The sequence below is a fragment of the Paraburkholderia diazotrophica genome (assembly GCF_900108945.1).
Classification (GTDB): Bacteria; Pseudomonadota; Gammaproteobacteria; order Burkholderiales; family Burkholderiaceae; genus Paraburkholderia; species Paraburkholderia diazotrophica.
On sequence record NZ_FNYE01000006.1, the window covers coordinates 229,929 to 285,840 of the forward strand.

General features: G+C 64.0%; 51 protein-coding genes and 1 pseudogene (1 of these 52 running past the window's edge). 28 read left to right on the top strand and 24 right to left on the bottom strand.

What is annotated here, in order from left to right:
• Positions 1 to 45: 45 nt before the first annotated feature.
• From BMW76_RS10950 to BMW76_RS10960, 3 genes are all read left to right on the top strand, one after another.
• Entirely contained in the window at positions 46 to 324 is a 279-nt protein-coding gene (locus BMW76_RS10950; RefSeq protein WP_090865145.1) for a hypothetical protein, read from the top strand.
• A gap of 91 nt (positions 325 to 415) precedes the next feature.
• Positions 416 to 622 (top strand): hypothetical protein, encoded by a 207-nt coding sequence (locus BMW76_RS41080; protein WP_177200354.1) that lies wholly within the window; start codon positions 416 to 418, stop codon positions 620 to 622.
• A 226-nt stretch (positions 623 to 848) separates the two neighbouring features.
• Entirely contained in the window at positions 849 to 1,139 is a 291-nt protein-coding gene (locus tag BMW76_RS10960) for a hypothetical protein (RefSeq protein WP_090865147.1), read from the top strand.
• A gap of 112 nt (positions 1,140 to 1,251) precedes the next feature.
• On the opposite strand, the gene BMW76_RS10965 is transcribed toward BMW76_RS10960, so the two are convergent.
• On the bottom strand, positions 1,252 to 2,487 hold the full coding sequence (locus tag BMW76_RS10965; RefSeq protein ID WP_090865148.1) for a DNA topoisomerase IB: 1,236 nt from the start codon (positions 2,485 to 2,487) through the stop codon (positions 1,252 to 1,254).
• A gap of 203 nt (positions 2,488 to 2,690) precedes the next feature.
• Between BMW76_RS10965 and BMW76_RS10970 the strand changes: the two genes are divergently transcribed.
• From BMW76_RS10970 to BMW76_RS10990, 4 genes are all read left to right on the top strand, one after another.
• Positions 2,691 to 3,242 (top strand): type 1 glutamine amidotransferase domain-containing protein, encoded by a 552-nt coding sequence (locus BMW76_RS10970; RefSeq protein ID WP_090865149.1) that lies wholly within the window; start codon positions 2,691 to 2,693, stop codon positions 3,240 to 3,242.
• Between the two features lie 56 nt (positions 3,243 to 3,298).
• The gene (locus BMW76_RS10975; protein WP_090865150.1) at positions 3,299 to 3,826 is read left to right on the top strand and encodes a DUF4142 domain-containing protein; all 528 of its coding nucleotides are present in this window, start codon (positions 3,299 to 3,301) and stop codon (positions 3,824 to 3,826) included.
• Positions 3,823 to 4,182, top strand: coding sequence for a DUF1488 family protein (locus BMW76_RS10980; RefSeq protein ID WP_407668935.1), 360 nt, complete (start codon positions 3,823 to 3,825; stop codon positions 4,180 to 4,182). Before BMW76_RS10975 ends, BMW76_RS10980 begins: the two co-directional genes overlap by 4 nt.
• Before the next feature lie 720 nt (positions 4,183 to 4,902).
• The gene (locus BMW76_RS10990; protein WP_090865152.1) at positions 4,903 to 5,355 is read left to right on the top strand and encodes a PA2169 family four-helix-bundle protein; all 453 of its coding nucleotides are present in this window, start codon (positions 4,903 to 4,905) and stop codon (positions 5,353 to 5,355) included.
• 90 nt (positions 5,356 to 5,445) lie between these two features.
• On the opposite strand, the gene BMW76_RS10995 is transcribed toward BMW76_RS10990, so the two are convergent.
• Positions 5,446 to 5,784: a BON domain-containing protein gene (locus BMW76_RS10995; protein WP_090865153.1), complete on the bottom strand. Its 339-nt coding sequence runs from the start codon at positions 5,782 to 5,784 to the stop codon at positions 5,446 to 5,448.
• A gap of 486 nt (positions 5,785 to 6,270) precedes the next feature.
• Here BMW76_RS10995 and BMW76_RS11000 point away from each other — a divergent pair, with 486 nt between their 5' ends.
• On the top strand, positions 6,271 to 7,746 hold the full coding sequence (locus BMW76_RS11000) for an RNA polymerase factor sigma-54 (protein ID WP_090865154.1): 1,476 nt from the start codon (positions 6,271 to 6,273) through the stop codon (positions 7,744 to 7,746).
• A gap of 75 nt (positions 7,747 to 7,821) precedes the next feature.
• Here the strand turns inward: BMW76_RS11000 and BMW76_RS11005 are convergent, their stop codons facing one another.
• Complete coding sequence (locus BMW76_RS11005; protein ID WP_090865155.1) at positions 7,822 to 9,018, bottom strand: TIGR03118 family protein; 1,197 nt, start codon at positions 9,016 to 9,018, stop codon at positions 7,822 to 7,824.
• A 219-nt stretch (positions 9,019 to 9,237) separates the two neighbouring features.
• Positions 9,238 to 10,362 carry an FUSC family protein gene (locus BMW76_RS11010; protein ID WP_090865156.1) on the bottom strand — a complete coding sequence of 375 codons (1,125 nt, stop codon included), beginning with the start codon at positions 10,360 to 10,362 and terminating at the stop codon, positions 9,238 to 9,240.
• A gap of 277 nt (positions 10,363 to 10,639) precedes the next feature.
• Between BMW76_RS11010 and BMW76_RS11015 the strand changes: the two genes are divergently transcribed.
• From BMW76_RS11015 to BMW76_RS11035, 5 genes are all read left to right on the top strand, one after another.
• Positions 10,640 to 12,232 (top strand): MFS transporter, encoded by a 1,593-nt coding sequence (locus tag BMW76_RS11015; RefSeq protein ID WP_090865157.1) that lies wholly within the window; start codon positions 10,640 to 10,642, stop codon positions 12,230 to 12,232.
• A 132-nt stretch (positions 12,233 to 12,364) separates the two neighbouring features.
• Entirely contained in the window at positions 12,365 to 14,158 is a 1,794-nt protein-coding gene (locus BMW76_RS11020; RefSeq protein ID WP_090865158.1) for a VRR-NUC domain-containing protein, read from the top strand.
• Positions 14,155 to 16,419, top strand: coding sequence for an ATP-dependent DNA helicase (locus BMW76_RS11025; protein ID WP_090865159.1), 2,265 nt, complete (start codon positions 14,155 to 14,157; stop codon positions 16,417 to 16,419). Before BMW76_RS11020 ends, BMW76_RS11025 begins: the two co-directional genes overlap by 4 nt.
• Entirely contained in the window at positions 16,401 to 16,790 is a 390-nt protein-coding gene (locus BMW76_RS41640; RefSeq protein ID WP_218162530.1) for a hypothetical protein, read from the top strand. Before BMW76_RS11025 ends, BMW76_RS41640 begins: the two co-directional genes overlap by 19 nt.
• Positions 16,791 to 17,282: 492 nt before the next feature.
• Entirely contained in the window at positions 17,283 to 17,768 is a 486-nt protein-coding gene (locus BMW76_RS11035; RefSeq protein ID WP_090865161.1) for an SRPBCC family protein, read from the top strand.
• A gap of 13 nt (positions 17,769 to 17,781) precedes the next feature.
• Here BMW76_RS11035 and BMW76_RS11040 read toward each other — a convergent pair whose 3' ends face one another.
• Both BMW76_RS11040 and BMW76_RS11045 read right to left on the bottom strand, forming a co-directional pair.
• Positions 17,782 to 20,358 (bottom strand): mechanosensitive ion channel domain-containing protein, encoded by a 2,577-nt coding sequence (locus BMW76_RS11040; RefSeq protein ID WP_090865162.1) that lies wholly within the window; start codon positions 20,356 to 20,358, stop codon positions 17,782 to 17,784.
• A 224-nt stretch (positions 20,359 to 20,582) separates the two neighbouring features.
• Entirely contained in the window at positions 20,583 to 20,924 is a 342-nt protein-coding gene (locus BMW76_RS11045) for an NIPSNAP family protein (protein WP_090865163.1), read from the bottom strand.
• Between BMW76_RS11045 and BMW76_RS11050 the strand changes: the two genes are divergently transcribed.
• The 6 genes from BMW76_RS11050 to BMW76_RS11075 all read left to right on the top strand — a co-directional run bounded on the left by BMW76_RS11050 (position 20,923) and on the right by BMW76_RS11075 (position 26,222).
• Complete coding sequence (locus BMW76_RS11050; RefSeq protein ID WP_090865164.1) at positions 20,923 to 21,198, top strand: hypothetical protein; 276 nt, start codon at positions 20,923 to 20,925, stop codon at positions 21,196 to 21,198. The genes BMW76_RS11045 and BMW76_RS11050 overlap by 2 nt on opposite strands.
• Positions 21,199 to 21,384: 186 nt before the next feature.
• Positions 21,385 to 22,782, top strand: coding sequence for a sigma-54 dependent transcriptional regulator (locus BMW76_RS11055; protein ID WP_090865165.1), 1,398 nt, complete (start codon positions 21,385 to 21,387; stop codon positions 22,780 to 22,782).
• A 160-nt stretch (positions 22,783 to 22,942) separates the two neighbouring features.
• Complete coding sequence (locus tag BMW76_RS11060; RefSeq protein WP_090865166.1) at positions 22,943 to 24,238, top strand: patatin-like phospholipase family protein; 1,296 nt, start codon at positions 22,943 to 22,945, stop codon at positions 24,236 to 24,238.
• Positions 24,239 to 24,369: 131 nt separating this feature from the next.
• Positions 24,370 to 24,843, top strand: a complete 474-nt coding sequence (locus BMW76_RS11065; protein WP_090865236.1) for a nuclear transport factor 2 family protein — start codon at positions 24,370 to 24,372, stop codon at positions 24,841 to 24,843.
• 161 nt (positions 24,844 to 25,004) lie between these two features.
• The gene (locus tag BMW76_RS11070; protein WP_090865167.1) at positions 25,005 to 25,859 is read left to right on the top strand and encodes a 2OG-Fe(II) oxygenase; all 855 of its coding nucleotides are present in this window, start codon (positions 25,005 to 25,007) and stop codon (positions 25,857 to 25,859) included.
• Between the two features lie 153 nt (positions 25,860 to 26,012).
• A complete protein-coding gene (locus BMW76_RS11075) occupies positions 26,013 to 26,222 on the top strand; it encodes a hypothetical protein (RefSeq protein WP_090865168.1) in 210 nt (69 codons plus the stop codon).
• Between the two features lie 193 nt (positions 26,223 to 26,415).
• On the opposite strand, the gene BMW76_RS11080 is transcribed toward BMW76_RS11075, so the two are convergent.
• Positions 26,416 to 26,847 carry a response regulator gene (locus BMW76_RS11080; RefSeq protein ID WP_090865237.1) on the bottom strand — a complete coding sequence of 144 codons (432 nt, stop codon included), beginning with the start codon at positions 26,845 to 26,847 and terminating at the stop codon, positions 26,416 to 26,418.
• Positions 26,848 to 27,257: 410 nt separating this feature from the next.
• Here BMW76_RS11080 and BMW76_RS11085 point away from each other — a divergent pair, with 410 nt between their 5' ends.
• Positions 27,258 to 28,892, top strand: a complete 1,635-nt coding sequence (locus BMW76_RS11085; protein ID WP_090865169.1) for a PAS domain-containing sensor histidine kinase — start codon at positions 27,258 to 27,260, stop codon at positions 28,890 to 28,892.
• A gap of 156 nt (positions 28,893 to 29,048) precedes the next feature.
• On the top strand, positions 29,049 to 31,220 hold the full coding sequence (glgX, locus tag BMW76_RS11090; RefSeq protein ID WP_090865238.1) for a glycogen debranching protein GlgX: 2,172 nt from the start codon (positions 29,049 to 29,051) through the stop codon (positions 31,218 to 31,220).
• 227 nt (positions 31,221 to 31,447) lie between these two features.
• On the opposite strand, the gene BMW76_RS11095 is transcribed toward glgX, so the two are convergent.
• Complete coding sequence (locus BMW76_RS11095; RefSeq protein ID WP_090865170.1) at positions 31,448 to 32,035, bottom strand: BPSL1445 family SYLF domain-containing lipoprotein; 588 nt, start codon at positions 32,033 to 32,035, stop codon at positions 31,448 to 31,450.
• A gap of 221 nt (positions 32,036 to 32,256) precedes the next feature.
• Positions 32,257 to 32,724: a response regulator gene (locus BMW76_RS11100; RefSeq protein WP_090865171.1), complete on the bottom strand. Its 468-nt coding sequence runs from the start codon at positions 32,722 to 32,724 to the stop codon at positions 32,257 to 32,259.
• Positions 32,725 to 33,080: 356 nt separating this feature from the next.
• On the opposite strand from BMW76_RS11100, the pseudogene cuyB reads away from it, so the two are divergent.
• Positions 33,081 to 34,574 (top strand): annotated as a pseudogene (gene cuyB, locus BMW76_RS11105) (cysteate racemase).
• Positions 34,575 to 34,814: 240 nt separating this feature from the next.
• Here cuyB and BMW76_RS11110 read toward each other — a convergent pair.
• The 3 genes from BMW76_RS11110 to BMW76_RS11120 form a co-directional block, all read right to left on the bottom strand.
• A complete protein-coding gene (locus BMW76_RS11110; RefSeq protein WP_090865172.1) occupies positions 34,815 to 35,783 on the bottom strand; it encodes a hypothetical protein in 969 nt (322 codons plus the stop codon).
• A 338-nt stretch (positions 35,784 to 36,121) separates the two neighbouring features.
• Positions 36,122 to 37,207 (bottom strand): alpha/beta fold hydrolase, encoded by a 1,086-nt coding sequence (locus BMW76_RS11115; RefSeq protein WP_090865173.1) that lies wholly within the window; start codon positions 37,205 to 37,207, stop codon positions 36,122 to 36,124.
• A 194-nt stretch (positions 37,208 to 37,401) separates the two neighbouring features.
• Complete coding sequence (locus tag BMW76_RS11120; protein WP_090865174.1) at positions 37,402 to 39,300, bottom strand: AI-2E family transporter; 1,899 nt, start codon at positions 39,298 to 39,300, stop codon at positions 37,402 to 37,404.
• Positions 39,301 to 39,712: 412 nt separating this feature from the next.
• On the opposite strand from BMW76_RS11120, the gene pdxR reads away from it, so the two are divergent.
• Positions 39,713 to 41,269 (top strand): MocR-like pyridoxine biosynthesis transcription factor PdxR, encoded by a 1,557-nt coding sequence (gene pdxR / locus BMW76_RS11125; RefSeq protein WP_090865175.1) that lies wholly within the window; start codon positions 39,713 to 39,715, stop codon positions 41,267 to 41,269.
• A gap of 31 nt (positions 41,270 to 41,300) precedes the next feature.
• On the opposite strand, the gene BMW76_RS11130 is transcribed toward pdxR, so the two are convergent.
• From BMW76_RS11130 to benA, 7 genes are all read right to left on the bottom strand, one after another.
• Positions 41,301 to 41,837 carry a cupin domain-containing protein gene (locus BMW76_RS11130; RefSeq protein ID WP_090865176.1) on the bottom strand — a complete coding sequence of 179 codons (537 nt, stop codon included), beginning with the start codon at positions 41,835 to 41,837 and terminating at the stop codon, positions 41,301 to 41,303.
• Complete coding sequence (locus BMW76_RS11135; protein ID WP_090865177.1) at positions 41,834 to 42,577, bottom strand: NAD-dependent epimerase/dehydratase family protein; 744 nt, start codon at positions 42,575 to 42,577, stop codon at positions 41,834 to 41,836. Before BMW76_RS11135 ends, BMW76_RS11130 begins: the two co-directional genes overlap by 4 nt.
• Before the next feature lie 166 nt (positions 42,578 to 42,743).
• Positions 42,744 to 43,910 carry a porin gene (locus tag BMW76_RS11140; protein ID WP_090865178.1) on the bottom strand — a complete coding sequence of 389 codons (1,167 nt, stop codon included), beginning with the start codon at positions 43,908 to 43,910 and terminating at the stop codon, positions 42,744 to 42,746.
• Between the two features lie 426 nt (positions 43,911 to 44,336).
• Complete coding sequence (locus BMW76_RS11145; RefSeq protein ID WP_090865179.1) at positions 44,337 to 45,116, bottom strand: 1,6-dihydroxycyclohexa-2,4-diene-1-carboxylate dehydrogenase; 780 nt, start codon at positions 45,114 to 45,116, stop codon at positions 44,337 to 44,339.
• 5 nt (positions 45,117 to 45,121) lie between these two features.
• Entirely contained in the window at positions 45,122 to 46,144 is a 1,023-nt protein-coding gene (gene benC / locus BMW76_RS11150; RefSeq protein ID WP_090865180.1) for a benzoate 1,2-dioxygenase electron transfer component BenC, read from the bottom strand.
• 79 nt (positions 46,145 to 46,223) lie between these two features.
• Positions 46,224 to 46,727, bottom strand: coding sequence for a benzoate 1,2-dioxygenase small subunit (gene benB / locus BMW76_RS11155; protein ID WP_090865181.1), 504 nt, complete (start codon positions 46,725 to 46,727; stop codon positions 46,224 to 46,226).
• Positions 46,724 to 48,121, bottom strand: coding sequence for a benzoate 1,2-dioxygenase large subunit (gene benA, locus BMW76_RS11160; protein WP_090865182.1), 1,398 nt, complete (start codon positions 48,119 to 48,121; stop codon positions 46,724 to 46,726). The genes benB and benA overlap by 4 nt, the downstream gene beginning before the upstream one ends.
• A 162-nt stretch (positions 48,122 to 48,283) precedes the next feature.
• On the opposite strand from benA, the gene BMW76_RS11165 reads away from it, so the two are divergent.
• Positions 48,284 to 49,207 (top strand): LysR family transcriptional regulator, encoded by a 924-nt coding sequence (locus tag BMW76_RS11165; protein ID WP_090865183.1) that lies wholly within the window; start codon positions 48,284 to 48,286, stop codon positions 49,205 to 49,207.
• A gap of 63 nt (positions 49,208 to 49,270) precedes the next feature.
• On the opposite strand, the gene BMW76_RS11170 is transcribed toward BMW76_RS11165, so the two are convergent.
• Positions 49,271 to 50,665, bottom strand: a complete 1,395-nt coding sequence (locus BMW76_RS11170; protein WP_090865184.1) for a dihydrolipoyl dehydrogenase — start codon at positions 50,663 to 50,665, stop codon at positions 49,271 to 49,273.
• A gap of 165 nt (positions 50,666 to 50,830) precedes the next feature.
• Here BMW76_RS11170 and BMW76_RS11175 point away from each other — a divergent pair, with 165 nt between their 5' ends.
• The 3 genes from BMW76_RS11175 to grxC all read left to right on the top strand — a co-directional run bounded on the left by BMW76_RS11175 (position 50,831) and on the right by grxC (position 52,736).
• Positions 50,831 to 51,832: an AraC family transcriptional regulator gene (locus BMW76_RS11175; RefSeq protein WP_090865185.1), complete on the top strand. Its 1,002-nt coding sequence runs from the start codon at positions 50,831 to 50,833 to the stop codon at positions 51,830 to 51,832.
• A 239-nt stretch (positions 51,833 to 52,071) separates the two neighbouring features.
• Positions 52,072 to 52,416 (top strand): DUF4148 domain-containing protein, encoded by a 345-nt coding sequence (locus BMW76_RS11180; protein WP_245763175.1) that lies wholly within the window; start codon positions 52,072 to 52,074, stop codon positions 52,414 to 52,416.
• A 35-nt stretch (positions 52,417 to 52,451) separates the two neighbouring features.
• Positions 52,452 to 52,736: a glutaredoxin 3 gene (gene grxC, locus BMW76_RS11185; RefSeq protein ID WP_090865186.1), complete on the top strand. Its 285-nt coding sequence runs from the start codon at positions 52,452 to 52,454 to the stop codon at positions 52,734 to 52,736.
• Positions 52,737 to 52,797: 61 nt separating this feature from the next.
• Here grxC and BMW76_RS11190 read toward each other — a convergent pair whose 3' ends face one another.
• The 4 genes from BMW76_RS11190 to BMW76_RS11205 form a co-directional block, all read right to left on the bottom strand.
• A complete protein-coding gene (locus BMW76_RS11190; RefSeq protein WP_090865240.1) occupies positions 52,798 to 53,703 on the bottom strand; it encodes a M23 family metallopeptidase in 906 nt (301 codons plus the stop codon).
• 290 nt (positions 53,704 to 53,993) lie between these two features.
• Positions 53,994 to 54,233: a hypothetical protein gene (locus BMW76_RS11195; protein WP_090865187.1), complete on the bottom strand. Its 240-nt coding sequence runs from the start codon at positions 54,231 to 54,233 to the stop codon at positions 53,994 to 53,996.
• 32 nt (positions 54,234 to 54,265) lie between these two features.
• Complete coding sequence (locus BMW76_RS11200) at positions 54,266 to 54,973, bottom strand: YceH family protein (protein ID WP_090865188.1); 708 nt, start codon at positions 54,971 to 54,973, stop codon at positions 54,266 to 54,268.
• 147 nt (positions 54,974 to 55,120) lie between these two features.
• Positions 55,121 to 55,507 (bottom strand): hypothetical protein, encoded by a 387-nt coding sequence (locus BMW76_RS11205; protein WP_090865189.1) that lies wholly within the window; start codon positions 55,505 to 55,507, stop codon positions 55,121 to 55,123.
• A gap of 173 nt (positions 55,508 to 55,680) precedes the next feature.
• Between BMW76_RS11205 and BMW76_RS11210 the strand changes: the two genes are divergently transcribed.
• On the top strand, positions 55,681 to 55,912 hold the 5' portion of the coding sequence (locus BMW76_RS11210) for a TOBE domain-containing protein (RefSeq protein ID WP_090865190.1). It continues 197 nt past the right edge of the window; only the first 232 of its 429 coding nucleotides appear in the window; the start codon lies at positions 55,681 to 55,683; its stop codon lies off the right edge, out of view.

Sequence of the window (55,912 nt, forward strand, 5' to 3'; positions counted from 1 at the left end):
GCAGTCAACCGCACTCATTGACCACGTTTTTCAAGGAGCTAACAGATGAAGAACCGTAAAGCATGGATCGTAGCGGCAATGCTCGCACTGTCGGGAGGCGCTTTTGCACAGACGGGCGGCGGTAACGGCGGCGGTTCGGCGGGCGGTGGCGGCAATGGCGCCGGGATGAGTTCGTCCGATGAGACGGGGGCGGGCATGGCATCGTCGGGCACACATACGTCGAAAAAGATGCATCATAAGACGTCGAAATCGCACAAGAAGCCGGCTACCGACACCACGAACGTGCCGGGCGCCGACGCAAGCAGCGATACGAAGGGACAATGACCCTTGATTCCGTCCGGTGCGCGCCACTGCTTCGCGATGCGGGTGCGATGTGGCGCGATATGCCGGACCTTTAGCAAAGGCGGGAGGAATCATGACACAGCCAGGATGGAAATACGCGTTGCTCGCGATAGCGGTCGTGTCGATGTCACTAGGCGCGGCCTGCAAGAAGGCAGACAACACCAGCAGCGACACGGGCGCAGCACCAGGCAGTAGCGGCGCGGCGCCGGCCGCAGGCGCGATGGGCGCAAGCGGCGCGATGGGCGGCGGTGCAGCAGGGGCATCGGGCGCGAGCCAATGACGTTTCGCGCAGTGACGGGGTACCTCGGGCAGTCCCGGGGTAATGAGGGAATCGGATCACGCCGCGTTCTTCATCGAGGACCTGAAGGGCGCGGCACAACGGGGGTACGTGGCGATCCGCGTTGCGGACAACGGGCAAATCAACGCCCGTCCCACTCGCGATCCGGCTTGCGCGGCAGAGCATCCACAACCGCGGCAACGGACACGCGCCCCATGGAGGTGATGTGATGCGTTCGAAAATTCACTACCAAAGCAACATCTGCGGTGGCGACTTTCAGCACGTGAAGGACTGCTTCAATACATGGAAAACGCAGCCACTCGTGTACCGGATGAACGAGCACATGTTCGAAGGCAAGCGCGAAGTCCGTCCGCTCGACGATCGCGTATTCGACAATGCGGAAGTCGCGCAACGCACGCTACTCAATACGTGCGGACCGAGTGATCCGTACGCGCTGGCAGCGGAGATTCATGACGGCGAGCGCGATATGTGGCTCGTGATGGCCGCCTACGAGGAGTGACCTCGGCACGCATGCGCTCCCCACAGAGCGTATGCGTGCTTGTGCTTGTGCGGCCAACCTGATGAGGCTAGACAGGGTACCAAAGGGGTACCAAACGCGTACGAGTCAACGCTCATGCCGTCTTTCGCGCATTCGCCTGCTTGCTTGTCCGCTTGTTGACCTGCTTGTTGACCTGATTTTGCAATGCGCTTGATTTTTTCAGTAGCGTTGTGAGTCTCGCCCGATCGACTTCCGCCGAAGCGGCTCCCCTCACGTTGCCGCCGTTTTTGCTCACGCGGCGGTTTGCAAGCCGGTCACGTTTTTCGCATTGCGCAAGCAGCGCCGCAAATGCAGCCTCGTCGACTTTCATATGACGCCTCGCGCGCGGCGGCGACAACTCTTGCAATTCACCTGCTTCGAAAGCAGCGATCACTTCGGGATGGATGTAACAACGCCTGCACACAGTGGGCGTATTGCGCAACAGCGCAGCCACCTCCTTCACTGTTGCGACGACATGACTGCGTGCCTCCGCTGCACTTTCGCAGACGAGGTGCCGCAGCGCGGTCATCGCGAAGACGCTGCCCGCCCATGTGCGATAGTCCTTCGCGGTGAAGTCCGCGTGACACGCATTGCGCAGATACTCGTTGATATCGGCGGATTCGACCGTGCGGCGCGTGCCGTCCTCGTCGATGTACTGGAAGAGATCGTGGCCCGGCAGTTCAGCGCATGCGCGCACGATGCGCTTGACGCGCGGATTGTCGACGGTCACGTCGTGTTCGATGCCGCTCTTGCCCGCAAAACGAAAGCGCACTTCGTTCGAGCGGAACTTCACGTGCTTCTTGCGCAGCGTCGTGAGCCCATAGGACTGGTTTTCGCGCGCGTATTCGACGCTGCCGACGCGAATCAACGTCGTGTCGAGCAGATCCACGACGGCCGCGATGATCTTCTCGCGCGGCATGGCTTCGCGTGCAAGATCGCGCGCGACAGTTGCGCGTATCTTCGGCAGCGCGCGTGCGAAGGCGGCCATGCGTCCGAACTTGTCGGCGTCGCGTGTCTCGCGCCATTGCGCGTGATAACGGTACTGCTTGCGACCGCGCGCATCGCGCCCTGTGGCCTGAATATGGCCGCGCGCGTCCGGACAGATCCACACGTCGCACCACGCGGGCGGAATCGCAAGCGCGCGAATGCGCGCGAGCTGCGCTTCATTCGTGATGCGCTTGCCGTCCAGATCCAGATACGCGAACCCACCCCGCGTTTTCTTGCGCGAGATGCCGGGCCGGGTGTCGTCGGCGTGCCGCAGTCCAGCGGGCATCGGCGAAGGCAACGCGTCGGCAATGGCTTCGGCCGTGTGGCGGGTCATCGTTCTCATCGGGTTGTTGAATCCTGCTCGTTCAGCGATACGGCGTAGCCCGCGCAATAGCGGTGCCACGTACGTGCATGACGCGCAGTGTCGTTATTGCAACAACACATGGGCACCGAACTTGCTCGTCTGATCGATAAGCGCCCGGCCGCGTGTTCGCGTGCCGGCAGGACGAACAATGCAGCACTCGGATAGTGAGGGAGGACGAATACATGGCTAACGCACTCACGGGATGCAAGGTTGCGGTACTCGCGGTCGACGGCTTCGAGCAGGCCGAGCTGATCGAGCCGCGCCGTGCGCTCACGGAAGCGGGAGCGACAGTACACGTAATTTCTGCCAAAAGCGGGAAGATCCAGGGCTTCAGGCACGTGGACAAGGGTGACTCCGTCGATGTCGATACGACTTTCGACAAGGCCGCGCCGAACGACTATGACGCGGTGGTGCTGCCGGGCGGCGTCGTGAACAGCGACGCGATCCGTCTGCTGCCGCAGGCGCAGGCGTTCGTCAAAGCGGTGGATCAGGCAAAGAAGCCCGTCGCCGTGATTTGCCACGGCGCGTGGCTGCCCGTTTCCGCTGGTTTGATGAAAGGGCGCACGGTCACGAGCTGGCCGAGCCTGCAAGACGATATTCGCAACGCGGGCGGCACGTGGGTCGACAAGGAAGTCGTCGAGGACGGCAACTTCATCACGAGCCGCAAGCCCGACGATATTCCCGCGTTCAACAGGACACTGATTGCGCAGCTGTCGAAGAAGAAGGCAGCGTGAGTTTCAGCGCGACCATGCTGCAAGCGATCAGAGCAGGCGCTAAAGCGGAGAGACGCATGATTCATCGCCCACTCGTTCGAGCCGTCGTACTGCCCGCGATCGTCGCGCTCGGCGCGGCGGCGTGCGTCGTCAGCGCGCAGACGAAGCTGTCGCCGGGCGATCAGCAGTTCGTGCAGGACGCTTCGCAAGCGGGCGCCACGGAGATCGCCGCGAGCAAGCTCGCACTGAAGAATTCGTCCGATGCGCAGGTGAAGACATTCGCGCAACAGATGATCGCCGATCACACGCGGCTCGCGCGCAGCCTCGATGTGGTTGCCGCGGGCAAGGGTCTCGGCAAGCCGCCGGGCGCCGATTCGGCGCTGATCGGCAAGCTGCAGGCGCTCAAGGGCGCGGACTTCGACAAGGCGTATATCGACGAAGTCGCGATGGGCGGTCATCAGAAAGCAGTCGAGCTGTTCCGGAAGGAAAGCGAAAGCGGCATGGATGCACAACTGAAGAGCGCGGCGACGCGCGCGCTCCCCGTTATCCGTCACCATCTCCAGATGGCGCAGCAACTCGCGGGTGCGCGAAAGGCATCGTCATGAACGGGATGATCAAGGTGTTCATGCCGCGCGCGGCGTACGAGGACTCTCACATGCACATCACATTCACCGATGATGCTCCCGTATTCGATGGGTCGAGCCTGGCCGTGCGCTTTACGGCGTGCGTCGATGGCGAGCCTGTCGTGTGCGCGATCACGGCCGAGGCGCTCGAAGATCACTTCGGCGCGGACTCGCCGCTCGAAGGCGCGTTGATCGGCGCGTACGAAAGAGGGCGCGCGCGCATCCGCTCCGTCTGCGCCGAGGCGCTCGATGAGAACGCAGGCGAAAGTGTGATCCTGCACAGCGGCCTGTTCCGTGTCGAAGGCATGGAGCCGGGTCGCAGCGGCAAGGCGCGCTAGTGATGCGGCTCATGCACGCGCGCGTGCCGCGTGGGCTGTATGCGTCGTTTGCACAGTTCGCGCGGCTGAACCCGAAGCAGCCAGCGATCAGACCCAGCCGTCGTTCATCCGCGAATGACGTGTGCGTTCTATTTCACGGTCATAACCGTCGACGGGACGTCGATCCCGTCGCGTCTCGCATGCTGCGCGCAGCATTACGCCGCGCGCTTCGTCGCATCTCGGTACTTCGCGAGTGGGGCGCGGTTGCGCCGTTCGCGTCTGCATGGATGCGTTGGCTTTTGCGGATGACAGCGTATGGACGCGTACCTGCGCGACGACGGCTGACGTGACGATAGCGACGAGGAGCAGACGCTCCGCGCTCCTGATGTTCATGGTGAGGCTCTCCCTTGTCGAATGCAGGCCCTTTTATGTGATCTGAGATCGTGTAATCGCCTCGCGGTCACTGTCTGCGAAAGGCGTAAAAGTGGGCCAGCGATCAATGCTGCAATATGCGTGCCTCTATTGCGAACCCTCGCGTGGTGTGGCTTTCAGCACAAAACGGGCAGTGCGCGGGGCATGAGGTCGGCATCATTTACTCGCCGCATTGGAAAAGACGCCAATCGAAACGCACAGATACGAACCGCGTCGCCGCCACGTCTCGCTACCGCTCGGGCATGCCGACTGCGTGCGTGAGCGTGTTTCATGCGTTAGCTGAAGCGTCACCTGAACGGGAGCGAAGTCATGACGACCAATGTCATTGCCGTGCTGAACGACCTGATTGAAATGTCGAAGGACGGCGAACTCGGCTTCATGAAAGCAGCGGAGGAAGCGCAACACGCGAGCGTGAACGACGCGCTGCTCGAAAGCGCCGCAAGCTGCTCGCGCGGCGCGCGCGAGTTGCAGGACCTCGTGCTGCAACTGGGCGGCAAGCCCGAAAGCGGCGGCAGCGTAGCGGGTGCGCTGCATCGCGGCTGGCTCGATGTGAAGTCGGCTGTCGGCAATCGCTCGGACCACGCGATCCTCGCCGATTGCGAGAAAGGCGAAGACGTCGCGAAGAAGCGGTTTCACGATGCGCTCGAGAAGGATCTGCCCGCCGATGTGCGCGCCGTCGTCGAGCGGCTGTATCACGGCGTGCTGCAAAATCACGATCGCATTCGCGCGATGCGCGATCAGTACGCGGCAATGAAGACCTGAGAAAAAACATGGCCGCCCATGCACATGGGCGGCCATGTTTCGCGAGCGTCGCGTTTCAGGTGACGATCATCCGGCGGCGCCCGGCGGCACTCATTCGGCCGAGATCTTCAGATGGTTTTTCACGCCCTTCACGCCCGACACGTTCTGCACGACGTCCTGCGCGGCCGTCTTGTCCTCGGCGGACGGCACCGAGCCGCTGAGCCACACGATGCCCTGGCGGGTCTTCACGTGAATGTGCGTGGACTTCACGTTCTTCGCGCCGAGCAGTTCCGCCTTGACCTTGGTCGTCACCGTGCCGTCGTCGATGTGCTGGCCGACGCTTTCGGACGTTGCCGGCGGCGCGGACGCCGCGGTCTGCGCAGTAGCGTTCAGTGCGAACGCAACGCATGCGATGCTGCCTGCGGCCTTGAGGAACGGGATGGTTTTCATGGTTTCTCCTTCTCGGTTGATGATCAGGGATGCGGTCCTGTTGTCCGTGCGATCGATTGCGGCCGTCGCCGCCGATGACCAGACCAAAGACCACTGCCGCCGCGGGTTCCGTCTGGTCCGTCGCCGACACGGGAGCGCAAACGCTGTGCGTTGCTCGCGCGACGCACGCGGTGCGTCCCTGAGAGCCGCTCAGCAAGCGATGTGCCGCACTGCCGCATGCTTGCTGTCAAGCTGCCTTTCAAATTCGCGAGAAGGAAGCCGCAACGCTTGTGGCAAGCCGCCGGGCGCTTCGTCGGCAATGCGCGATGATTGGGCTCGAATTTCAGAGCATTTGTAAATTCGGCGCGCAAAGTGCTTATTGGATCGGCATTCGGAACGGACAAAGGCGAGTCAAAACAGAGAGTTGTGAAACTTGGTACGACAGTTGCTTAACCGCTTCCAAACACTGCCGACTCGTAGACTCGAACATAGGAAAGGAAAGTCTGTATGCCGCCTTCAATTGAACTACGCGCAAAGCAATCGTTTGCGCTCACGCCGCGTCTGCAGCAGTCCGTGCGTCTGCTTCAACTGTCGTCGCTGGAATTCCAGCAGGAACTGCGCAACGCACTCGATACGAATCCCTTCCTCGAATACGACCCGAACGTACCCGACGATCTCCAGGCGGATAAGTCGCCCGATGGCGCGACGGCCGACGGCGAAACGTTGCCTGCTGCCGAACGCGACACTGCGCTCGAAGCCTCGGCGGCGGAACCGGCTGCGGAGACGCCCGTTTCGTCTGACGACGGCGGCGGCGAGTTTGCGGGAGACGGATATGGCCGCGGACCGTCGCGCTACAACGGCGACTCGGAAGCGGCGGACCCGACGGAATGGGCGCGCGCACAGCCGACGCTGCACGAGCAGTTGCACGACGCGCTGCGTCTGTACCGGCTCGACGATCGCGATCGCGAAGTGGCGCGGCTCGTGATCGAAGCGCTCGACGACGACGGCTATCTGCGCCAGGATCTCGCCGACCTGACGGACATCGTGGAGTTCGACCCGCCGCTCACGGAAGAAGAGCTGCTGGTCGCGTTGCGTCTCGTGCAGACGCTCGATCGTCCGGGGCTCGCGGCGCGCTCGCTGTCGGAGTGCCTGTCGCTGCAACTCGACGCGATGCCCGCGGATACGCCCGCTCGCGATGTCGCGAAGCGGGTCGTCGAGCATCATCTCGACCGGCTTGCGCGGCGCGAGCATGCGGAGTTGCAGAAGCAGATCGGCTGCGATGCGGAAGAACTGCGGATCGCCTGCGCACTCGTGCGCAAGCTCGATCCAAAGCCGGGCAATTCGTATGGCCGCGCGGACGACAACTACATCGTCCCCGATGTGATCGTGCGCAACGTCCGCAACAAGTGGGTCGTGACCGTGAATCCCGCCGTGCTGCCGCGCGCGCGCATCCATCGGATGTACGCGGAACTGTTCGCGCAGTCGGCGGGCGCGAGCCGCTCGCCGCTCGCGCAGCAGTTGCAGGAAGCGCGCTGGCTGATACGCAATGCGCAGCAGCGCTTCGAGACGATTCAGCGCGTCGCCGAATGCATCGTCGCGCATCAGAGGCCGTTCTTCCAGTACGGCGAGATCGCGTTGAAGCCGCTGGTGCTGCGCGACGTCGCGGAAGAACTCGGCCTGCACGAATCGACGATCTCGCGCGCGACGGGCAACAAGTACATGGCGACGCCGCGCGGCATCTTCGAGTTCAAGCATTTCTTCCCGCGCGAACTCGGCACGGAGAGCGGAGGCACCTGCTCGGCGGCGGCCGTGCGCGCGCTGCTGAAGGAAATGATCGCTGCGGAAAATACGCGCGATCCGCTGTCGGACGTCGCGCTTGCGAAGATGCTCGCGGACCAGGGCGTGCTCGTCGCGCGACGCACGGTCGCGAAGTACCGTCATCTGATGAAGGTGCCGCCGGCGGAATTGCGTCGCCAGGTCTGACGCCGTCTCGAGCCAGCAGAAAAACGGCCGCTCTTGCATGAAGAGCGGCCGTTTTTTTATCCACGATGAAAAGCGCTACATGCCCGTTCCCGAACCTCCCGTCGAGCTCGTGCCTGTGCCCGATCCCGTGGTTGTGCCTGTGGTTGTGCCTGTGGTTGAGCCTGTAGTCGACGTCGGACTCAGATCGATTCTTCCGTAGACGCCATCCGCTTCGTCATTCGGTCCGGCTGCGAAGAACAGCGTAGTCGAAGGCTGGTTGCTGAGGTCATTGCCGAATGCGAGGCCCCATAAGCCGTCGTGGACGATCGGGCTGCCCGTCGCGCCATTGAGCGAGCCCATCGATTGCCCCGTCGATGCGTTGAACGCGTGAATCAGTCCGTCGCCGAAGTTGCCGATCAGTATTGCGCCGCTCAGCGAGCCGAAATTGGCGGGCGCCTGCGCGATGCCCCACGGCGCGTTCAATGCGCCGCCCGTCGCGAAGTGCTGCTTGAGATTGCCTGCCGTGTCGTACACATCGACCATGCCGAGCCCCGCGCCTTTGACGTCGTCGTGTTTTGCGGGGTCTTGCATCGCGTAAGTGACGAACAGGTTCGTGCCGATCGCCTGAATGCCGAACGGTGCGAAGCCGGCGGGAATCGCCGGATCGTGGAAGCCGCCGGGCATCGCGACCTTCGCGAAGCTGGTGTCGAAGACGTCGATCTTGTTGTTGTGGAAGTCGGTGGCATAGAGGAAGTTGCCGCCGTTGTTCGCCGCGAGCGCGAGGCCTTTATACACGGCGCCGCCTGTGCCGTCGTCGTACATGGTGAACGCGTTGGTCGGTCCGACGGCGGGCGCCCACGCGGTGATGGTGCCGCCTTCGCCCGCGAAGATGAACGCGGCGATCCCTGATTTGCCGTTCTGCGTTACGTTGAAGCTCTGCGTGCCGTTGAACACGATGCCCGTCGGCGATGCCGTGCCGTTCTTGCCGTTGGGTATCGTGACCACCAGCGATTGCGGCACGCCGTTGCCGTCATAGAGTGTCGCGACATTGGTGCCGTTGTCCGCGACCCAGGCGAAGCCTTTCGGATTGAAGGCGACACCCCACGGGTTCTTCAGGTTCGGGTCGGTGTGCGATGCGGGCACAGCGCCATCCGAGACGAGTGACGTCGCGGTGAACGACGACTGCACAGGCGGGCTGGGATTGTTCGAGCTGGAACTTCCGCCGCATGACACGAGTGTCGCCAGAGTGGCTGCACACGCCGTAATGCCGAACACCTCGACTAGAGACTTCATGGCCGTACTCCTTTTCCTGTCTTGTCCACAGGACGTGACGGTCATTGAACGAGGGGCGAGCGATGTTTATTCCTGGTCTGCGCAGACTTATTTCGCGCGTGATTTCCAAGGCTGAAGAGGGTGAGTGGAAGGGGGCGTCCTGCAACGAACGGGACGCGTGATTATTCCGTTCTTCTGATTAAAAGCGGAGAGCACAGCCGCGTGCCGTTTGCGCCTGACTCACCCCTCACGCTGACGCAGCGGAAAAATGAACATCGCCGCGCACAGCCCGAGCACGCCGCCGATCAGCGTCTCCCATGCGCGCGCGGCGAGCAGCGGCACCGAGTGTACGCCGCTCGCCGCAAGCGTGACGATCAGCGTAAATGCGAACGCGCCGCATGCGACGTCGTAGCGCTCGGGCAGCGACATCGCGTAGACGATCATCGCCAGCGCGGCCGCGACCCAGATGACGAGCGGCGCGTGCTCCGCGACCGGCAGGCAGACGATGCCGAGCGGCACACCGACGAGCGTGCCGATGATACGTCGTCGCACGCGCTGCACGGTGCCTGTCGCTGAGCCCGCGACGACATACGTGCATGCTGTGATCGCCCACGCCGATTCCTCGATGCCGAACCACGCATTCAATGCAACGACGACGAGCGCGCCGCTCGCGGCTTGCAGACCCATCACGAATTCGGGCGACGGACGCCCGGGCACGGGCGGCGGACCAACGCCGAGCGCGGCGACGAGAGCAGGACGTTCGGCGGGGCCGCTCAGGAGCCGCGGAACGATCGACGCAAGCATCGCGATCAGTCCGGCAATCGCGATCGCGGGCAGATCGGCGAACACCAGGTGTGTGCTGTACGCCATCAGCTGTCCAATGTAGATCTGCGAGCCCAGCCCCGCGCCGAGCACGCCGAAGCGCTTCAGGTAGCCGACGAGGAACGCGCCCGTCACGAGCGTGAGTTCGGGGCCGGCGTGACCGAGGCCGAGAAGCGGCTGCGCGAAACACACGTACATCGCGGCGCCCAACGCGGCGGCCGCGCACAGCGATGCGAGGTCGCGGCTCGACTCGGGGCGCGTCGTGCGCGCCTCCGACACGCTGGCCCACAACGCGAAGCCAGCAGCGAGCAGCCCGACGGACACGTTGCGCGGCAGTCCATGCGTGACATCCTGCAGCGAGCCGAGCGCGGCGGCGAGGCCGTATGCCGTCACGAGGCGCAGTCCCTTGATGCGCCGGTGCGTACCGGGATCGATCCGCTCGAGCCAGTTGCCGATCATGGCAAGGGCATGCCGCAAGCCACCGCCGCGGCGTGCGGGAGACTCGGGCGGCTCGTGATCGGCAGGATCGGTGGAGGATTCCATATGACGCGACGGCTGGCCGCATACCTATGTTCGGAATGGCTACGGAAGTATAGGCAGGATCGGCGACTGTTATCCCAATGCCCAATGCAATCCCTGCGCGAAAAAATCGATGTGTGCAGCCAGCTTAAAAGCGGTCGACATACACAGCACTGCACGCCGACAAGGACACGCCGCGAGCAATCGCCTTGCTATTTTCAGGCGCGCGTACCACTCTGCATGAAGAAAACCGCCTGTTTGCACGCCGGCAACGGGCGCGTCCTTCCGGGTGGAGCACGCCATGATGTCCGCCATCGCCGTTCACGATCCTCACCGTCAATTGCTGCCGTTTCGCGAATCGCTGCTCGCGATGCTCGGCATCGCATTCGTTTCGATGCTGGTCGCGCTGGATCAGACGATTGTGGGCACGGCGCTGCCGCGCATCGTCGCCGACCTGAAGGGCTTCGATTTCTACGCGTGGGTCGCGACGTCGTACATGCTCGCATCCGTCATCACGATCCCGATCTTCGGGCGGCTCGGCGATCTGTACGGGCGCAAGCCGTTTCTGCTCGCGGCGATCCTGTTGTTCACGCTCGCGTCGATACTGTGCGGGCTCGCGACCAACATGCTGTTTCTCGTGGCCGCGCGCGGCCTGCAAGGCATCGGGGGCGGCATCCTGATCGGCACCGTGTTCGCGACGGTTGCCGATCTGTTTCCGGACCCGAAGCTGCGGCTGCGCTGGCTCGTGTTCGTCACGTCGTCGTTCGGCATCGCGAACATCGTCGGGCCGACGCTGGGCGGCGTGCTCACGCAGATGCAGGGCTGGCGGCTCGTGTTCTTCGTCAATGTCCCTATCGGCGTGATGTCGCTGGTTTTCGTGCAGATGTTCGTGCCGAAGCTGCGCCGGCTGAAGGAACGCGGGCCGATCCAGCTCGACTGGCTCGGCGCATTCGTCCTCGCCGTGACGTTCGGTGCGCTGCAACTGCTGATTGAATTGCTGCCGAAGGAAGGCATCAGCGGCACGACGGTCGTGCTCTTCGCGATCACGACCGTCTGCGGGTTGACGCTGTACTTCTGGGAAAAGCGCATGGGCTATCCCGTCGTGCCCGTGGATGTGCTGCTCGACCGCAAGCTCGCGGCGCTGTTCGCGATGGCCGTACTCGGTGGCTTTGCGCTGTTCTCGATGGTGTTCTATGTGCCGCTGCTGTTCCAGGGCGGCTATGCGATGTCGCCGCACGACTCCGGCATGCTGATCACGCCCTTGCTGCTCGGCACGACGGTCGGCAGCGTGCTCAACAATCGCATCGTCACGCGCATCCGCCGCGCGAACGGCCTCATGTATATCGGCTTTGCGCTGTGCGTGATCGGCTGTCTCGCGCTGGTCGCGCTCAAGGGCAACGAGCCGCATATCGTATGGATGGCGTGCATGGGGCTGAGCGGACTCGGGCTCGGCCTCGTCGTGACGAATCTGACGATCTGCTCGCAACAGATCGTCGCGCGCGATCATCTCGGCGCCGTGACGGCGCTGCTGCAATCGCTACGCATCTTCGGCGGGATGCTCGGCACGGCGATCACGGGCGCGCTGCTCGGGCATCTGTACACGCAGGGTGTGAACCGCTCGCTCGATTCGTATCAGGCGGCGCAGTGGCTCAAGTCGTTCGCGAGCCCCGACGTGCTGGTCGATCGCGCGGAGCAGTCGGCGCTGATCGAGCGGCTGGTGGCGGCCGGGCATACGGGCGACCCGATGATGCACATGGCGCGCGAAGCGCTCGTCGTGTCGATCCATATCGGGCTTGCCGTCGCGGCGCTGGCGGCGTTGATCGGGCTGTGCCTCGCGTGGTTCGTGCCCGCCGTGCAGGTCACGTATGCGGAGGCGGAAGCGCGCGGCACGTGACTTCGTTCACGTCGTCATCGAGGTTGTCATTCGGAGTGTATCGGCTTGCTTTCGCCGGGACGGGCGGCCGCTTTTGCTATGATGGCTGTATAGATATACAGTCCTTGTTCAGCCCTTCTGTCCCCGACATTCGTGCCGACCGACGCCCCCGATCCGTATTCCGGGTCTCCCTTCTACTACCTGCTGAACTTCGAGCGCGCCCTCGCGTGGATCGCCGGGCGTTACGACGACCTGCTCGACGACGGCGAGCGCGCTTTTCTGCACACGTTTCTGAACGACAGGGCGCGTTTGCCGCGAGCGTCGCGCGCGCTGCTCGTCCGCATGCTGATGCGCAAGGGCACGCTGTTTCGCACGGGGCGCCTCGCGTACGCGGAGATCGGCTGCCCCGTGCAGGCCGCTGCGCCGCTTGCCGCGCTCGGATGGATCGATGCGGATGCGCACGTGTCGCTCGACGAACTGTTCGCGCTCGCGACGCGCCCCGAACTTCAGCGCATATTCGCCGACGCGCCCGCGCCCAAGAGCGCGCGCAAGGCCGAGTGGCTCGAAGCATTGCGCGCGGACGCGGACCATGCGGCCGATGCGATGCGACGGCGTTATCGCGAATGGGATGCCGCGTCGGATGAAGCCGCGTTGCGCGTGCTCGTCGCGCCGTTGTGCGAGCGCTTCAGGCTGATGTTCTTCGGCAATCTGCATCAGGACTGGTCCGAGTTCGTGCTCGCCGATCTGGGCGTGTTCCAGTACGAGCACGTCGCGTTTGCCGATTCGTCGCGCGCGTTTCAGCAAAGGGCCGATGTCGATTGCTATCTGGCGCTGCACGCGTGCCGCGAAGCGCTGGAGCTGACGGGCGGCGACGCACTGGAGCCGCTGCTCGAAGCCATCAATGCAATCGATACGCAAGACAACGCATGGCTTGCGCTGCGCCGCGCGAAACTGCTGTTCGCGATCGGGCAGTATGCCGAACGCCGGCACGACTGGGATGCGGCGTTGCACGTCTACGCGCGCTGCGCGTGGCCGGGCGCGCGGCACCGGCGCATGCGCGTGCTCGAACGCGCGGGCCGCGATGCACAAGCGCTCGCACTGGCCCTTCAAGCCGCCGACAAACCGGAAAGCGAGGAGGAGTTGCAGCGTCTTGCGCGTATCGTGCCGCGTCTGCAACGACGGCTCGGACTCGCTGTGCACAAGGCGGTGAAAGCGCGCGCCGCACCGCGCAGCATGCTCGAATTGCCGCGTCCTGCCGATCCGCTCGCAGTCGAATATATCGCACGCGATCATCTGTCGACCGACGACGCGCCCGTTCATTACGTCGAGAACGCGCTGATCAATTCGCTGTTCGGCCTCTTGTGCTGGGAGCCCGTGTTTGCGGCCGTGCCCGGCGCGTTTTTCCACCCGTTCCAGCGCGGTCCCGCCGACCTGCACGCGCCCGACTTTCGCGCGCGCCGCGCCGCTCAGTTCGACGCGTGCTTCGCGCAACTCGACAACGGCGAATATCGCGCGACGATACAGCGTCACTTCGAAAGCAAAACAGGGTTGCAATCGCCATTCGTGTTCTGGGGCGTGCTGACGCACGAGTTGCTGACGCTCGCGCTCGATTGCCTGCCCGCTGCGCATCTGAAGCGGTGGTTCGAGCGGCTGCTGTCTGATGTTCGTGCGAACCGTTCGGGCTTGCCCGATCTGATCCGCTTCTGGCCGCGCGAGCGGCGCTACGAACTGATCGAAGTGAAGGGGCCGGGCGATCGTCTGCAGGACAACCAGATCCGCTGGCTCGAGTACTGTGTGCAGCATCGCATGCCCGTGAGCGTGCTCGATGTGCGATGGGTCGGCGGCAACGACGACGCGAATGCGATCGCCAGCGTGGATATCGGCGGCATGAACGACATCAGCGATATCAGCGACGTCAGCGACATCGGCGACACGGAGGCGGCATGACGTACATCGTCGCCGTGCGCACGCTGTGCGAATTCACCGCGCGGCGCGGCGATCTCGATCTGCGCTTCACGCCCGCGCCTTCGGCGCTCGAAGGCATCGCGGGGCATCAGACCGTGACGGCGCGGCGCGCGCCCGGCTACGAAACCGAAATCACGTTGACGGGATCGCATGGTTCGCTCACCGTGCGCGGCCGCGCCGACGGCTACGACCCCGCGCTCAACCGGCTCGAAGAGATCAAGACGCATCGGGGCGATCTCGGACGGATGCCTGCGAATCATCGCGCGCTGCATTGGGCGCAGGCGCTCGTGTATGGACATCTGCTGTGCGTGGCGCGCGAACTCGATGAACTCACAGTCGCGCTCGTCTACTTCGACATTGCCGATCAGAAGGAAACCGTGCTGACCGAGCGGCACACGGCCGCGTCGTTGCGCGCATTTTTCGCGGACCAGTGCGAACGTTTCGTCGCGTGGGCCGCGCGCGAGGCAGCGCATCGCGATGCGCGCAATGGGGCGCTGAACGCGCTGCGCTTTCCGTATCGCGAGTTTCGCAGCGGGCAGCGCGAGCTGTCGGTGGCCGTTTATCGCGCCGCGCGCGATGGGCGCTGTCTGATGGCGCAAGCGCCGACGGGCATCGGCAAGACGCTCGGCACGATCTTCCCGCTGCTCAAAGCGTGCGGGGCGGATCATCTCGACCGTGTGTTCTTTCTGACCGCGAAGACGCCAGGCCGCGCGCTCGCGCTCGCTGCGATCGAATCGCTGCATCGAAGCGAAGTGGCGCTGCCGCTGCGCACGCTCGAACTCGTTGCGCGCGACAAGGCGTGCGAGCATCCCGACAAATCCTGCGACGGCGAATCGTGTCCGCTTGCGCGCGGCTTCTACGACCGGCTGCCTGCCGCACGCGATACAGCCTTGCTGTCGCGCATGCTCGATCGCGCGGCCGTGCGCGAAGCGGCGCTCGCGCACGGCATCTGTCCGTACTATCTCGCGCAGGAGTTGTCGCGCTGGTGCGATGTCGTAATCGGCGACTACAACTACTACTTCGACAGCAGCGCGATGCTGTATGCGCTCACGCAGATGAACGGCTGGCGCGTCGCGGTGCTGGTCGACGAGGCGCACAATCTGCCCGACCGCGCGCGCCGCATGTACAGCGCGACGCTCGATCAGGGCGCGTTTCGCGGCGCGCGTCATGCGGCGCCCGCTGCGCTGAAGAAGCCATTCGACCGCGTGAATCGCGAGTGGAATGCATTGAACCGCGAGCGCAACGCGGCTTATGAAGTGCTGGCCGACCTGCCGACGAAGCTGCAATCGGCGGTGCAGAATCTGATCGCGTCGATCGGCGATCAGCTTGCCGAGGCGCCGCAACCCATCGATGAAACCGTGCTGCGCTTCTATTTCGATGCGCTGCATTTCATGTCGCTAGTCGAGGCGTTCGGCGATCACTCGATTGTCGACGTGATGCTCGATTCGTATCAAGAGGCTGCGCGCGCGAAGACGTCGACATCGCTTTGCGTGCGCAACGTGATCCCTGCGCCGTTCCTCAAGCCGCGTTATGCGGCCGCGCGCGCGACGGTTCTGTTCTCGGGCACGCTCAGTCCGCAGCATTTCTATCGCGACATGCTCGGTCTGCCCGACGATACCGGCTGGCTCGACGTCGAAGGGCCGTTCAGGGCGGAGCAACTGGACGTGCATGTCGCGCATCACGTGTCGACGCGCTGGCGCGACCGCGAGCGCTCGCTCGTGCCGATCGTCGATCTGATCGCGGAGCAGTATGCGCAGCGTCCCGGCAACTATCTCGGCTTTCTGAGCAGCTTCGATTATCTTCAACGCGTCGCCGATTCGATGCGGGAGCGTCATCCGCAGGTGCCCATCTGGACGCAGGAGCCGCGCATGGACGAAGCGGCGCGCGACGCGTTTCTGGCGCGCTTTCGCGCGAGCGGGGCGGGCGTCGGCTTTGCGGTGCTGGGGGGCGCGTTTTCGGAGGGCGTGGATCTCGTCGGCGATCAGCTGATCGGCGCGTTCATCGCGACGCTCGGCTTGCCGCAGATGAACGATATTAACGAGCAGATGCGCCGCACGTTCGACGCGAAATTCGGCAATGGCTATGACTACGCTTATCTGTTTCCCGGCTTGCAGAAGGTCGTGCAGGCGGCGGGACGCGTGATCCGCACCGAGCAGGATGCGGGCGTCGTGCATCTGATCGATGACAGGTATCGGCGGGGGGATGTCAGGCGGCTGTTGCCGAGATGGTGGAGGGTGCAGTAGGTTTTGTTTTGTCTGCGACGCTTTTGGTTTTTTTGCCTTTGCGCAGGCATCCGCGAATGCGGTTTGTGTATGCGACGCTTTTGGTTTTTTTTTGCCCTTTGCGGGCATCCGCGATGCGCCTCGCGGCGCAGGCGTTGCCCCTGTGCGGGGCGGCACTTACTTTCTTTGCCGCCGCAAAGAAAGTAAGCAAAGAAAGCGGGCTCACCCCGCCAATGCTTGACGATTACCCACGGGCCCTCAACGTCCCCGTGTTTCTTGCGGCAGTGTGCTCGCTGATGTTCGTTGCCAACGCGCTACCTGTGCGCCTCACCCGCTTCATGCACGTGTTGCACGGCCAAGGGTATCGCTGTTCCAGCGCCGCATGTCGGTAGTGAATGTGGGTTGCTGTGTTGTACAGGGCAACGCCCGCACTATGCCGGGTATCGCGTAGCGAGGGTGTCCTGTGCGGTGCGGATGCCTACACACAGTTTGCCGCAAAGGGGCCGGGGACATTCGATGTCGCAAGCCGAAATTCGGGTGCACGATGCAGGTGAGGCGCTTAACTTATGCGTTGGCAACGAACATGGGTCATATATGCTGCCGTGTGAAGGATGGGGACGTTGAGGGCCCGTGGGTAATACAGAGCACTAGCGGTGTGAGCGGCTTTCTTTTGCCTACTTTTCTTTGCCGCTGCAAAGAAAGTAAGTGCCGCCCCGCACAGCGGCAACGCCCGCGCCGCGAGGCGCATCGCGGATGCCTGCGAAGGGCGAAGCAAACGAACGCATTCGCGGATGCCAGCGGCAAGCTGAAATAGCAACGCAATCGCGGATGCCCGCGATAAGGGCAAAACAAACCAGCGTCGCAGACAAAAAAAGGATTCGAAAGTGCATACCGAATACCGCTTCACCACGATCTGGCGCATCAACGCGCCGCTCCAGCCGGTGTGGGACGCGATCCACGATCCGGCCGCCTGGCCTCGCTGGTGGAAATGCGTCGAGCGCGTGATCGAAGTGGAGACGGGCGCTAGCGACGGCGTCGGCGCGTTGCATCGCTATACGTGGAAAGGGCGCTTGCCGTATCGCGTTGCGTTCGACATGCGCGTGACGCGCGTCGAACCGCTTGTCGTGCTCGAAGGCGAAGCGTGCGGCGATGTCGAGGGCACGGGATGCTGGCTGTTCTCGTCGCACGGCGCGGTGACGGTCGTGCGTTACGAATGGCGCGTGCGCACGAAGCGCGGCTGGATGAACCTGCTTGCGCCGCTCGCGCGTCCGTTCTTCAAATGGAACCACGACTACGTGATGCAGCAAGGCGGGGAAGCGCTCGCGAGTCTGCTCGATGCGCGTCTCGTCGGCATCGAGCATTCGTCGTGAAGCAAACGCCGCGTCAGTGACGCGCGGCCTTCGGCTCGGGCTTGTCCTTGTTCGAGCCGTCAGGGGCGCTCGCGGGACGCGGCGGTCCCTCGGGTTCCTCGGCGTTGGCAATGCCCGGTTGCGCATCGGGCGCAACGAGCACGTTGCGCTGTGGATTGGATATCTCGATGCCCTTCTCGCGAAACGCCTCGAATATGCGCCGGTTGAATTCGCGCTGCACCGGCCAGCGCGAGCTGTCGCGGCACTGGATCTGGCCCACGAGCGTGACGGACGCGCCGTCGACGGCATCGACGCCCCAGAAGCTGAAGTCCGACAGGATGCCGTCCTTGAACTTGTCGTCCTCGCGCAGCGCCGCGCCGATTTCCTTCAGCGTCGCGGTCGCGAGTTCGACATCCTGGCCATAGGCGATGCTGACCTTCACGGCCGCATTGCCGAGTCCACGGTTCGTGTTGTTTACCGTCGACACGGAACTGAACGGCACCGTGTACAACGAGCCGTCGCCGCCGCGCAGGCGCACCGTGCGGATCGACAGATACTCGACCGTCCCCGACACGCCCGCGAGCGTCACCCAGTCGCCGACCTGCATCGCGTTTTCCATCAGCAGGAAGATCCCGGTGATGAAGTCCTGCACGAGCTTTTGCGAGCCGAAGCCGAGCGCGACGCCGAAGATGCTTGCGCTCGCAAGCAGCGGCGCCGTGTTCACGCCGAGCTCGCTCAGACCCGTCAGCACGACGACGATCGCGATCACGACGAAGAGGGCCGTGCGCAGCATCGGCACCAGCGTGCGCAGACGCGCGGCGCGCACGAGATCGCCGCTCTTCGTCCATTGATCGAGGCGCTTCTCGACCGAGACGTTCGCGACTTCCCACACGACCAGCGCGATTACAGCCGCCACGCAGATCGTGATCAGCGCCGAGGTCAGACGGTGGCCGATCGCGCCCGGACGGAAGAACTGCCACACGCCGATGCCCCACACCTGCAGCAGCACGAGCACGGTGACGACCGCGATGGCAGTCGATACGACGCGCCGTATCAGCGGATAGTAGCGGTACGCGTGCTGATGAAGCAGCGAGCGGCTCTCGCCCTCCTCGACGTGAAAGAGCCGCCCGAGCGCGCCGAACACCACGATCGACGCGATGCGCGCGCCGACCAGCACGATCAGCGACAGCCCGCCCAGATGCAGCAGCGTCCGATAGCCGTTGTGCACGTCGAGCGCCCACACGAACCACAGCGCCATCACGACGAACACGGCGACGCCCGCCCACATGTCGATGAGCCCGTGCGCGAGCAGCTTCATCGGACGCTGGCTCTCGCTCGTGCGCTCCAGCACGAGGGCGGCGATCGGCGCGCGACATTGCAGGATCATGATCGACACCATCACGTGTCCGACCAGCGCAAGCAGCTTGACGAGAGGCAGATGCGCCGCATCGCTGAGGCCGAGCGCAGTGGAAATCTGGATCAGCGCGCCGCCCACGCCGATCACGCTGACGATGCGGACCACCCAGCGCTGCATGAAGAGCGCCCAGCTATCGGGCAGCCGCAACAGGCGCAGGCCGGGCGCGTCGGGTTGCAGGAAAAATCCCGCCGCGATCACGATCGCGCGGCAGATCACATAGAGGTCGATCAATCCGTTGAGCGCGTCGTCCTGAATCGTGCCGTCGTCGGTGAAGAACGACATCAGCGCGCTTGCCGCCGCGACGAAGGCGACGAGCGGCAGCATGCGCACGCACAGTTGCAGCGCGGCGCTCGGCAGACGTTGCAGCGTGGTCCAGTGATGCGCCGCCTGGCGTTTGCTGCGGGCTTCCTTCCGTTCGGCGTCGGCGGTGTCGGGTTTGGCCGCAGGCGTTGCAGCCGATCCCACCGACGACGGCGGTGTCGACATCGACCGCGCAGCGGGGCTCGCGGGTGGGCTACTGTCCGTGGCCGTTTCGGTCGCCGTCGCAGCGACGCTCACGGCTCCTGCTGCGCGCGCCGCGGCATCTTCTTCTGCCTGATGAGCCGCGTCGCGTGCTTCGCGCGCCTCGCGCCGCGCGATGATCGCCGCGCGCGCCCGGCGCAGCACGCGCCGCACGAGCCACTCGAGCGCGATCGCAGGCAGCAGCGTGCCGATCAGCGCGAGCAGCACGCCACCGACCTTCGCGCGTTCGTGCGGATCGGATAGTTGCACGTTCCACCAGTAGCGCGCCGACGACGTATCGAGCAGCACGGCCACCGATCGCTTGAGCGTCGCGCCGCCTTGCGCGAGCCAATGCGCGCCTTGGCGCGCCAGCTGCGATGCGAGGCCGTTCGACTTGAACGCGGCGGGGACGCTCGCGCCCGCTGCGCTCGCCGCCGCCGCAGCCGACGCGCCGGATGCGGGCGCGGGCCCGGCGGGCGTCGCGAGCGCGCCTGCTGCGGCAATCGCCGTCAGCGTGTCTTCGATTTGTGCGCGTCTTTTCGGGTCGTTGAGGACGGCCAGCGCCTCGCGGGCCTGTTCGGGCGTCAGCGTAACAGCGGTGGCGGAGGCGCCCGTCGCGGTCGTCGCCGTGACGGCAGGAAAGGCAGGGACGCTGAACAGCGCCAGCAGGCAGATCAGAAGGAGTTTGCGCATGTAGGGCCGGTGGGCGGCGGCGATGCGCGTACGGCTGGACGCGATGCGGCGCCGGGAGCCACCACGTTTCGACTGAAAAATAAAACGACAGCGGCGGGGCGCCATAAGTTCCGCAACCGGTTCCGCAAACGGCGATCCAGCACGCATCGGAGCGTGCGATGCGCGCTTCGGGGTGCTTGGCTCGGGTGCTTACGCATAACCGTGACGTGGACCCATCCGCATGATCAGCGTTCGCCGTGGAGCGCGGGTCTGCCGAGCGTGCCGTCGACGGCTTCCGTAAAGGTCCGTTCTTCGCGCACGATGAAGCGCTTCGCCTGCGCCATGCGGAAATTGTCGACGGATGCCGGATCGGTGCGCAGCCGCGCGCGGTACGCTTCATAGGCAGCGAGGCTGTCGAACGCGACGAGACCCCACGCAATGTCGTTCGTGCCTTCGTGCGGCAGAAAATAGCCGATCAGGTGGCCGCCGCAGCGCGGGATGATTTCGGCCCAATTCTCGGCGTACTGCCTGAATGCGTCACGTTGAAAAGGATCGATCTGATAGCGGATGAAACAGGTGAGCGTCATGGGGACTCCCGTCGATGTCGTGGGTTGGTTGGCCGCCGTGCAGTCAGACGTGTGGCTGCATGACGGCAAGTATCCGCGACGCGTGTCCCGCGATGTTTCAGCCTGGCTCGAAGTGTCGACGCCTGTTCGGCGGCAGCCGGCGGACGGTGTCGACCGCGCGGCAGCCCCTATGCTTTTAAATGTGTTCTTTCTTCATGTGTTCGTGACGCGACCGGAATGTGTGCTTCCCGCGCCGATCGTAGATGACTGCATGACAGGTAATCATGCAGACTGACGATCACGACGGCGCCGTAGCGATCCGCGTGATGGTTTACCCATCTAAAGTCAAAAAAGCATGCGCCGATAAGAATGTCGATGGACCGACGACGATCGCGCGTTCGTTCACGATGACGGTGCATGTAGTATGTGGACACCGAATAGCGTCCTTGCCGTTCGGACGCAGGCGCGCGAAGGGGGAGGTATGGACGTGCGGCGATTGATCTACCTGTCGGCGAAACCCAGCGCGGAAATCCGTCAGTTCTTCGAGCAGTGCGACTGGCAGGTGAAATCGGTCAGGTCGGTGAAGGAGGTGGCGAAGGCTGTCGACGGTTTCGATGCGGCGGGCGGGCTGCTCGACCTTGCGGCAGGATTGCCGCTTCATGAAATCGAAGCGCTCGATGCCTGCCTGGCGATGCCGAATATCGGCTGGGTCGCGATCGTATCGCCGGGGCAACTCGCCGATTCGACGATGCGCCGGCTCGTGCGCGACTACTGCTCGGACTATGTGACCGTCCCCGTCGTCCCCGAGAGGGCCGTCAGGGCCGTCGGGCATGCTCGCGGAATGGCGACACTCGCGGGCGCGCCGCAACAGGCGCCCGTTCATGCCGTCACGGAAGGCGACATGATCGGCTCATGCGAGTCGATGCAGGCGCTCTTCCGGTCTATCAAACGGGTGGCGTCGACGGATGCGCCCGTGTTCATAGCTGGCGAATCGGGAACGGGCAAGGAACTCACGGCTGCCGCGATTCATCAACGGTCTTCGCGGCGCGATGCGCCGTTCGTCGCGATCAATTGCGGCGCGATATCGCGCGAGCTGGTGCAGTCGGAGCTGTTCGGTCACGAACGCGGGGCGTTTACGGGGGCGACGCAACGCAGGATAGGACGCGTCGAGGCAGCGAACGGCGGCACGCTGTTTCTGGACGAAATCGGGGATCTTCCGCTGGAAAGCCAGGCCAGCCTGCTGCGGTTTCTGCAGGAACGCAAGATCGAACGACTCGGCGGGCAGGAATCGATCGACGTCGATGTGCGGATCATCTCGGCGACGCACGTCGATCTCGATGCAGCCATCGCCGATGGGCGCTTCCGGCATGACCTCTATCATCGGCTTTGCGTGCTGCGCATCGTCGAGCCGCCGCTGCGCGAGCGAGGCGCCGACATCGAACTGCTCGCGTTTCATCTGCTCGGACATTTCCGGCGTGATGCGGGACGACGCTTGCAGGGTTTCGCGCCCGATGCGATGGACGCCATGCGCCGGCACACGTGGCCGGGAAACGTCCGCGAGCTGGGCAACCGCATTCGACGTGCCGTGGTGATGGCGGAAGGCAGATTGATCACCGCGAAGGATCTCGAACTGGATCATCTGGTGGATCAGATGCCCGTGTCGCTGAACGTCGCGCGCGAGACGGCCGAACGCATGGCCATCGAGCGCGCGCTGCTGCGGCATCGCGGGCGCTATGGCGAGGCCGCGCGCGACCTGGGTATTTCCCGCGTCACGCTTTACCGCCTGATGGATGCCTACCGGATGCGCGAGCCGGACAGCGCCGAACCAAAGCCCGACAAACGCCACGACGACCACGACGACCACAGCGAGCCGGATTGACGAATCCGGCGACGTCGGCGCACGTGCCGCGCGTGCACAGATAGCGGGCACCGGACGCCTGGAGCGCCCCCGCGCGACCTTGCCTGATATCTCCAGCCGCCTCTGTCAAAATGAGCAGCGGAATCTTCCGCGCAACCGTTGCTGAACGAGGCTAAAAGCAATGCCCAGCTCAACCAGGCCGAGCCGTGTGAAAAAACCGTCGATGCATGCGGCAGCGCAGGCATCCCGCGCGTCCGCGCGCCCGCGTGAAACCTCTGCCGGCGGGACGTCCGCGCATCCCGCGATCGATGCGCAAGTCGTGCTCGTGCTGCAAGGCGGCGGCGCGCTCGGCGCGTATCAGGCGGGTGTGTACGAGGCGCTGCACGACGCAGGGATCGAGCCCGACTGGGTGATCGGCACGTCGATTGGCGCGATCAACGGCGCGATCATCGCGGGCAATCGCCCGGCGGACAGGATGAGCCGTCTGCGCGCGTTCTGGGAGCGCGTCACGTGGAAGGGCTTCGCGGACCATCACAACACGTGGCTGTCGGCCTTCGCGCCCGCCGCCGCGAACATACCCGCATCTCTGACGGCCGCATGGAGCGCATGGGCGGCATGGATGCCGGCCTACGAGCAATGGCTGCGCAATCTGTCGATCATGTCGCACGGCATTCCGGCCTTCTTCACGCCGCGCGCCGATGCGTGGCTCGGCCTGCAAGTGCCCGTCGGCCTCGAGCACGCCGCGTTCTATCGCACCGAGCCGTTGCGCGAGACGCTCGCGTCACTGATCGACTTCGATTATCTGAATGGCAAGGCAACGCGGCTGACGGTCGGCACGGTCGGTGTCGGCAGTGGGCAGATGCGCTATTTCACCAACCGCGACGAAGCGCTCGACGTGCAGCACGTGATGGCATCGGCTGCGTTTCCGCCGGGCTTTCCGTCCGTGCGCATCGACGGCGAGGCGTACTGGGACGGAGGCATCTATTCGAACACGCCGCTCGAAGCCGTGCTCGACGACCGGCCGCGCCACAGCTCGGTGATCTTCACCGTGCAGTTGTGGCCCGCGCACGGCGACGAGCCCGCATCGATCCACGAAGCGATGAGCCGGCAACGCGACATCCAGTATTCGAGCCGCGCCGAGAGCCATCTCGAACGGCAGCGGCAGATTCACCGGCTGCGTCACGTGATCCGCGAACTGGGCAAGCATCTGCCTGAAAACGAACGCGATACGAAGGCCGTCAAGGAACTGCTCGGCTGGGGCTGCGGGACGACGATGCAGGTAATCGAACTCGACGCGCCGAGCTTCGGCAGCGACGAGCTGCACAAGGACATCGATTTTTCGGCGGACGGCATCAGGCGGCGCTGGCAGGCGGGCTACGCGGACGCCCAACGGATGATCGGACGCGCGCCGTGGCGCGCGGAGCCGGACCCGATGGAGGGCATATCGATTCATCGTTCGGAGCCGCAGACGGCTTGAGCCATCCGTTGTGCAGCGGCGACGAACGGCGATGAACGGCGGCGGCACGTCGGAAACATTGCGCAAACAAATCGGCGTGATGTACCTTGAATGAAGGCATCGGCAGATGGGACGTCCACGACAAGAACGACATGACTCATCCGAATGCGGCATTGATCGAGCGGTTCTACGAGGCGTTCCAGCGGCTCGACGTCGACGCGATGGCAGCGTGCTACGCGTCCGACGTGACGTTCAGCGATCCCGTCTTCGGCGAGCTGCACGGCGCCGAAGTGTCCGACATGTGGCGCATGCTGGCGTCCCGCGCGCAGGAGTTGACGCTTGCTTTCAGTCACGTCGTTGCGGACGATGCAACCGGCAGCGCGCACTGGGTTGCGAGCTATGTATTCAGTCAGACGGGCAGGACGGTCGTCAATCCGATCGATGCGCGCTTCGTGTTCCGCGACGGGCTGATCGTCGAGCATCGCGATCGCTTCGATCTGTGGCGCTGGGCAAGTCAGGCGTTGGGCGCGAAGGGCGCGCTGTTCGGCTGGACGCCGTTCGTGCAGAACGCGATTCGCGCGCAGGCCCGACACGGGCTGGCGGCGTGGCGTGCAAGGGACGCGTGAAGGGAGCACGAGGGCTCGAAGGGCGCGGGAAGCGCCCCTGATGGGCAGGCGGAACGCGCACATATCGCACATACGCGGCGCAATGCAGGCATCGTGCCGTTTGCGTATGCGTGGCATTGCGCTTGCGAAGCAGGCAGAACGAACGACATAGCGAGGCTCCAATGCAAGTCGTGGATGCTGCATGGCAGGAATGGCTCGCGACCAACGTACGTCGCGGGTGTACGCAGGACTCGATGGTTGACGCGATGGTGCAGGCGGGCTTCGATGCATTGGCGGCGCGCGAAATCGTGGGCCGCGCGGCCGCCGAAAACGCCGTGGAGGCCGAGGCCGCCCAACCATCCGAAGGCGAGCGCGCCTACGAATACGATGCGTGCCCCGTGGCGGCGGGCAATATCGTGCGCACGCATGACCGCGACGTGCCTGTCGTGCTGCGCGTCGATCGCCCGCAGGTGATCGCCTTCGACGACGTGCTGTCGGACGGCGAATGCACGGAGCTGATCGAGCGCGCGCGAAACAGGCTGAAGCGCTCGACGACCGTCAATCCCGACAGCGGACAGGAAGACGTGATCACGCTGCGCACCAGCGAGGGCTTCTGGTTTCAGCGCTGCGAGGACGCGTTCATCGAGCGGCTGGACCGCCGCATCGCCGGGCTGATGAACTGGCCGCTCGAACACGGCGAGGGCCTGCAGATCCTGCACTACAGGGCGGGCGGCGAGTATCGTCCGCACTTCGACTATTTTCCGCCCGCGCAATCGGGCAGCGCGCTGCACACGGCGCGCGGCGGCCAGCGGGTCGCGACGCTGATCGTCTATCTGAGCGATGTCGAAGGCGGCGGCGAAACGGTGTTTCCGGACGCCGGCATTACCGTGATGGCGCGACGGGGCGGCGCCGTCTACTTCCGCTACATGAACGGACGCGGACAACTCGATCCACTGACGCTGCACGGCGGCGCGCCTGTCACGGGCGGTGAGAAGTGGATCATGACCAAGTGGATGCGCGAGCGCGCGTACGTGTAAGCGCAGTCCGGCGCGCGAGTAGCCTCTTTGCGCGCGCATAAAAGAATCAGGAATGGCGTGTGCTCATTGCGGCGTGTGGACGCGCGGACAGCCGGCGTTCGATGCGACGCGTGAGCGCCGTCCCGACTGGAAAAAAGAACTCGGGGGACCACGATGGATAACTATCAACTGGAAAGCGAGTTGCACCACCTCGAGCGCGTGCTCAGCCATATGGCTGCCGAGCATCGGTTTCCGCTCTCGTATTGGCGCACCCGGCTCAACACGGTGCTCGCGGCGCCGCTGGTGCCTTCGCAGCGAACACGCGCGCGCAAGCTCGACGACATGCTGCGCACACTCGAAACGCGCGCGCCGGAGATCGGCTGACGGCACGTTCGATCGTGCGTGACGATGCAACATGGGAGCGTAAAACGACAAGACGTGGGCCGCGTTGCGACGCGGCCCGGCCCGTTTCGGTTCGATATGTTTATCCTCTCGCGCGCACGGAAGCACGCTCATGCAGCCGTGTTACGCACGAGGCTGACGCCGGATCGCGTCAAAAGCAAAAGATGAAGATGGGCTAGTTCAACGGCACGCTGGCCGAGCCCGGCGAAGCGGCATCGCTTGCATGCTCGCGGCCGAGCAGCAGATCGACTTGCCCGAGCAGGATCTCGCGTGCAACGGGCTTGTGCAACGTGCACTCGCAATTCAGATCGGTGGGGATATCCGGCGAAGCGCTCCACAGGATCACGGGCATGCCGTCGAGTCCGGGATCGCTCTTGAGCGTGCGGCACACTTCGGCGCCATTCATCCCGGGCATCATCAGGTCCGTGATCACGAGCGCGGGATGCACGCGCTGCGCAAGCTCGACGCCCTGGCGGGCATTGAAGGCCGTGAGCACGTGAAAGCCCTCCAGCTCGAGCAGGAGCGCCCATGCAATCAACAGATCCGGCTCGTCGTCGATGAGCAGGATGGTAGGAAGACGGCTGTCCGATAGTGCGTTCGAATCCATGTACGCAGGCGAGCTCGTTATTCGCAGACCGGAATCCGGCGCATGCGATGTGTCATCGTTTAATTGGTTCCGGCGCACGCACGACGCGTGCCACTCGAATGACAGGTTCATTCGAATCGCCGCACACTCATCACGCGGCCATGGAGCACATACGTCGTCGTCGAGCGCTGGCGGGGCTTGCCGACGTTTCGACCCCGCCGTTGAAGAGCGCCAGGCGGGCGTGAGTGCTGCTGTCGTGGAGCGTTGCAATTCGCAAAAATTATCGATGTCGTTGTAAGTTCTGACCCGCAGCGATGACGATGTGTGCCGCGACATGCCGCATGGGTTCAAGCCCGTCATCGCATGCGATACGCGCCACGCGGCGCTTGACGTCGGGTCCGATGGTGTCGTTTCGGGTAGACTGTAGGGCTATGGAAAGACTATCCAGCCGATCGCGCACGGTGATCTCCGTCGACGCCACGCAGGTATTCGAGCTGTTGCCCGACGCGTGGCTCATCCTCGACGAGCGCTGCGAGGTCGTGGCCGCGAACGCGCGTTATCGCGAGATGCACGGTGTCACGCTGTCCGATATCCAGGGCTGTTCGATCCACGACATCAATCAGGTCGGTCCGCAATCGCAGCGGGAATTGCGCCGCAGCTGGCTCGATTCGCTGCTAGCCGGTCTCGTGCCTGGCGAGCCGCGCCTTTCTTCGCTGATCCGTTATGACACACCTGCGCCAGACAGCAGCGATGGCGCGCTGATGCCGCGCTACTGGCAGGCGCGCGCGTCGATGATCGAGCCGAGCGACGGCCGGGCGCCGCTGATCGCGATGTGCATGATGGACGTGACCGAGTCGCTTGCGATCACCGAGCGCGATCAGCGCGAGCGCGAAAAGCTGCGTTCGCAGGTGCGCCGGCGCCAGGTGCTCGTCGACGAAGCGAACGCGGAACTGCGCATGCATCGCGAGCAGTTGCGCCAGGCGCTCGAGTTCGCGCATGTCGGCGCGTGGGAGCTCAATCCGGCCACGGGCGCGATCGACGCCACCGAACAATGCAAGATCAACCTCGGGCTTTCGGCATCCGATGCGCTGACCGAGAAGCGTCTTTTCGACGAGCTGATCGACCAAGCCGACCGCGCCCGCGTGAAGGACGCGATGCAAGGCGCGCTCAAGCGGCGCGAGCACTTCGAAGTCGAGTTCCGCGTCACGTGGCCCGACCTCACTGTGCGCTGGGTGCTGCTGCGCGGGCTCGGCCGCTATCACGACGACAACGCGCTGAAGTCGATTGTCGGCTTCACGCTCGATATCACGTCGCGCAAGGAGGCCGAGCTCGAACAGCGCGCGATCGCCGAATCGGAAAAGCGCGCACGCAAGCATAGCGACGAAGCCGCGCGCGCGATGGATCGTTTCGTCACGGCCGTCAGCCACGAGTTGCGCTCGCCGCTCGGCGCGATTCTCTCGTGGACGACGCTGCTGCAGCGTGCCGCCGATCCCGCCCACGTGACACGCGCGGCGGGCGTGATCGAGCGCAACGCGCATCAGCTTGCGCATATGGTCGACGATCTGCTCGACAGCGGCGCGATCGCGACGGGCAAGCTGTCCGTGAATCTTCAGCCCGTCGATCTGGGCGCGCTCGCAGGCAACGTCGCCGAGGACATGCGCATGTCGGCGGAAGCGAAAGGATTGCGCTTCGTGGTCGGCGAGCTTGCGCCGTGCATCGTGATGGCCGACGAAAGCCGGATGAAGCAGGTCGCGTGGAATCTGCTGTCGAATGCGGTGAAATTCTGCACGCAGGGCGAAGTCGAATTGAGCGTAACGGTAAAGGGTCAGCAGGCCGAACTGTCGGTGCGCGATACGGGTTGCGGCATCGAGCCCGATGCGCTGATGCGCATTTTCGAGCGCTTTCGCCAGGTCGATCCCGAAAGCGGCGGGCGCGTCGCGGGGCTGGGTCTCGGGCTATGGCTCGTCAAGCATCTCGTCGATCTGCATCACGGCACCGTCGCAGCCGAGAGCGCGGGGCGCGGTGAGGGTTCGACGTTCAGGGTGACGCTGCCGCTCTATCGTTGACACCTCGTCGAGCGAAACGTGCGGAAGTGCGTTAGCGTTCGCCTATAGGTGCATCCCTATAGGTACATCGATTGGGTACATCGATTGCTGCCCGCAGCGCTGCCGCCGTGCATGCGGCATGCGCCGCGCCCGTTCAATTCGCGTGAGGAACACACCATGCCGATCGATTCCCGCATTGCCGAGGGCCTGCCTTTTCCGCTCGGCGCGACATGGGACGGCCGGGGCGTCAATTTCGCGCTCTTCTCCGCCAATGCAACGAAGGTCGAGTTGTGTCTGTTCGACGAGAAGGGCAAGAAGGAACGCGAACGCATCGAACTGCCCGAATACACCGACGAAGTGTGGCACGTGCATGTCGCCGGATTGAAGCCGGGCACCGTCTATGGCTATCGCGTGCATGGTCCGTATGAGCCCGACGCCGGTCATCGTTTCAATCCGAACAAGCTGCTGCTCGATCCGTATGCGAAGGCGCATGTGGGCGCGTTGCGCTGGGACCCGTCGCTGTTCGGCTACACGCTGGAATCTGAGGACGACCTCACATTCGACGAGCGCGACAGCGCGCCGTTCATGCCGAAGTGCCAGGTCGTCGATCAGACGTTCAACTGGACGCATCCGACTCGCATCCGCGTGCCTTGGGACCGCACGATCGTCTACGAGACGCACGTGCGCGGCTATACGAAACGTCATCCCGGCGTGCCCAAAGCGATGCGAGGCACCTTCGACGGTCTCACGCAAAAGGCCGTGATCGACCATATCAGGCGTATCGGCGTGACGACGATCGAACTGCTGCCCATTCATTCGTTCGTCAACGATCAGTATCTGCTCGACAAGGGGCTCACCAACTACTGGGGCTACAACACGATCGGTTTTTTCGCGGCCGATCCGCGTTACTTCGCGCGCGGCCCTGGCGCGGTCGACGAATTCAAGGCGATGATCGACCGCCTGCACGACGCCGGCCTCGAACTGATACTCGACGTCGTGTACAACCATACGGCCGAGGGCAACGAACGCGGGCCGACGCTGTCGTTTCGCGGGATCGACAACGCGTCGTACTACCGGCTGATGCCTGAGCAGAACCGCTATTACATCAACGATACGGGCACGGGCAACACGCTGAACCTGTCGCATCCGCGCGTGCTGCAGATGGTGACGGACAGCCTGCGCTACTGGGTCACGGAGATGAACGTCGACGGCTTCCGCTTCGATCTCGCGACCATCCTCGGGCGCGAGCCGTATGGTTTCGACGAAGGCGGCGGCTTTCTCGACAGTTGCCGGCAAGACCCGATCATCTCCAGCGTGAAGCTGATTGCGGAGCCGTGGGATTGCGGGCCGGGCGGCTATCAGGTGGGTGGTTTTCCGCCGGGCTGGGCCGAATGGAACGACCGCTTTCGCGACACGGTGCGCGGGTTCTGGAAAGGCGATGAAGGCGAGGCCGCCGATCTCGCGACACGCATCACGGCATCGGGCGATTTCTTCAACCGGCGCGGCAGGCGTCCGTGGGCCAGCGTGAACTTCATCACCGCGCACGACGGCTTCACGCTAAACGATCTCGTGTCGTACAACGAGCGTCACAACGAAGCGAACGGCGAGGACAACAACGACGGCCATAGCGACAACCGCTCGTGGAATTGCGGCGTCGAAGGGCCGACCGACGATGCCGAAGTGATCGCGTTGCGCGAGCGCCAGAAGCGCAACATGCTCGCGACGCTGCTGTTTTCGCAAGGCACGCCGATGGTGCTCGCCGGCGACGAATTCGGCCGCACGCAGAAGGGCAACAACAACGCGTATTGCCAGGACGATGAGATCAGCTGGGTGGACTGGACGGGCATCGACGACGACGGCCGCGCGCTTATCGAATTTGTGCGCAAGCTCACGACGCTGCGCCATGCGCTGCCCGTGCTGCGACGCAATCGCTTTCTCACGGGCGAGATGCGCGAGGACATCGGCGTGATGGACGTGAAGTGGCTGAGTCCCGCAGGCGTCGAATTGACGGGCGACCAATGGGACGATGCGACGATGCGCTGCTTCGGCCTCGTGATCGACGGCCGCGCGCAGGCGAGCGGCATCCGCAAGCCCGCATCCGATGCGACCTTGCTGCTGGTCGTCAACGCGTATCACGACGTCGTCGACTTCACGCTGCCGGAGATACCCGGCAGCGATCAATGGAGCTGCATGATCGATACGAACGCGCCCGAGCGAGACGAATTGCCGGACTTCGAATCGGGCGACGTCTATCAGGTGACGGGCCGCTCGATGCTGCTGTTCGCGCTGCACGCGAAGGGCGAGACACAACGGATCTTCGATCGGCTGGGAGAACGTTTGACGGCCTAGCGCTTATGTCAGCGACGGGCCGATCAAATCGAACATCGAAGCCCGTTGCTGACACGTCAGACATTCACGCACTGCGCGCAACCGTCCCCTGCGATGCGAAGCGCGCCGTACGCCGGATGTAAAACACGCGTTGAAAATGGCGCTTTTTTACAGCAGTGCTTTACGAGCCGCGGCAGCGCTGGGAAGTTGCGGCGCGTTGCACGGCCCCGCAAATTAGTGCTCAAGACTCAGATATCAAGCCGCGAGATCTTCGTGCCTTCGAGCGATACGCCCGCCATCAGGCCCGCATTGGTCAGCACGAACGCCTGAACGGGCGCCGTGGCCGTCGTCGAGTCGATGTTGCCGTTCGCACCCACCTTCACGAGCGCGACCGTCGCATCGCCGCCGACCGACCAGCCCTGGCTGTTGCGGAAGCGGTCGAGCGCATCCTGCGTCATGAAGAGAAAGATCACGCCCTTCGACTGCGCGCCGATCTGCAGACCGAACGAGCCGGCTGCCGTGCTGTAATAGCCGACCGGTTGCCCGCCGACACGCAACGCGCCCTGGCCATACTGACCCCCGATCCAGAAGCCCGCCTGCACGACCGACGGAAACACCAGCACGCCACGCGATTTCGCGACGAGCTCACGCGAGCCGTGGACGCTCGTATAAAGGCGCGACAGCGTTTCATCGACGCTCGAATTGATCGCTCTGCGCTTGTCCGCGTTACTGGTTGCTGTCGTGGAGTTCGAAGGCGTCGTCGTGCAGCCGGCGAGAGCCATGCTGCCGGCGGCGAGTGCGGCACCCGTGCTGAAGATGAAATTTCTTCTATGCATTTGAGTTCTCCTGTCTGTCAACGCAAAGTCCACGGTTTGCGCCTCCCTGGGTGCATCACCGCGCCGATGAGGGTCGCGAAACCCTTGATTGGCAAGGACTAACGATATGGCAGCAGTCCGTGTGCCCACTGAGGCCCTGAAACGTTGGACGTCGCGCGCGCGGGGCACGATGAGACCTGACGGTACGAGCGCACTCACGAACCGCGCGATGCGTGTATGAATTACAAGCCGTCGTTTCGCTGCACGTTATCCGATTCGGACACGGCCCGCTTCAACAGGGCGAGCAGGCGTTGCGGCGTCAGCGGCTTTGCGCAATGCGCGTCGAAGCCCGCTTCACGCGCGCGCTCGCGGTCGGACTGCGATGCGTAGCCCGTGCACGCGATCAGCAACATGTGGGAAGTCGACGGCGACGCACGCAGACGTCGCGCCAGTTCGAGTCCGTCGACGCCCGGCATCGCGATGTCGAGCACGACGGCAAATGGCTGCCATGCGGCCGCGAATTCGCAGACATCCTCCGCGCCATGCATTGCGCGGCACTCGAAGCCATTGGCGTACAGCAGCAGTTGCAGCGCATCGGCGGCATCCGCGTAATCGTCGACGACCAGTACGCGCCGGTGATTGGACATATGCGTGGGAATCGGCCGCCATTGCAATACGTCGTCACTGTCGCGCGGGTTTTTCGTAGCCATCCCCGTTGATCTCCCGTCACTCTCTCCCCCAAGGCACCGAATCGAGCAAGGGCCGGACCCGAGACGCGACGTGTTTTCAAATGCATTCAACACCTCGAATTGACAATTACGGCGCCGCCTGGGGTTAACCAGTGGGCTCAGTGAGGCGAACATAATCGCCGCACGCTAATGCGAAGGAATAAACATAAAACATGTTGTTTATAAGTCGGCCATCGGCTTTATTCATGCGACATAAACGGTCATTCGGATTTATATTCTGAATGGCGCGACAAAGCGGATTGAAACAGGGCGCCGGCAACGCGCAATACGATTGCCGGAATGCGTGCCTCCAATAAAACAAGCCAACGAGGGCTTTAATGAAACCATCGTCTGTTATTGGGCGGCGCGCATTCGGCATTGTCGGCGGCGCGGCGCGTCTCGCAAGCGCGGAGCTATTGCGCAAGATGCATTACGCGAATTCGGCTGCACGCCACTTTCAGCCGCTCGATATTGCTGTCGAACGCGGCGCGAGTGACAAGCGCCGCGACTCCAATCCACCTGTTGCCGGTTCTGCGGAACACCAGCTGCGCACATTCGACGCGATTCGCGATTTCGAACAGCGCGGCGTGCTGGCCGTCGCGTTGCCGTGTTTCGAGAGCCATCTGTTCATCGACGAATTGCAGGCGAACACGCGTGTCGTGGTGGTCGATATGATCGCTGCGCTCTTTGCACATATCCGGCAGCGTTTTCCGTTCGCGCGGCGCGTCGGCGTGCTGACTTCGCCGCTGCTGTGCGAGCGGCGGCTTTTCGAATGTTACGGCGCGCGCGTGCGTATCGACGTGGTCAGCGTGGGAGTCGAGGACGCGGGCGCGCTGCGTGCCGCCTGTGACTCGCTGATTGCGCAGGGCGTCGATGTGCTGTTGCCGGCCACGATCGATAGCGCGCTATCGGTGCAACGGCTCGGCGCGCTCGCGGTGCCCATCGTCGACTCGTACGCAGCCTACGCGCGGCATCTGATCACAGCCGATCATCGCAAGCCGGCGCGCCAGATCACGCTCGGCGTCGTCGGCGGAGTGGGGCCCGCCGCGACCGTCGACTTCATGCACAAGGTCGTGCGCAATACGCCCGCCGTCCGCGACCAGGACCACATCAAGATCATCGTCGAACAGAACCCGCAGATTCCCGATCGCACCGATTATCTGATGGGCAATGGCGTGGACCCGACGCTCGCGCTCTATGCAACTTGCCGAAAGCTCGAAGACGGCGGCGCCGATGTGATCGCCATTCCTTGCAATACCGCGCATGCGTTCATCGCGCCGATTGAAGCGCGATTGCGCGTGCCCATCGTCAGCATGATGAGCGTGACGGCCGATCATCTGCGTACGACATTTCCCGCAGTCGAACATATCGGTCTGCTCGCAACCGATGGCACGCTTGCGAGCGGCGTGTATCGAAGCGCGCTCGAAGCGCGCGGACTGACCTAGGTCTTGCCGTCCGCCGCGATGCAGGCACGGGTGACGAAGGCAATCTACGGGACGCGCGGCGTGAAAGCGGGCTACACGAGCGGCGAATGCGTCGACGACATCATCGCCGCGATCGAGAGCCTGCTGTTGCAGGAAGTCGAAGTGATTCTGCTGGCGTGCACGGAATTGCCGCTGCTCTTTCCGCAAGCGGCCACCGTTTCGCGCCGAGGCCGCACCGCGCACCTCGTCGATCCGACCGACGTGCTCGCGAAATGCTGTGTCGAGTTCGCTTTGGGCAAGCCGATCGCAGAGCAGGCGAGCGCGCCTCTGGAAAGTGTGCCCGTCGACTATGCTGCATTGGCCGCGCGAGTCGAAAGAGGAGTGGTACTTAATGCCGGGGTTCTTTGAAGCGCAATCGCATTGCGACTCGCGTATTTCCTTTCTGACGACTTTCCATAAAAAGAGTCAGGTGAATTGTTAATTCTTCTTGGTGGACGTTTCACAATACTTTCTTGATCCGACGTCAGACTCTGCTCTCTTGTCTTGCACGCGTAGAAGAGCAGAACACAACAGCGCAAGCTTGACCCCGGCATCGTTCGCGTGCCGGGGCCTTTTTTGTGTTGTTGCTTGCTCGCAGACGCAACGGACTCAGACGAGCGGCAGCGTCTGACGTTGCAGCGTCGGCTTCATGACCGGCGTGAGCGCGTCGAAGATGCGCTTGCCTTGCTCTTCATCGATCAGGCTGCCGAGCAGCGAGCGAAAGCGCGGCTCTTCGACGCCCGACACGATGTATTGCCAACGATACGCGTCGAGCATCGCCGCCTGCACTTCCGCGAATTCGGCGTGCATCAGCGTGCGGCCCACATGCTCGCAAAAGTACGCGGCATCTTCTTTCGCCTGGATCTGCACGAGCCCATCGACGCCCGCCACGAGCGCGATCAGATCGCCGACGGCGGCGTCGCGCTCGGGCTTGCCGAGCTTCGCGTCCTCACGCATCCATTCGAGTTCGTCGATGATCGCGTGCTGCGACTCTTCCTTCCAGTGATACATGAACACGTCCTTGAAGAGCGGCGACAGGCTGTCGTCGGCTTCGATGCTCTGCCGGTAGTGCACCTGCGAGAAGATTTCGATGTGGCACGTCAGCGCGAGAATCGACCATGTCGATTTGCCGAGCACGAAGGAAGCGACATCGTCGGCATCGGGCAGGAAGCGATAACCCGCGGGCATGTCTGCGCCCGCGAGCAGTTCCATGCGGCGGAACAGCTCCTGGTGCTTCAGTTCCTCGTCGGTGAGACGCACGATCGCTTCGAGCGCGATCTGGTCGCCTAGCGCGTGATCGCGTCCGAGTTCGAGCATCTTCGCGCCGATGAAGCGTTCGACGAGCCGGAACATATTCGCGTAAGTGCGCCCCTGTACCTGCGACCAGAAACGGCGTTCGGCTTCATTCAGGAACGGCAGGCGATAGGCCTGGGACAGCCCGTCGGGCAAAAACTTCTGAGTGGTATCGAGCGTGCGTCCGCGTATCACGTCGTCGTCGATGTCCCAGCGGATGCGCTTGGACACTTCGACGCATTTGGCGTAGCGATGAGAAGGCAGTGAATACTCTACGGCTTGCATCTTCGGATTCCTGTCGGCCCCGGCGCTGAAGCCAGGTGGGCCTGCGATGGGGGCAGTTGCGGGATTGCAGTGGGGATGGCGCCAGAAAGAGAACGACGCAAGAAGGCGCCGACTCAAAGCGCTGCGCCGCGGCCAGCTGCGTGTTGCGCGTCGTGACGTATCGCTCAGGAACGCATTCTGTTGACGGCCGTCGCAACGGACATGAGACACGCGTCCCGGTGTGGCCGATAAGCACCGCAACAACGCGGAAAAAAGCCGGGACAGACGCCCCGATGTGCGCCCTGATATGTGCCGCGCAAAGCGGCGCATGAGCGTCACGCGAACGTCTCACATGACCGTCATGTAGTGGGCGCGTCGAAGCCCGCCTTGCGCGCCATCACGATCGCCTGCGCGCGGCTTTCCACTTCGAGCTTCGAGAAGATGCTCGTGATGTGATTGCGCACGGTCTTCTCGGAGAGACCGAGTCGCGCAGCGATCTGCGCATTGTCGCGACCGCCCGCGATCAGTTCGACGATCTCGCGCTCGCGCCGCGTGAGCGACGAGAACACCGGGTCGGCCGCATTCGCGGGCGGCAGGAACGCGCGCACTTCATTGCGCCAGCGCTGCCACGCGGGCTCGCAATCGAGCGTCAGATGGTTGTCGCTTTCGAGCGGCACGAAGCGCGCGCCCGGAATCATGCTGGCAAGCAGGCGGCTTTCTTCGAACGGCACGCGCGCGTCGCGCACGGCATGCATGACGAGCGTCGGACACTGCACGTGCGGCAGCAGATCGACGACGTCGATGCTATTAAATACGCGCATGATGCGCGCAGCGTTTTGCGGCGTCGTCGAAATACGTTCGAGTTCGTTGAACCAGCGATGCTGTTCTGCGCTGCCGCCCGGAATGAACTGCGTGGTGAAGAACTGGCGAAACGCGGGATTGTGCTGGCCCCAGCCGATCTCGGCGAGCTTGATCAGCGTCTGCGCTTCTTCGCGCGACTGCTCCGTGCGCGAACGGACGAGCCGTCCGCGTGCATAGCCGCCGTGCAGGATCAGATGTGATACGCGCGCGGGAAACGCAACGGCATACGTGATTGCAATCGACGCGCCCTGCGAAATGCCGAGCAGCGCAAAGCGATCGACGCCGCTCGCATCGATGATGGAGACGAGGTCGTGCTTCCACGCATCGAATGAGATATCCGCGACGTCGTGATCGGACAGACCGCAGCCGCGCTGGTCGTAGCGGATCAGCGTGTGTTCGCGGCACAGTTCCGCGATCATGTGATGCCAGACGGGACTGTCGGGATCGAATTCCAGATGGCTCAGCCAGTTTGCGGCCTTGACGATGGGCGGTCCCTTGCCTGTCGTCGCGTACGCGATGCGCATACCGTCGCGGGCCGTGCACAGCCGTATCTGTTGCCTGCAATGCGAGGCGGACGCGGGCATGGGCCTCCCGGCGGCGAATGACAAAAGCTTGCGAACAATGCGACGCGCGCTTTCATTGAGCTTATCACCGCAGGGATTTTTTGCCGCATGAACACGCGGGCACGCGACGCTTCATCGATAGAAATACGCCGAACGTATGAAGCACGTGACGCATTACGAAGCCACGTGAACGCACGGAACGAAGAGCGGCCCGTTTACGCGCCGATGCTCCGGGCCGATTTCTCGACGAGCGGCGTAGCCATCGCGCAGGCGGCCTGCACGCATTGATTGACGAGATCGCCGAATGCGTTCGCGTTGTGCGTGCCGTTCAGCGCGCCCACTTCATCGACGCGCGCCGACTGTCCGCCGATACCGACGATCAGTTGCGCGCCGGGCGCGCGCTCGCGAATGCGCCGCAACAGATTGCGCAGATAGGGCGGCGCTTCAGGCGCATCGAGCGTGATCACGCAGATGATCGCCGCGCCCTCGATGCCGAGCGTATCCGCGTGGCCGCGCCTGAAGTGCGCGTAGTTCGTCACGACGGGCGCAAAGCCGCGGCGCGTCAGCAGTTGCAGCGCGATGGCCGTCGTGACTTCGTCGAATGCGCCGCGGCCCGCCACGCACACGACGCGTTGCGCGGCGGCGTCCTCGGGCAGCACGGCGGGCAGCGCATCGAGCGCATTCGGATCGGGCTTGTGCTCCGGCAAGCCGTCGAACTGCTCGAGGTTCTCGACGATATCGACGAGCGTCTCGTTCATCCGCGCGAGCTGTTCGGGCGCGAACACGCCGCGCAGCGCATCGTTGCGTGCGAGCCGCAAGCCTTCGCGCGCGACGTCGTCGTAGTAGCGCGTGAGCGGCATCTCTCTCAGGAAGCGGTCGGCCTGCACGATCGCTTCGTGCGGATCGTCGGCGAGCAGCCGCTGATAAAAATTCTGCGCGGGCGTGAGCGCGGGCTGATCGCCGAGCAGCACCGTCAGGAACTTCAGACGCTCCGCATAGCGGCCCAGCGTGACGAGGCACAACGTGAGGGGCGTCGACAGCACGAGGCCGATAGGCCCCCACAGCCAGCTCCAGAAAATCGCCGCGACGACGACGGCAAGCGGCGAAAGTCCCGAGCTATGCCCATACAGCAGCGGCTCGACAACCTGGCCGGCGACGACATCGATGGAGACGAACAGCACAAGAGTCCACACGGCCATCGTCCATTGCGGCTGGATCGCGGCCGCGAGAATCACGGCGAGCAGCCCCGCGATCCATGTGCCGATATACGGCACGAAACGCAACAGCGCAGTCAGCACGCCGAACAGCAGCGCGCCCGGCACACCGATGATCGCGAGCCCGATCGCGATGGTCGCGCCCGCGCCGAGGTTCACGCCCAGTTGCGCGACGAAGTAGCGCGACAGACGGCTCGCGGCATCGTTGATCGCAGTGGTCGTGCGGTGCAGATCGCGCGCGCCGAACAGGCGTATCAGCCGGTCGCGCAGATCTTCGCGCTGCAACAGGATGAAGATCGTCACGACGAGCACGATGAACATCGTCTCGAGCGGCCCGACGACAGGCGAGAACACGCGCTGCGCGACCTGCAGCGGCGACGGAATGGGCTCGTGGACCTCGACGGGCAGCGGCGCCGCGACGGTCGGCTTCTGCGAGCGGCCCGGTTCGTGAGGCGGCGCGGGACGTTCGGGCGCGACGCGCGCAAGCGCGGAGGCGGCGCGCGTGAGGAGCGCATCGGCGCGCCCGACCGTTTTTTCCTGCACGGTCTCGACCTTGCGCTCGATGGCCGCCTGATATTGCGGCAGCGAGCTTGCGAGCTGCGCGACCTGCGCGCCGATCAGCGTGCTGACGGCAAGCAGCGTGACGAGAGCTGTGAGCACCGCGACGAAGATCGACGGCAATTGTCCGAAATGAAGCCGGCGCAGCAGGCCGACGAGCGGCGCGAGCAAAAAGCTCAGCAGCACCGCGAGCGTGATCGGGATCAGCACCTCGCGCGCGAAGTACAGCCCGCACACGACGACCACGAACGTAATCACCGACGTGAGACCAAGCAGCCCCGGCGTTCCCGATGGATAGACCCGGTTGCCGGAAGGCCGTTGCGGGGTGATGGGCAGTTTCATGACGTCGTCGAAAGAGGGCGCGGCGCGCGGCCCGCAGCAAATTTGTCCCGTGGGACAGGACGGGTTTGCAAGGCGATGCGCGAGCGCGGTGTGCGGTACAGCTTCACCGTCCGCGCAATCGATGCGCGGCGGCAGCTTGCCTGGGCTTTGCCTGACACGGTTGTTCTCGGCATGTTCGTCTGTCGGCGGATGGCGCGCGCCATTGGCGGGCCTGCAACATAAAGCAAGAGACAGGCCGGGCGGAAACGTGCGTCCGGTGCGCATTCGCCGACTATTACAGTTTATCAATTGCGCGGCCGGCTTTTGTCTGACGTAGCGAATGGTCGTGTCGGCATAATGCTGGAATTGGCCTGGTGATATTCGCGTTCCGTCGATTGAGTATCGAGCCATTTACGCAAGGAGGCACATCGAAATGCGCCGCGCAACCGAAATCGACATCGCGCTGAACGCGCGGCCCGACGGCATGCCGTTGCAGCGCTGGCTGTACGGCGAACTGCGCGCGGCGATCCTGGACGGGCGGCTTGCACCGGGCGCGCGCCTGCCCGCAACCCGCGACCTGGCTGCGCGTCATCGCGTGTCGCGCGGCACGGTGCTGGGCGTGTTCGCGCAACTCGCAGCCGAGGGTTATCTGTCGGGAGCCGTCGGACGCGGCAGCTTCGTCGCGAGCGAACTGCCGGATGTGCGTATCGAGTCCGCGCCGACGTCAGCGCCCGCGTCGACGCCGGCTTCGGCTGGCGCGCGGGTTGTTCGTCGAGCGGCGAGCGCTGGCCCATCCGCTGATGGCGGCAGCAACGCGGGCATCGGTTTGTCCGCGCGTGGACGGCTGCTCGCGCGCAGCACGTTTGCCGTCGAGGGGCGCTCGTTCCCGTCGCGCGCGTTTCGCCCGAGTCAGCCCGATCTGCAGTCGTTTCCGTTCGCGTTGTGGGCGCGTGTCGCCGCGCGCCGCTCGCGCCAGTCGAACCGCTCGATGCTCGCGGACGGCGAGGCGCAAGGCTATGCGCCGCTGCGCGAGGCGATTGCCGCGCACGTGCGGGTGACGCGCGGCATCGCGTGTTCGGCGGATCACGTCGCGATCGTCGGCAGCGTTCAGCAGGTGCTCGATCTGTCCGCGCGGCTATGGCTCGATCCCGGCGATACGGTGTGGCTCGAAGACCCCGGCTATCCGGGCGCGCGTCTGCTGTTCGAAGCGGCGGGGGCGCGCATCGCCGCTGTGCCCGTCGATACGAACGGCATCGATGTCGCGGCGGGCCGTCAGCTTGCGCCGCACGCGCGGCTCGCTTACGTGACGGCGGGGCGGCAGGCGCCGCTCGGTCCCGCGCTTTCTTTGGAGCGGCGGCTCGCGCTGCTCGACTGGGCGCACACGCATCGCGCGCTCATCATCGAGGATGACTACGACAGCGAATATCGCTTCGAAGGACGTCCGCTTGCCGCGCTCAAGAGTCTCGACAGCGCGGGCCATGTGATCTATTGCGGCACGTTCAGCAAGCTGCTGTTTCCTGCGCTGCGCATCGCGTATGCGGTGCTGCCCGCGCGTCTCGTCGAGCCGTTCGTCGCGGCGCTGTCGCTGACGAGCCGCCATGTGCCGCTCGATCAGCAGGCGACGCTGCACGCGTTCATCGCCGAAGGTCACGCGGGCCGGCATGTGCGGCGCATGCGCGAGCTGTATGGCGAGCGTGCCGGGGCGCTGCGCGAAGCGGCGCGCCGGCATTGGACGGGCCTGCTCGCGTTGCCGCCCATCGTTGCGGGTCTCGATGCGCCCGCGTTCTTGCCCGTAGGCGCCGACGACGCGCTCGCCGCCCGTCTTGCCGCCGAAGCAGGCATCGAGACGCGGCCGTTGTCGTCGTACTCGGTGCAGCGCGAAGCGCCTGCGGGTCTCGTGCTGGGCTTCGCGGGCATCGGCGCGCAAGAGATCGATGCGGGCGCGAGAACGCTCGCGCGCGTGTTGCAGCGGATGCTGTACCGCACGTAAAGCGCGGGGGCGAGGGCGTGCGTGTGCCCGTTCAGGGCGGCAGCACGAGCGGGCCGCAATCCGAATCGGTGACGAACACGGCGAGCAGTTTTGCGGGCCGTGCGGGGTCCGGATTCTCTGCGAACTCATGCAGGGTGCCCGGCGGCTCGAACCATGTCTGACCGCTGCGATAGTCGATCGCGGGACCGCCAGCCAGTTGCGAGCGCACCCTGCCTTCGATCACGAACGCCGTCACCGATCCAGGATGCCGATGCGCGGGCGTGAACGCGCGCGGCGGATAGTCGACGATGACGGTCGTCACGGACTTGCCGGGCACGTGCGCCAACGGCTCGCACGATAGCGGACGCACGGTCGTCGCGGGTCGGCGGGCCGCATCGGAAGGCGGCGATGCGTCGCTCAACAGCGGCGTGCTGCACATCGCCGCGAGCCACTGGAAGGCGGGGCGCGTCGGCAGCGCGGCAAGCGGAGCGAGCGCGAGCAGCGACAGCGTGGCGAGCGTCCGCACATGCCGCACATGCCGCACATGCCGCACATGCCGCACGCCGGCGAGCCTGCGTGCGGCGTTCATCGTTCGACGCCCGCAAGCGGGCGCCGCCAGTTCGCCGACCAGCCGAGCTCGCGCTTCGCTTTCTCGGTGGACACGACGGGATTGTCTTCGGCAATGTTGAACGTGCCGTGTGCGCCGTGTTGCAATGCGAGCAGCGCTGCGAACGCCGCTGCGTCGACGTGCAGCGGACTCGCGCCTCGCGCGTGATCGAAGCCCGTGCCTGGCCCATAGAGTTGACCGTAGCGCAGCACCGCGCCGACGAGCGGCGCCTCCAGCACCTGCGTTTCGAGCGACACGACCCCGCGCACGGTGACGAGCCGGTCGCCTCCCGAATGTATGTCGAGCGGCTGCGTTTCGTCGTAGGGCTGTGCGCCTTCGCGGTAAGCCCACGCGATGCTCTGCGCGATGAACCGCGTGCTGCCCGCCGATAACGCAGCCGCGAGCAGATTGCGCGTGCCTTCGTCGCGAATCCGCGCATTGCCTGCGAGCGCGTTCGCCATCTTCGAAGGATCGAGCGCGGGCGGCAGGTCGGTCAGCTGATGGATCACGCACGCGGGCTGCATGCGCATCAGCGCCTCGCCGAGCGCACGCGCATCGAACACGTCGACGATGACGGGCGCGGCGCCCGCCTGTTCGAGCCGCGCCGCGCGGTCGGGACGGCGCGTGCTGCCGTAGACGGTATAGCCCGCGTCGACGAGCAGCGGCACCAGCGCGCTGCCGACAGCCCCCGTTGCGCCCGCAAGAAAGACTTTCGTGTTCATCCGATGATCTCCGTATAGGCCGGACTTGGCAGCCCGTCACACGGAGATTACTGTCGATAATGGCCTGTAGAAAGAGCCATTATCGACAGAATGCTTGAGCCAATTTCGGCCAGTGCCGCCACGGAAATGCACCGGGCGTCGCACACCCGATGCATCGCATGCCGCATTAGAACTTGTGGCGAATGCCCAGGTTGACCATCTCCTGATGGCTCGTGCCTGCATAGCCATACGAGCCGATCGATGCCTGCGCGTCGGTGACCGTGTTGGTGGTCGCGTCGCGCGTCTGGCCGCTCGCATGCTGATACGCGGCCGTCATGTAGAGATCGGTGCGCTTCGACAGCGTGTAGTCTGCGCCGATCGACACCTGGTGGTACGTGGCCGACGTATCGCCGTTCGAATGCGTGTAGCTATAGCCGGCGCCGAGCAGAATCGCAGGCGACGCCTGATAGTTCAGGAAGCCCTGGCCCGTGTTGTAGCGCTCGTTCGAACCGAACACCGAACTGCCGTCGCGGCGATACTGCGCGTTGCTGTAGCCGAGGCCGAACGTGAACGGCCCCAACGCATATTGGCCCGCGACGCGTGCAATGCCGATCGAGTGAGCCGTCTGATAACCGAGGTTGATCGGGCCGTCGAATGTGCCGTCCGACGTGCTGTTCCATGTCGTGCGAATGCCTTGCGATGCGGGGCTGTTGGTCGTGTAGTAGTAGCCGGCTGCGAGGCCGAGCGGGCCATTGTTATAGGCGAGTGCGCCGGAATACGACTGCTCGGAGCCCGTGCTGCCCGCGACGCCGCCGAACGAGTACATCGCTTCGAACTGAAGTCCCGAGAAGACGGGTGACGTGTACTTCACCGCGTTGTTCACGCGGAAGCTGTTGTCGTAGTTGTCGACGTCGCCCGGTGTCGCGAACGCGCTGCCGAAGTAGTTGTCGGCGGTGATGCCTTGCACGAGGTCGATCAGCGGGTCGTACTGGCGGCCCAGCGTAATGGAGCCGTACTGATCATGCGTCAAGCCGACGAATGCCTGACGTCCGAACAGGCGGCCGCCCTGATTGAGCTTGCCGTTGCTCGGATCGAAGCCGCTTTCCAGTTGAAAGATCGCCTTCATGCCGCCGCCAAGATCTTCGCCGCCTTTCAGGCCCCAGCGTGTGCCGGACAGATTGCCTGCGCTGGTATTGCCGAGCGACCACAGGCTGTTGTTGCCCGATGCGTTGTGAACGTAGGTGATCCCCGTGTCGATCGTGCCGTACAAGGTGACGCTGGTTTGTGCGTGGGCGGTGCTGGCTGTCGCGGCCATCGCGGCCAGCGACATCATCGAGAGGGCAGTGCGCTTCATTCTTCTCTTCTCCTGCGTGTGGGTAATTCAGGTACTTCGTCAGGTACTTCGCGAATGAACGAGAGACTAAAGGCGCACGCAAGGAATGTAAAAACACCAAAAAGGAGCATTCGATATATTCACAACAGCGAACTGCGGCGATTATTGCGGCCACATACAAACTGTATTTCGGCGTGGACGTTTTGTGATGGACATTGCGTCTATTGTTTTTCTCTGGCGCAAGTCAGGGCGAGATGAGATGCGAGATTGAGGTGCATCGCCATCCAAATGCGGAATATTGCGGAAACAACGATAGTCCATTTCCTGTTGCGGCGTTTTTTGTTTCGCGCAATGCTCTAGACTTAGCGGTGTTTTATCCTGTCTGCACGCAAGCAGACAACCACGCTTCAACGCGGCCTTGGCCGCGTTTTTTTTGCGCGCGCGACTTCAACCCTGATCGCCGCCGCCCACGGGCAGCACGGTGCCCGTGATGTACGACGCTTCGTCCGACGCGAGAAAGAGAATCGCGCCGACCTGTTCGTCGATCGTTCCATAGCGATGCATGAGGCTCGTCGCTTTCGTCTGGTCGACGATGGCCTGATACCAGAGCGCTTCCTGCTCCGTCTGCGTATCGGTGTTGCGCGGCACGCGCCGCACGGGTGCTTCCGTTCCGCCTGTCGCGACTGCGTTGACGCGGATGCCGTCGGCGGCATGCTCGAATGCGAGACTTGCCGTCAGCGCATTCACGCCGCCCTTCGATGCCGCATACGGCACGCGATAGATGCTGCGCGTCGCAATCGACGAGACGTTGACGATTGCACCACGCTTGCGCTCGATCATCGAAGGCAGCACCGCGCGGCAGCACCAGAGCGTCGGAAAGAGCGAGCGCCGCACTTCGGCTTCGATCTGCGCTTCCTCGTATTCCCGATACGGCTTCGCCCAGATCGTCCCGCCGACGTTGTTGATCAGCACATCGATGCGCCCGAATGTGCCGAGCGCCGCGTCGGCGAGCTTGCATGCGCCCGCGTACGTTTCCAGATCGGCGATGACGGTGAGGCAGCGCGCGCCCGGCGCAGAGATTTCGGCCGCTACGTCATGCACGAAATCCGAGCGGTCGCACAGCACGAGCGTCGCGCCCTGGCTTGCCGCCGCGATGGCGACGCCGCGCCCGATCCCTTGCGCCGCGCCCGTCACGACGACGACTTTTCCTTCGAAGCGTTGGTTCATGATCGTCAGGCCGCGTTGGTGGCAGAGAACTTTTCGTAGTGGAAGCTCGCGGGTGTCACGCCGATTTCGCCGAGCCAGCCGCGCACTGCATCGACCATCGCGACGGGTCCGCACAGGTACACATCGACGTCGCCGCCGTTGAGCCATTCAGGCTCGACATGCGCCGTCACGTAGCCCTTCAGCGGATGACGGCTAGACGCATCGGCGACACAGGTGCGGTACTCGAAGTCTTGCAGCTTGCCTCGCGCCGCATCGAGTTGCGCGAGCGCGACGAGGTCGATGTCGTTGGTCACGCCGTACACCATCCGCACCGGCTGCTTTGCAAGGTCTTTCGCGGCAAGCACGTCGAGCATCGACAGGAACGGCGCGATGCCCGTGCCGCCTGCAAGAAAGAGCACAGGCCGTGTCGCTTCGCGCAGATAGAACGCGCCGTAGGGCCCCGAAAACGCCACGCGTTGACCGGGTTGCGCGTGGCTGCTCAGATACGTGCTCATCTTGCCTTCGGGTACGTTGCGCACGACAAACGACACGCGCGATTCGCCCGGCGCAGAGCTGAACGAATACGAGCGCGACAGTTCGCTGCCGGGCACTTCGACGTTCACATACTGGCCAGCGAGAAACGACAGCTGATCGGGTGCATCGACGTCGATCGAAAATTCGATCGTCGAACCGGAGAGCTTGTGCACGCTCGCAAGCGTGCCTTCATGACGCGCGACGCCCGTCTTGCATGCAGCCGATGAAGCGGGCACGCGGATCACGCAGTCGGAGCGCGGGCGCGTCTGGCAGGCGAGCACATAGCCTTTCGCGGCCTCTTCGGGCGTTAGCGCATCTTCGATATAGCTCGATTCCGGCAAGTCGTACGAGCCCGATTCGCAAAAGCCGCGGCATGTTCCGCATGCGCCGTCGCGGCAATCGAGCGGAATGTTGATCTTCTGCCGATAGGCGGCATCCGACAGCGTTTCGTTGTCGCGGCACGTGATGAAACGCGTGACGCCGTCTTCGAACTGAAGTGCAATGCGATGTTCCATGGACTGCTCCTGACTTCCTTGTACTGCGTGCGTATCGTGGCTGACTCGTGATCGATTGATCGCGAGTCGCGAAGCGCGTTCAGATGTGATAGACGTCGATCACCTGATTGATGTAGTCGTTCTTCAGCACGACATACTTGTTCAGGATTTGCGGCGACTCGCCGTTGAAATCGATCACATAGCGCGACATGCCGAAGTAGCTGTAATTGGTCTTGTAGCGATGGCTCAGCGTGTGCCAGTTGAAACGCACCGTGCAGACGCCGTTGTCTTCACTTTCGAGTTCGACGTTGCTGATGTTGTGGCTCGTGCGTGTGTCGGGAATCGTCGCGCTCGATCGCTCGGTCTTGATGCGGAACACGCGGTCTTCGAGGCCCTGGCGGCTCGGGTAGTAGATCAGCGAGATCTCGCGCTGCGGGTCCGTGATCAACTGATCCGTGTCGTCCCATGAGGGCATCCAGAAGACGACGTCCGGGTGGTAGAGTTCGAGCCACTCGTCCCATTGCTCGTCGTCGAGCAGACGCGCTTCGCGATAGAGAAACGCTTGAATTTCAGCGAGCGTTGGCGCTGTGATAATCGTGCTCATGCTGCGCTCCTTTCCGCGCTTTTTGCCGCACCGGCTTGCGTTTCCGTTGCGAGCGCGTTGCGGATCGTCTCCACCCAATAGCGGTGCTGGATCGTGTAAAGCCCTTCGTCTTCCGTCTTCACGCCACTCAGGAGCGGCTTGAGGCCGATCTTTTGCGCGCCTTCGTCCGCGCCTTCGATCCAGTGCGTCGAGCCGCGGCACATGTCGTTCCATTCGACGGCGCGCGCAGCGTAGCCTTGCTGGCAGGCGCGGAATTCTTCGAGGTCGTCGGGCGTCGCCATGCCGCTCACGTTGAAGAAGTCTTCGTATTGGCGAATGCGGCGCGCGCGTGCTTCATCGGATTCGCCTTTGGGCGCGATGCAATAGATCGTCACTTCCGTCCTGTTCACCGACAGCGGCTTCAGCACGCGAATCTGCGAGCCGAACTGATCCATCAGATACACGTTCGGATAGAGGCACAGGTTGCGCGAGTTCTGGATCATCCAGTCGGCTGTTTCGCTGCCGCAGCGCGCGGCGAATTCGTCACGGCGACTGAAGTTCGGACGGTCTTCGGGATTGGCCCAGCGCGACCACAGCAGCATGTGGCCATGTTCGAACGCATAGAAGCCGCCGCCCTGGCGGCCCCAGCCGCCCGCATCCATTGCACGGATCTTGTCTTCGGCCGCGTTCTTTTCCTTCCGGTGATTGGTCGTCGCCGCGTAATTCCAGTGCACGGCCGACACGTGATAGCCGTCCGCGCCGTTTTCCGCAGTCAGCTTCCAGTTGCCTTCATACGTGTACGTCGACGAACCGCGCAGCACTTCGAGGCCGTCTTCCGACTGGTCGACGATCATGTCGATGATTCGCGCCGCTTCGCCCAGATATTCGGCAAGCGGCTTCACATCGGGATTCAGGCTGCCGAACAGAAAGCCGCGATAGTTTTCGAAGCGCGCGACTTTCTTCAGATCATGCGAGCCCTCGTGATTGAAGCACTCGGGATAACCCGCTTCTTGCGGGTCTTTCACCTTCAGCAGCTTGCCGCTGTTGTTGAAGGTCCAGCCATGGAACGGACAGGTGAACGTCGCCTTGTTGCCGCGCTTGTGGCGACACAGCATCGCGCCGCGATGCGTGCACGAATTGACGAGCGCACTGAGTTCACCCTGACGGTTGCGCGTGATGACGACGGGCTGACGGCCCATCGTCGTCGTGAAGTAATCGTTGTTCGACGGAATCTGGCTTTCGTGCGCGAGATAGATCCAGTTGCCCTCGAAGATGTGCTGCATCTCGAGTTCGAACAGCGCTTCATCCGTAAAGGCGCTGCGATGCAGGCGATAGTCGCCGCGCGCCGGATCTTCGACCAGATAGTCGTCGATGTGCTTGAGCTTCGGACTGCGGTCCGGGTAGATGGGGATCATCGGATGTCTCCTGCCACAGGGTTGCTGTCTCGCTCGCCCATTCGGTTGCTACCCGAAAGGTATAATTTGTGAGGGCGCTGCGGTTGTGTGAAGAGTAGTTGGCGCACATATGGCGCGTCCAACACTGATTTAGTATCAGTTCAATATCCGAGGGGTATCGTCATGGAGTTGCGCCATTTGCGTTATTTCGTCGCCGTGGCCGAGGAGCGCAACTTCACGCGCGCCGCGCAGCGGCTGCACATCGCACAGCCGCCGTTGAGCCGCCAGATGCAGCAGCTCGAAGACCTGCTCGGCGTGCAGCTTTTCGTGCGCAATTCACGGCCCGTCGAACTGACGGACACGGGGCGCTTCTTCTATTCGCACGCGGTGCAATTGCTCGCGCAAACGGCGGAGCTCGAATCGATGACGCGGCGCGTCGGCAAGATCGAGCGCAGCCTGTCGGTCGGTTTCGTCGGCTCGACGCTGTACGGCATGTTGCCGAAGATCATTCGCCGCTTTCGCAACGAACATCCCGCTGTCGAGCTGACGCTCGTCGAAATGTCGACGATGGATCAGATCAAGGCGCTCAAGGAAGGCGTGATCGACGTGGGCTTCGGGCGCATCCGTCATGAAGACGCGAGCATCAGGCGCATCGTGTTGCGCGAGGAACGGATGATCGTCGGACTGCCCGTCGGGCATCCATTGTCGGAATTGAAGCCGGTGTTGTCGCTGCACGATCTCGTCAACGAAACGCTGATCATCTTTCCGAAAGCGCCGCGCCCGAGTTACGCGGACCAGGTGCTCGCCGCATTCCACGATCGTGGATTGGAGCCGAAGCGCATCTATGAGACGCGCGAACTTCAGATCGCGTTGGGACTGGTTGCGGCGGGCGAGGGGATCTCCGTCGTGCCGACGAGCGTGTACGGACTCAAGCGCGACGATGTGAGCTACAAGGAACTCGACGATTCGAATCTGGTGTCGCCGATCATCATGAGCATGCGGCAGCTCGACGAATCGGAAGATCTCACCCAGATGCTCGAACTGATTTATCGGCTATACGAAGAAGAACACATGGAGTACCTGCCGCCGCATGAAGAGGGCACGTGACGATGCGCTGGTCTGGTTTGCCGCCTTCATCGCCGGCAAACCAGTGACCCAACCGTACGTTCATCAGGTCTTCGGCAGTTGCGCCGCTGCATTGCGCAACGCGGTCCGCAGTCCTTCCTCGACGACGGGGTGATAGAACGGCATCGCCAGCATCGCATCAACCGTGAGGTTCATCTGCAGCGCCCACGACAGCAGATGCGCGATGTGTTCGGCGTCCGGCCCGATCCACTCGGCGCCGACAAAACGGCGCGAGGCCTTGTCCACGTACACGTGCATCAGTCCGCGATTGCGCAGCATCACGCGGCTGCGGCCCTGGTCTTCGAAGCTCACTTCGCCCGTCGCGAACGAATCCGCGGCGAGGTCCGCGTGACGCGTACCGACCATCGCGATGCCTGGCTCGGTGAACACGGCTGAAATTGGCGCGCGGCGCACGAGCGGCTTCACGTCCGGAAAGCGCGCGGCGTTTTCGCCGGCCGCGCGGCCTTCGTCGGCTGCTTCGTGCAACAGCGGCAGCACGTTGTTCGCGTCGCCGGCGATGAACACGGGATGCGTGCCCGCTTGCAGCGTCACGGGATCGAACACGGGCACGCCGCGCGCGTCGAGTTTGAGCGTCGTGTTGTGCAGCCCGAGCCGGTCGACGTTCGGCCGGCGGCCCGCCGTGACCAGCACGTAATCGAACGCGTCTTCGCGCAACTCGCCCGCGCTGTCGCGATAGCGCAGATGCACGCTGTCGCCTTCGCGCGTCGCCGCTTCCACTTGCGCATGCGGCTCGAAATGAAACGACTCGCTGAACACCTGTTGCGCGTAGCCCTTGATTGCGGGATCGCTCAGCGGGCCGACACGGCCGCGCGCGCCGAGCATCGTCACGTCGACGCCGAGCCACGCGAGCGCCTGCCCCAGTTCGAGCCCGATCACGCCCGCGCCGATCACGGCCACCTTGCGTGGCAGATCATCCCATGCGAACACGTCGTCGTTGACGATCGCGCGGTCGCCAAGCGCCTGGTACATCGGCGGCACGAACGGCGACGAACCTGTCGCGATCACGACGCTCTTCGCATGCACACGGGTATGGTCGCCGACTTGCAGCACGTTGTCGTCGATGAACTGCGCGTAGCCGATCAGCCGCTCTTCGGCCGGAATGCTTTCCGTCGACTCGACGACGAAGCCCACAAAACGGTCGCGCTCGCCCTTGACGCGCGCCATCACCTCGCGTCCGTCGATGCGCACGGCGCCATCGACATGCACGCCGAACGGCGCCGTGCGTCGCGCCGCATGCGCGGCTTCGGCGGCGGCGATCAACAGCTTCGACGGCATACAGCCGACGCGCGCACACGTCGTTCCATAAGCGCCGCCTTCGATCAGCACGACACTCGCGCCCGCGGCCTTCGCGGCGCGAAACGCGGGCAGGCCGGCGCTGCCGGCGCCGATAACAGCCACATCGATATGAAGCGTCTTCATGATGTTCCTCGCTCTGACGGGCGGGTGGCGGCTTACGACGGGTTGCTGCCGTGCGCCTCGCTGCCGTCCAGTAGAATCGGTTTGCATTGCACTGGTGCCACTGTACGGGTTGCCGTCAGGCGCGCTAATCCTCGAACGATTCAAATACATGCTCATTCGGCTCAAATGGATCTGCTAAGCCGCTTTTTGTCGCTGATGCCGGTGAGCGGACGCGTGGATATCCGCTGCCATTTCGGCGCGCCCTGGGCGATCGAAGAAGGCCCGGCAGGCGTGCGCGAGATTCCGTATCACGTGCTGCTGTCGGGTCACGCGGTGCTCGAAGACGGCAGCGGGCCGCCCGAGAAGCTGGTGGCGGGCGACATCGTCGTGTTTCCGACAGGCGGCGCGCATCGCATCCACGACGGCAGCGGCGCAAAGCCCGTCCCGGCGACGGAGCGGCGCAACATCACGCTGACGGTCGCGGAGAACGGCGGCGCGGGTGAAACCGCCGACATCCTGTGCGGCCGCTTTCTGCTCGGCGCCGTGCCGGACCGATTGCTGCGCGATCATCTGCCGTCGCGGCTCGTGGTGCGCAGCGGCGCGCACGCGAACGCAAACGGCGGCGCGCAGCCGAACGGCGGCGGCGAGGATTCGGTGAAAAGCATCGCGGGTTCTCGGCTCGCGCGCCTGATCGAGCTGATGCGCGAAGAGGCGATGGACGAGTGCCCCGGCAGCGAGACGCTCGTCAATCATCTGTCGGCGGCGCTCTTTGCATTGACGCTGCGTTTCGCCAGCGAATCGGCGCAGCCACCGCTCGGGTTGCTCGCGCTGGCGGGGCGTCCGCGCCTGCAGCCGGCCGTATCGGCGATGTTCGAATCGCCCGGCAAGCCGTGGACGCTCGACCAGTTCGCGGCGCTCTGCAACATGTCACGCGCGACCTTCGTGCGGCAGTTCCAGGAAGCGATCGGCCGCTCGGCCACGGATGTGCTCACCGAAGTCCGTATGACGATCGCGGGCCGCTCGCTGCTCGAATCGACGACGCCCGTCGGCGATATCGGCGAGATGGTCGGCTATCAGTCGGAAGCGGCGTTCCAGCGCGTGTTCAAGAAGCAGATCGGCGTGACGCCGGCGCGCTGGCGCGCATCGGGCGGACGCGTGCAAACCGCTTTCGCCGACGCAGCGAAATAGAGAGTTTCAGAAAGGGATCAGCTGCGCCCGATGGATTCGTGCGCCCGCCAGAAACCCTTGCCGCGCAAGGCTTCAAAGTGCACGCGGCAAGTGCGCATCACGCTTCGCCGCGTCGCACTGGCAACCGGTGAGCCGAACGAGCATCTTCATGAGACGCGCCGACATTAACGGCGCGGCCTCGCACACCTACAGTCGAGCCGTCCCGTCGCCGACGGCGACTCTTCTCGAAGGTGCTCAACATGAATGTGAATCGCGTTTATCAGGCGCTCGTCATCGCGGCGGCACTCGGTTTGCCGCTTGCAAGCCACGGCCAATCGCAATCGACGGCGACGCGCGCGCAAGTCCGCGCCGAACTCGCCGCCGCCCGGCAGCCCGGCCAGCTTCCGCAAAGCGATACCCGCTATCCCGAACCCGCCAGCCATCGGGCCGCCGCGCCGCATGTGCTCCATCGCTCGCATGCGTTCATCGCGGCTTCGTATGGTCCGTCGACGAACGGCAGTTCGGCTTCCGGCTTCCGCGCGATGAGTGGCCGTTCGCTCGCAGCGCCGCCGTCCGCATACGACGACATCTATCGCGGCCAGTAACCCAACGCTTTCGACATACACATAAGGAGTCAACCATGTCCGCTATCACGATCTATACGACGCCGACTTGCCCGTACTGCCTCGCGGCGAAAGCGCTGCTTTCCAGCAAGGGCCTGTCGTATAGCGAAATCAACGTGCAGAACGATCGCGCGACGGCTCTTGCACTGATCGAGCGCACGGGACGCCGCACAGTGCCGCAGATTTTTATCGGCGACACGCATGTCGGGGGTTTCGACGATCTGAACGCGCTGGAGACGGCGGGGCGTCTCGATCCGCTGATCGACGCGAACGCGGTGCGCCAGATGGAACGTGTGGCGTGATGCAGGAGCCGCGAACGGCGCAGGCCGTTCGCGGTTTTTTCTTTTGCGGTGCGCGTGTCCGTCACGAACCGACGCGCGGCAGATAGGGCGCGGGATCGACGGGCTTGCCGTCCTTGCGGACTTCGAATCGCAGAGAGCCGGCGCCGGAGGCTGGTTCAGAGCCTGGTCCCGAACCTGGTCCTTTTTCGCTCTCCGCCATCTCGGCGATCGTCTCGCCGCGCTTGACGCTCGTGCCTTCCTTCACAAGCAGTTTGCGGTTGTGTCCATAGGCCGTGACGAGTGTGTCGTCGTGTTTGATGACGATCAGCTTCCCATACGGCTTGCCGCCATCTCCCGCGAACACGACGCGGCCGGCGGCGGCTGCTTTTACCGGATCGCCGGCCTTGGCCGCGATCACCATGCCCTTCGATTTGCCCTGTCCGTACACCGCGTTGAGCGTGCCGCGCGCGGGCCAGCCGAAGCGGGTCTTGTCGCTTTTGTCCTTGTCGCCCTTATCCTTGTCGCTCTTGTCGCTGTCTTTCATGTCGGCGGCGGCTTCGCGCTTCGCGGACGCTTTGGACGCGGCTTGCTCGGGCGTTGTCGCGACAGACTTGCTGTCCTCGGCTGTATCGGGCGGCGCGACGCGCAACACGCCGCCCGGTTCGATGTGGTTCGCGTCCGAGAGGCTATTCCATCTGGCGACGTCGTCGCTGCGCCGGCCGTGAGCCGTCGCAATGCGATACAGCGTATCGCCGGGCTTGACGCGGTAATAGCCTTCCTTCACGGGCGCGAGCGGCCTCGTCGTGCTGGCCGTCACGCGGGGCGCCGGCTGGTTCGCCGATATCGCCGCTTGCGTCGGCTGGCTGGACGACCGGTCCTCGGGAGCCATCTGCCAAGGCAGCAACGTGCAACCTGCGTTCGCCAATAACAGCGCGAGACCTGCGCCCAGCAGCAGATGCGCGCGACGGTTCGATTGCGTGTGTGTCATGTCGTCTTCCTCTTGTCGTTCGGCCATGCGGGGGCACGTAGGCGCACTGGGACGGTTCGCGGCCCAAACGCGTAGAACGCCGCTCCGACAGTGAAAGTTGACGTTTGATTCCGGAATCCTGAAGGTTTTACACAGTTTCGCATTCGCGCGTTTTGCAGGCGCGTTTGTGTTGTGAAGTGTGTGCGGGAAGATGGGTTGAATCGTGATGGGCGCGCGCCGATCGCTTACTCAAGGAGCGACGTTTCTGCCATAGAGATGGCATGCGCGAACGCGCTCACGCACAACGGGTATCAAGGACGGCGCTTCTTCCATGCGTAACCGGCGGGCGGGTCCGCTGCACCCGCCTTGCCGACCGAACGCGGGTTCTCGCTGCACAACGTGACGAAGCTCACATCGCCGCCTGCCGCCTGTTTCTTGCGCAACGCCTCGGTGAACGCGAGCGCTTGCGTCATGTCTTCGTCGCCGAACCGCTCGAAGCGGGCGGTCGCCGTCGACGCGTTGCCTTCTTCGAGCCAGTACACGACAAACATGCGTTTCCCTTTCTATGACTCGTTATGCTGCTTCATGACGGGCTGTCCTTGAAATCGTCGAGCGATACGCCCAGTTCACCCGCGAGCCGCTCGACGAGCGCTTCGAGCCGCTCGACGCGTTCGCTCAACTGCCGTTGCTGCGCGCGCAGCGATTCGAGTTCGCCGGGCGGCAGCGCATCGTCGGACAGGGCCGCGCCGCGCGTCAGTTCGGGCGACGGCTCGCCGCACAGCAGATGCATCCAGCGGCTTTCGCGTTCGCCCGGTGTGCGCGCAAGCTTGACGACGCGCGGCGGATCGTTGGCCGCGAGTTCTTCGAGAAATGCTTCGACCGACGACGTATCGGCAAAGCCATGCAGGCGCGACGTCGCGAGCCGCAGTTCGGCGGCCGTCTGTGGACCGCGCAGCAGCAAGGCGGTCAGCAGCGCAGCCGACTGGCGCGGCAAGCCGAGCACACGCTCCATGTTGTGCTCGTAGCGCGGCACGCGGCTGCTGCTGCCTTCGAGCACGAGCGAGAGGCGCTTCAGGCTGTTAATCGCGTCCATGATCTCGCTTTCGCTGACGTTCATCACGGGCGAGCGCGAGGTCTTCTGGTTGCAGCCCGACGCGAGCGAATTGAGCGACAGCGGATAGGTATCGGGCACGGTGTGCTGCTTCTCGAACAGCACGCCCAGCACGCGCGCTTCGAGCGGCGTGAGCGCGCGCATGGCGGGGCGCGGGGAATCGTCGGTGGTGGCGTTCATCGGCAATAGACTCGAGTTGTATTCGGCGGCGCATGGTGGCGCGAGCGTTGCGGTTCGCGCGTTAGCATAGTCTATTGTCCCCGTAAAAGGACGGAAAGTCGTGCACGCGATCCTTGCCGACGGTCGCCTACGCCGCCGCTGCCGACGCTAGATGTTGTAAGGCTCGTCGGGCACGTCGAACAGGGCGTCGTCGACGTCGAACTGCAACGAGCAGTTTTCGTCCGATCCTGCTTCCGAGCGCATTGCATCGACGCGCTGCCGCAGCAGGTCTTTCAGGCGGCCTTGCACGATGCGGCGTTTCGCGGTCTCCAGCGTGGCATAGTGGTTGATCTGGTGATCACTGATCTTGAGCCTCGCGACACAGCGCGCGTCGAGCGTCGTGTCGCGGCCCGTTTCGACGACCCACGCCAGCGTGAGAAACGTGGTCGCACCCTCCTGATACGCACTGACAGTCGGCGATTTCGGCGATTCGAAGGTAGCGGCGAGGGCCAGTTCGATTTCCTCGATGCGCTGCGACAGATCGATCGTTTTCATGGCGGCTCCTTTCGAAGGTTCATCCTTCCATCGCAGCAACTGGGATGCCCATTCCGATGCGGCACGCGGACAGCGAACCGTCATTTGCGCGCGGTACACTGCGAGCTTCCATCGATCGCCGTTGCCGCCGCCGTTGCAGCAACGAACAACGGCAACCCAAAGGAGCCATCGCCATGCGTACGAGCGCCCGCAATCACTTCGCCGGTCAGATCACAGCCGTCAAGACGGGAGCCGTCAACGACGAAATCACGTTGCGCACCCAGGACGGTCTCGACATCGTCGCGGTGATCACGCACGGCAGCGCGTCATCGCTGGGACTCGCGGCGGGCAAGCCGGCGTTCGCGCTGGTGAAGGCGTCGTCGGTGATCGTGATGGTCGATGCGGATAGCAGCAAGGTATCGGCGC

Excerpts from the sequence above, each read along its gene's own strand:
- BMW76_RS10950 (WP_090865145.1), top strand. The coding sequence starts at position 46 with ATGAAGAACCGTAAAGCATGGATCGTAGCGGCAATGCTCGCACTGTCG.
- BMW76_RS41080 (WP_177200354.1), top strand. The coding sequence starts at position 416 with ATGACACAGCCAGGATGGAAATACGCGTTGCTCGCGATAGCGGTCGTG.
- BMW76_RS10960 (WP_090865147.1), top strand. The coding sequence starts at position 849 with ATGCGTTCGAAAATTCACTACCAAAGCAACATCTGCGGTGGCGACTTT.
- BMW76_RS10965 (WP_090865148.1), bottom strand. The coding sequence starts at position 2,487 with ATGAGAACGATGACCCGCCACACGGCCGAAGCCATTGCCGACGCGTTG.
- BMW76_RS10970 (WP_090865149.1), top strand. The coding sequence starts at position 2,691 with ATGGCTAACGCACTCACGGGATGCAAGGTTGCGGTACTCGCGGTCGAC.
- BMW76_RS10975 (WP_090865150.1), top strand. The coding sequence starts at position 3,299 with ATGATTCATCGCCCACTCGTTCGAGCCGTCGTACTGCCCGCGATCGTC.
- BMW76_RS10980 (WP_407668935.1), top strand. The coding sequence starts at position 3,823 with ATGAACGGGATGATCAAGGTGTTCATGCCGCGCGCGGCGTACGAGGAC.
- BMW76_RS10990 (WP_090865152.1), top strand. The coding sequence starts at position 4,903 with ATGACGACCAATGTCATTGCCGTGCTGAACGACCTGATTGAAATGTCG.
- BMW76_RS10995 (WP_090865153.1), bottom strand. The coding sequence starts at position 5,784 with ATGAAAACCATCCCGTTCCTCAAGGCCGCAGGCAGCATCGCATGCGTT.
- BMW76_RS11000 (WP_090865154.1), top strand. The coding sequence starts at position 6,271 with ATGCCGCCTTCAATTGAACTACGCGCAAAGCAATCGTTTGCGCTCACG.
- BMW76_RS11005 (WP_090865155.1), bottom strand. The coding sequence starts at position 9,018 with ATGAAGTCTCTAGTCGAGGTGTTCGGCATTACGGCGTGTGCAGCCACT.
- BMW76_RS11010 (WP_090865156.1), bottom strand. The coding sequence starts at position 10,362 with ATGGAATCCTCCACCGATCCTGCCGATCACGAGCCGCCCGAGTCTCCC.
- BMW76_RS11015 (WP_090865157.1), top strand. The coding sequence starts at position 10,640 with ATGATGTCCGCCATCGCCGTTCACGATCCTCACCGTCAATTGCTGCCG.
- BMW76_RS11025 (WP_090865159.1), top strand. The coding sequence starts at position 14,155 with ATGACGTACATCGTCGCCGTGCGCACGCTGTGCGAATTCACCGCGCGG.
- BMW76_RS41640 (WP_218162530.1), top strand. The coding sequence starts at position 16,401 with ATGGTGGAGGGTGCAGTAGGTTTTGTTTTGTCTGCGACGCTTTTGGTT.
- BMW76_RS11040 (WP_090865162.1), bottom strand. The coding sequence starts at position 20,358 with ATGCGCAAACTCCTTCTGATCTGCCTGCTGGCGCTGTTCAGCGTCCCT.
- BMW76_RS11050 (WP_090865164.1), top strand. The coding sequence starts at position 20,923 with ATGGGGACTCCCGTCGATGTCGTGGGTTGGTTGGCCGCCGTGCAGTCA.
- BMW76_RS11045 (WP_090865163.1), bottom strand. The coding sequence starts at position 20,924 with ATGACGCTCACCTGTTTCATCCGCTATCAGATCGATCCTTTTCAACGT.
- BMW76_RS11055 (WP_090865165.1), top strand. The coding sequence starts at position 21,385 with ATGGACGTGCGGCGATTGATCTACCTGTCGGCGAAACCCAGCGCGGAA.
- BMW76_RS11060 (WP_090865166.1), top strand. The coding sequence starts at position 22,943 with ATGCCCAGCTCAACCAGGCCGAGCCGTGTGAAAAAACCGTCGATGCAT.
- BMW76_RS11065 (WP_090865236.1), top strand. The coding sequence starts at position 24,370 with ATGACTCATCCGAATGCGGCATTGATCGAGCGGTTCTACGAGGCGTTC.
- BMW76_RS11070 (WP_090865167.1), top strand. The coding sequence starts at position 25,005 with ATGCAAGTCGTGGATGCTGCATGGCAGGAATGGCTCGCGACCAACGTA.
- BMW76_RS11075 (WP_090865168.1), top strand. The coding sequence starts at position 26,013 with ATGGATAACTATCAACTGGAAAGCGAGTTGCACCACCTCGAGCGCGTG.
- BMW76_RS11080 (WP_090865237.1), bottom strand. The coding sequence starts at position 26,847 with ATGGATTCGAACGCACTATCGGACAGCCGTCTTCCTACCATCCTGCTC.
- BMW76_RS11085 (WP_090865169.1), top strand. The coding sequence starts at position 27,258 with ATGGAAAGACTATCCAGCCGATCGCGCACGGTGATCTCCGTCGACGCC.
- glgX (WP_090865238.1), top strand. The coding sequence starts at position 29,049 with ATGCCGATCGATTCCCGCATTGCCGAGGGCCTGCCTTTTCCGCTCGGC.
- BMW76_RS11095 (WP_090865170.1), bottom strand. The coding sequence starts at position 32,035 with ATGCATAGAAGAAATTTCATCTTCAGCACGGGTGCCGCACTCGCCGCC.
- BMW76_RS11100 (WP_090865171.1), bottom strand. The coding sequence starts at position 32,724 with ATGGCTACGAAAAACCCGCGCGACAGTGACGACGTATTGCAATGGCGG.
- BMW76_RS11110 (WP_090865172.1), bottom strand. The coding sequence starts at position 35,783 with ATGCAAGCCGTAGAGTATTCACTGCCTTCTCATCGCTACGCCAAATGC.
- BMW76_RS11115 (WP_090865173.1), bottom strand. The coding sequence starts at position 37,207 with ATGCCCGCGTCCGCCTCGCATTGCAGGCAACAGATACGGCTGTGCACG.
- BMW76_RS11120 (WP_090865174.1), bottom strand. The coding sequence starts at position 39,300 with ATGAAACTGCCCATCACCCCGCAACGGCCTTCCGGCAACCGGGTCTAT.
- pdxR (WP_090865175.1), top strand. The coding sequence starts at position 39,713 with ATGCGCCGCGCAACCGAAATCGACATCGCGCTGAACGCGCGGCCCGAC.
- BMW76_RS11130 (WP_090865176.1), bottom strand. The coding sequence starts at position 41,837 with ATGAACGCCGCACGCAGGCTCGCCGGCGTGCGGCATGTGCGGCATGTG.
- BMW76_RS11135 (WP_090865177.1), bottom strand. The coding sequence starts at position 42,577 with ATGAACACGAAAGTCTTTCTTGCGGGCGCAACGGGGGCTGTCGGCAGC.
- BMW76_RS11140 (WP_090865178.1), bottom strand. The coding sequence starts at position 43,910 with ATGAAGCGCACTGCCCTCTCGATGATGTCGCTGGCCGCGATGGCCGCG.
- BMW76_RS11145 (WP_090865179.1), bottom strand. The coding sequence starts at position 45,116 with ATGAACCAACGCTTCGAAGGAAAAGTCGTCGTCGTGACGGGCGCGGCG.
- benC (WP_090865180.1), bottom strand. The coding sequence starts at position 46,144 with ATGGAACATCGCATTGCACTTCAGTTCGAAGACGGCGTCACGCGTTTC.
- benB (WP_090865181.1), bottom strand. The coding sequence starts at position 46,727 with ATGAGCACGATTATCACAGCGCCAACGCTCGCTGAAATTCAAGCGTTT.
- benA (WP_090865182.1), bottom strand. The coding sequence starts at position 48,121 with ATGATCCCCATCTACCCGGACCGCAGTCCGAAGCTCAAGCACATCGAC.
- BMW76_RS11165 (WP_090865183.1), top strand. The coding sequence starts at position 48,284 with ATGGAGTTGCGCCATTTGCGTTATTTCGTCGCCGTGGCCGAGGAGCGC.
- BMW76_RS11170 (WP_090865184.1), bottom strand. The coding sequence starts at position 50,665 with ATGAAGACGCTTCATATCGATGTGGCTGTTATCGGCGCCGGCAGCGCC.
- BMW76_RS11175 (WP_090865185.1), top strand. The coding sequence starts at position 50,831 with ATGGATCTGCTAAGCCGCTTTTTGTCGCTGATGCCGGTGAGCGGACGC.
- BMW76_RS11180 (WP_245763175.1), top strand. The coding sequence starts at position 52,072 with ATGAATGTGAATCGCGTTTATCAGGCGCTCGTCATCGCGGCGGCACTC.
- grxC (WP_090865186.1), top strand. The coding sequence starts at position 52,452 with ATGTCCGCTATCACGATCTATACGACGCCGACTTGCCCGTACTGCCTC.
- BMW76_RS11190 (WP_090865240.1), bottom strand. The coding sequence starts at position 53,703 with ATGACACACACGCAATCGAACCGTCGCGCGCATCTGCTGCTGGGCGCA.
- BMW76_RS11195 (WP_090865187.1), bottom strand. The coding sequence starts at position 54,233 with ATGTTTGTCGTGTACTGGCTCGAAGAAGGCAACGCGTCGACGGCGACC.
- BMW76_RS11200 (WP_090865188.1), bottom strand. The coding sequence starts at position 54,973 with ATGAACGCCACCACCGACGATTCCCCGCGCCCCGCCATGCGCGCGCTC.
- BMW76_RS11205 (WP_090865189.1), bottom strand. The coding sequence starts at position 55,507 with ATGAAAACGATCGATCTGTCGCAGCGCATCGAGGAAATCGAACTGGCC.